The 55172-nt window shown below is 71.1% G+C and carries 55 protein-coding genes and 4 pseudogenes (1 of these 59 running past the window's edge); 31 read left to right on the forward strand and 28 right to left on the reverse strand.

Features of this window, described 5'->3' with window-relative positions:
• Positions 1–30: 30 nt before the first annotated feature.
• Genes AB0M73_RS28110 through AB0M73_RS28120 form a run of 3 tightly spaced genes read right to left on the reverse strand, consistent with a single transcriptional unit; the run spans position 31 to position 2499 of the window.
• Positions 31–483, reverse strand: a complete 453-nt coding sequence (locus AB0M73_RS28110) for a hypothetical protein (protein ID WP_363896331.1) — start codon at positions 481–483, stop codon at positions 31–33.
• Between the two features lie 22 nt (positions 484–505).
• Entirely contained in the window at positions 506–1933 is a 1428-nt protein-coding gene (locus tag AB0M73_RS28115) for an FAD-dependent monooxygenase (RefSeq protein WP_363896334.1), read from the reverse strand.
• Positions 1930–2499 carry a TetR/AcrR family transcriptional regulator gene (locus AB0M73_RS28120; RefSeq protein WP_363896337.1) on the reverse strand — a complete coding sequence of 190 codons (570 nt, stop codon included), beginning with the start codon at positions 2497–2499 and terminating at the stop codon, positions 1930–1932. Before AB0M73_RS28120 ends, AB0M73_RS28115 begins: the two co-directional genes overlap by 4 nt.
• A 143-nt stretch (positions 2500–2642) precedes the next feature.
• On the opposite strand from AB0M73_RS28120, the gene AB0M73_RS28125 reads away from it, so the two are divergent.
• From AB0M73_RS28125 to AB0M73_RS28135, 3 genes are read left to right on the forward strand one after another with little or no spacing between them, the layout of a single operon-like run.
• The gene (locus AB0M73_RS28125; protein WP_363896340.1) at positions 2643–3188 is read left to right on the forward strand and encodes a DUF4865 family protein; all 546 of its coding nucleotides are present in this window, start codon (positions 2643–2645) and stop codon (positions 3186–3188) included.
• On the forward strand, positions 3185–4030 hold the full coding sequence (locus AB0M73_RS28130; protein ID WP_363896343.1) for a phosphotriesterase: 846 nt from the start codon (positions 3185–3187) through the stop codon (positions 4028–4030). The genes AB0M73_RS28125 and AB0M73_RS28130 overlap by 4 nt, the downstream gene beginning before the upstream one ends.
• Positions 4030–4668 carry a hypothetical protein gene (locus AB0M73_RS28135; RefSeq protein ID WP_363896346.1) on the forward strand — a complete coding sequence of 213 codons (639 nt, stop codon included), beginning with the start codon at positions 4030–4032 and terminating at the stop codon, positions 4666–4668. Before AB0M73_RS28130 ends, AB0M73_RS28135 begins: the two co-directional genes overlap by 1 nt.
• Here AB0M73_RS28135 and AB0M73_RS28140 read toward each other — a convergent pair.
• The 5 genes from AB0M73_RS28140 to AB0M73_RS28160 all read right to left on the reverse strand — a co-directional run bounded on the left by AB0M73_RS28140 (position 4665) and on the right by AB0M73_RS28160 (position 8243).
• Positions 4665–5204 carry an AAA family ATPase gene (locus AB0M73_RS28140; protein ID WP_363896349.1) on the reverse strand — a complete coding sequence of 180 codons (540 nt, stop codon included), beginning with the start codon at positions 5202–5204 and terminating at the stop codon, positions 4665–4667. The genes AB0M73_RS28135 and AB0M73_RS28140 overlap by 4 nt on opposite strands.
• A gap of 46 nt (positions 5205–5250) precedes the next feature.
• Positions 5251–5922, reverse strand: coding sequence for a DUF4166 domain-containing protein (locus AB0M73_RS28145; protein WP_363896352.1), 672 nt, complete (start codon positions 5920–5922; stop codon positions 5251–5253).
• On the reverse strand, positions 5919–6593 hold the full coding sequence (locus AB0M73_RS28150; RefSeq protein ID WP_363896355.1) for a hypothetical protein: 675 nt from the start codon (positions 6591–6593) through the stop codon (positions 5919–5921). Before AB0M73_RS28150 ends, AB0M73_RS28145 begins: the two co-directional genes overlap by 4 nt.
• Before the next feature lie 74 nt (positions 6594–6667).
• Positions 6668–7630, reverse strand: a complete 963-nt coding sequence (locus AB0M73_RS28155; protein ID WP_363896358.1) for a hypothetical protein — start codon at positions 7628–7630, stop codon at positions 6668–6670.
• Between the two features lie 43 nt (positions 7631–7673).
• Positions 7674–8243: a hypothetical protein gene (locus AB0M73_RS28160; protein WP_363896361.1), complete on the reverse strand. Its 570-nt coding sequence runs from the start codon at positions 8241–8243 to the stop codon at positions 7674–7676.
• A gap of 124 nt (positions 8244–8367) precedes the next feature.
• Here AB0M73_RS28160 and AB0M73_RS28165 point away from each other — a divergent pair, with 124 nt between their 5' ends.
• The 7 genes from AB0M73_RS28165 to AB0M73_RS28195 all read left to right on the forward strand — a co-directional run bounded on the left by AB0M73_RS28165 (position 8368) and on the right by AB0M73_RS28195 (position 18921).
• Positions 8368–11142: a glycoside hydrolase family 3 C-terminal domain-containing protein gene (locus tag AB0M73_RS28165; protein ID WP_363896364.1), complete on the forward strand. Its 2775-nt coding sequence runs from the start codon at positions 8368–8370 to the stop codon at positions 11140–11142.
• Positions 11143–11272: 130 nt separating this feature from the next.
• A complete protein-coding gene (locus AB0M73_RS28170; protein WP_363896367.1) occupies positions 11273–12694 on the forward strand; it encodes a serine protease in 1422 nt (473 codons plus the stop codon).
• The gene (locus tag AB0M73_RS28175) at positions 12691–14886 is read left to right on the forward strand and encodes a tetratricopeptide repeat protein (RefSeq protein ID WP_363896370.1); all 2196 of its coding nucleotides are present in this window, start codon (positions 12691–12693) and stop codon (positions 14884–14886) included. The genes AB0M73_RS28170 and AB0M73_RS28175 overlap by 4 nt, the downstream gene beginning before the upstream one ends.
• Positions 14883–16286, forward strand: a complete 1404-nt coding sequence (locus AB0M73_RS28180) for a VWA domain-containing protein (RefSeq protein ID WP_363896373.1) — start codon at positions 14883–14885, stop codon at positions 16284–16286. Before AB0M73_RS28175 ends, AB0M73_RS28180 begins: the two co-directional genes overlap by 4 nt.
• A complete protein-coding gene (locus AB0M73_RS28185; RefSeq protein ID WP_363896376.1) occupies positions 16283–17356 on the forward strand; it encodes a hypothetical protein in 1074 nt (357 codons plus the stop codon). Before AB0M73_RS28180 ends, AB0M73_RS28185 begins: the two co-directional genes overlap by 4 nt.
• Positions 17353–18585: an ABC transporter substrate-binding protein gene (locus tag AB0M73_RS28190; RefSeq protein ID WP_363896379.1), complete on the forward strand. Its 1233-nt coding sequence runs from the start codon at positions 17353–17355 to the stop codon at positions 18583–18585. The genes AB0M73_RS28185 and AB0M73_RS28190 overlap by 4 nt, the downstream gene beginning before the upstream one ends.
• A 12-nt stretch (positions 18586–18597) precedes the next feature.
• Entirely contained in the window at positions 18598–18921 is a 324-nt protein-coding gene (locus AB0M73_RS28195) for a CU044_2847 family protein (RefSeq protein WP_043714175.1), read from the forward strand.
• 29 nt (positions 18922–18950) lie between these two features.
• Here AB0M73_RS28195 and AB0M73_RS28200 read toward each other — a convergent pair whose 3' ends face one another.
• Genes AB0M73_RS28200 through AB0M73_RS28210 form a run of 3 tightly spaced genes read right to left on the reverse strand, consistent with a single transcriptional unit; the run spans position 18951 to position 20938 of the window.
• Positions 18951–19403, reverse strand: a complete 453-nt coding sequence (locus AB0M73_RS28200) for a DoxX family protein (protein ID WP_363896382.1) — start codon at positions 19401–19403, stop codon at positions 18951–18953.
• Between the two features lie 13 nt (positions 19404–19416).
• A complete protein-coding gene (locus AB0M73_RS28205) occupies positions 19417–20493 on the reverse strand; it encodes an acyl-CoA dehydrogenase family protein (RefSeq protein WP_363896385.1) in 1077 nt (358 codons plus the stop codon).
• A 4-nt stretch (positions 20494–20497) separates the two neighbouring features.
• Positions 20498–20938: a MarR family winged helix-turn-helix transcriptional regulator gene (locus AB0M73_RS28210; protein ID WP_363896388.1), complete on the reverse strand. Its 441-nt coding sequence runs from the start codon at positions 20936–20938 to the stop codon at positions 20498–20500.
• A 59-nt stretch (positions 20939–20997) separates the two neighbouring features.
• On the opposite strand from AB0M73_RS28210, the gene AB0M73_RS28215 reads away from it, so the two are divergent.
• The 3 genes from AB0M73_RS28215 to AB0M73_RS28225 are packed head-to-tail and all read left to right on the forward strand — an operon-like array spanning position 20998 to position 23095.
• Positions 20998–21327: an antibiotic biosynthesis monooxygenase family protein gene (locus AB0M73_RS28215; protein WP_363896391.1), complete on the forward strand. Its 330-nt coding sequence runs from the start codon at positions 20998–21000 to the stop codon at positions 21325–21327.
• A gap of 4 nt (positions 21328–21331) precedes the next feature.
• The gene (locus AB0M73_RS28220) at positions 21332–21955 is read left to right on the forward strand and encodes a class I SAM-dependent methyltransferase (RefSeq protein ID WP_363896395.1); all 624 of its coding nucleotides are present in this window, start codon (positions 21332–21334) and stop codon (positions 21953–21955) included.
• 48 nt (positions 21956–22003) lie between these two features.
• On the forward strand, positions 22004–23095 hold the full coding sequence (locus AB0M73_RS28225) for a hypothetical protein (RefSeq protein ID WP_363896398.1): 1092 nt from the start codon (positions 22004–22006) through the stop codon (positions 23093–23095).
• Here the strand turns inward: AB0M73_RS28225 and mihF are convergent.
• The 4 genes from mihF to AB0M73_RS28245 form a co-directional block, all read right to left on the reverse strand.
• A complete protein-coding gene (gene mihF / locus AB0M73_RS28230; protein WP_043714162.1) occupies positions 23092–23403 on the reverse strand; it encodes an integration host factor, actinobacterial type in 312 nt (103 codons plus the stop codon). The genes AB0M73_RS28225 and mihF overlap by 4 nt on opposite strands.
• Positions 23404–23507: 104 nt before the next feature.
• Positions 23508–24437 (reverse strand): LD-carboxypeptidase, encoded by a 930-nt coding sequence (locus AB0M73_RS28235; protein WP_363896403.1) that lies wholly within the window; start codon positions 24435–24437, stop codon positions 23508–23510.
• On the reverse strand, positions 24434–26377 hold the full coding sequence (locus tag AB0M73_RS28240; protein WP_363896406.1) for a prolyl oligopeptidase family serine peptidase: 1944 nt from the start codon (positions 26375–26377) through the stop codon (positions 24434–24436). The genes AB0M73_RS28235 and AB0M73_RS28240 overlap by 4 nt, the downstream gene beginning before the upstream one ends.
• Positions 26378–26386: 9 nt before the next feature.
• Entirely contained in the window at positions 26387–26752 is a 366-nt protein-coding gene (locus tag AB0M73_RS28245; protein ID WP_363896409.1) for a zinc ribbon domain-containing protein, read from the reverse strand.
• 154 nt (positions 26753–26906) lie between these two features.
• Here AB0M73_RS28245 and AB0M73_RS28250 point away from each other — a divergent pair, with 154 nt between their 5' ends.
• Together AB0M73_RS28250 and AB0M73_RS28255 are read left to right on the forward strand one after the other, a co-directional pair.
• Positions 26907–27473 carry a DUF3090 domain-containing protein gene (locus tag AB0M73_RS28250; RefSeq protein ID WP_363896412.1) on the forward strand — a complete coding sequence of 189 codons (567 nt, stop codon included), beginning with the start codon at positions 26907–26909 and terminating at the stop codon, positions 27471–27473.
• An 8-nt stretch (positions 27474–27481) separates the two neighbouring features.
• Entirely contained in the window at positions 27482–28276 is a 795-nt protein-coding gene (locus AB0M73_RS28255) for an SCO1664 family protein (protein ID WP_363896415.1), read from the forward strand.
• A 74-nt stretch (positions 28277–28350) separates the two neighbouring features.
• On the opposite strand, the gene AB0M73_RS28260 is transcribed toward AB0M73_RS28255, so the two are convergent.
• Entirely contained in the window at positions 28351–28815 is a 465-nt protein-coding gene (locus AB0M73_RS28260; protein ID WP_363896418.1) for a hypothetical protein, read from the reverse strand.
• Between the two features lie 2 nt (positions 28816–28817).
• Entirely contained in the window at positions 28818–29744 is a 927-nt protein-coding gene (locus AB0M73_RS28265; RefSeq protein ID WP_363896421.1) for an AraC family transcriptional regulator, read from the reverse strand.
• An 86-nt stretch (positions 29745–29830) separates the two neighbouring features.
• On the opposite strand from AB0M73_RS28265, the gene AB0M73_RS28270 reads away from it, so the two are divergent.
• Positions 29831–30253 (forward strand): nitroreductase family deazaflavin-dependent oxidoreductase, encoded by a 423-nt coding sequence (locus AB0M73_RS28270; RefSeq protein WP_043714148.1) that lies wholly within the window; start codon positions 29831–29833, stop codon positions 30251–30253.
• Positions 30254–30706: 453 nt separating this feature from the next.
• Positions 30707–30916, forward strand: a pseudogene (locus AB0M73_RS28275) (hypothetical protein); the annotation flags it as partial.
• Between the two features lie 1342 nt (positions 30917–32258).
• Here the strand turns inward: AB0M73_RS28275 and AB0M73_RS28280 are convergent.
• The 3 genes and pseudogenes from AB0M73_RS28280 to AB0M73_RS28290 form a co-directional block, all read right to left on the reverse strand.
• Positions 32259–32327: pseudogene (locus AB0M73_RS28280) on the reverse strand (hypothetical protein); the annotation flags it as partial.
• A 61-nt stretch (positions 32328–32388) separates the two neighbouring features.
• Positions 32389–32838 (reverse strand): hypothetical protein, encoded by a 450-nt coding sequence (locus AB0M73_RS28285; protein WP_363896425.1) that lies wholly within the window; start codon positions 32836–32838, stop codon positions 32389–32391.
• A 100-nt stretch (positions 32839–32938) separates the two neighbouring features.
• Positions 32939–33994, reverse strand: a complete 1056-nt coding sequence (locus AB0M73_RS28290; RefSeq protein WP_363896428.1) for a peptidase — start codon at positions 33992–33994, stop codon at positions 32939–32941.
• A gap of 457 nt (positions 33995–34451) precedes the next feature.
• On the opposite strand from AB0M73_RS28290, the gene AB0M73_RS28295 reads away from it, so the two are divergent.
• The 3 genes and pseudogenes from AB0M73_RS28295 to AB0M73_RS28305 all read left to right on the forward strand — a co-directional run.
• On the forward strand, positions 34452–34778 hold the full coding sequence (locus AB0M73_RS28295) for a YciI family protein (RefSeq protein ID WP_363896431.1): 327 nt from the start codon (positions 34452–34454) through the stop codon (positions 34776–34778).
• Positions 34775–35956: pseudogene (locus AB0M73_RS28300) on the forward strand (DUF6596 domain-containing protein); the annotation flags it as partial. The gene AB0M73_RS28295 and the pseudogene AB0M73_RS28300, both read left to right, overlap by 4 nt.
• Positions 35957–35983: 27 nt before the next feature.
• Positions 35984–36466 (forward strand): annotated as a pseudogene (locus AB0M73_RS28305) (GyrI-like domain-containing protein); the annotation flags it as partial.
• 10 nt (positions 36467–36476) lie between these two features.
• Here the strand turns inward: AB0M73_RS28305 and AB0M73_RS28310 are convergent.
• Complete coding sequence (locus AB0M73_RS28310) at positions 36477–37646, reverse strand: aminotransferase class I/II-fold pyridoxal phosphate-dependent enzyme (RefSeq protein WP_363896434.1); 1170 nt, start codon at positions 37644–37646, stop codon at positions 36477–36479.
• Positions 37647–37708: 62 nt separating this feature from the next.
• On the opposite strand from AB0M73_RS28310, the gene AB0M73_RS28315 reads away from it, so the two are divergent.
• The 3 genes from AB0M73_RS28315 to AB0M73_RS28325 all read left to right on the forward strand — a co-directional run bounded on the left by AB0M73_RS28315 (position 37709) and on the right by AB0M73_RS28325 (position 39890).
• Positions 37709–39130, forward strand: a complete 1422-nt coding sequence (locus AB0M73_RS28315; RefSeq protein WP_363896437.1) for a PLP-dependent aminotransferase family protein — start codon at positions 37709–37711, stop codon at positions 39128–39130.
• Positions 39131–39187: 57 nt separating this feature from the next.
• Positions 39188–39499: a PASTA domain-containing protein gene (locus AB0M73_RS28320; RefSeq protein WP_363896440.1), complete on the forward strand. Its 312-nt coding sequence runs from the start codon at positions 39188–39190 to the stop codon at positions 39497–39499.
• Between the two features lie 166 nt (positions 39500–39665).
• Entirely contained in the window at positions 39666–39890 is a 225-nt protein-coding gene (locus AB0M73_RS28325; protein ID WP_363896443.1) for a hypothetical protein, read from the forward strand.
• Here the strand turns inward: AB0M73_RS28325 and AB0M73_RS28330 are convergent.
• From AB0M73_RS28330 to AB0M73_RS28340, 3 genes are read right to left on the reverse strand one after another with little or no spacing between them, the layout of a single operon-like run.
• Entirely contained in the window at positions 39880–40641 is a 762-nt protein-coding gene (locus tag AB0M73_RS28330; RefSeq protein WP_363896446.1) for an SDR family oxidoreductase, read from the reverse strand. The two genes, AB0M73_RS28325 and AB0M73_RS28330, sit on opposite strands and share 11 nt — an antisense overlap.
• 4 nt (positions 40642–40645) lie before the next feature.
• The gene (locus AB0M73_RS28335) at positions 40646–41359 is read right to left on the reverse strand and encodes an SRPBCC domain-containing protein (RefSeq protein ID WP_363896449.1); all 714 of its coding nucleotides are present in this window, start codon (positions 41357–41359) and stop codon (positions 40646–40648) included.
• Positions 41356–41928, reverse strand: a complete 573-nt coding sequence (locus tag AB0M73_RS28340; protein ID WP_363896452.1) for a helix-turn-helix domain-containing protein — start codon at positions 41926–41928, stop codon at positions 41356–41358. Before AB0M73_RS28340 ends, AB0M73_RS28335 begins: the two co-directional genes overlap by 4 nt.
• 86 nt (positions 41929–42014) lie before the next feature.
• Here AB0M73_RS28340 and AB0M73_RS28345 point away from each other — a divergent pair, with 86 nt between their 5' ends.
• The 6 genes from AB0M73_RS28345 (at position 42015) to AB0M73_RS28370 (ending at position 47263) form a co-directional block, all read left to right on the forward strand.
• Complete coding sequence (locus tag AB0M73_RS28345; protein ID WP_363896610.1) at positions 42015–42518, forward strand: N-acetyltransferase; 504 nt, start codon at positions 42015–42017, stop codon at positions 42516–42518.
• A gap of 164 nt (positions 42519–42682) precedes the next feature.
• Complete coding sequence (locus tag AB0M73_RS28350) at positions 42683–43651, forward strand: aldo/keto reductase (protein ID WP_363896455.1); 969 nt, start codon at positions 42683–42685, stop codon at positions 43649–43651.
• An 18-nt stretch (positions 43652–43669) separates the two neighbouring features.
• A complete protein-coding gene (locus AB0M73_RS28355) occupies positions 43670–44179 on the forward strand; it encodes an NUDIX hydrolase (RefSeq protein ID WP_363896458.1) in 510 nt (169 codons plus the stop codon).
• 107 nt (positions 44180–44286) lie between these two features.
• Entirely contained in the window at positions 44287–45177 is an 891-nt protein-coding gene (locus AB0M73_RS28360; RefSeq protein WP_363896461.1) for a hypothetical protein, read from the forward strand.
• The gene (locus AB0M73_RS28365) at positions 45174–45782 is read left to right on the forward strand and encodes an ATP-binding protein (RefSeq protein ID WP_363896464.1); all 609 of its coding nucleotides are present in this window, start codon (positions 45174–45176) and stop codon (positions 45780–45782) included. The genes AB0M73_RS28360 and AB0M73_RS28365 overlap by 4 nt, the downstream gene beginning before the upstream one ends.
• Complete coding sequence (locus tag AB0M73_RS28370; protein WP_363896466.1) at positions 45782–47263, forward strand: ASCH domain-containing protein; 1482 nt, start codon at positions 45782–45784, stop codon at positions 47261–47263. Before AB0M73_RS28365 ends, AB0M73_RS28370 begins: the two co-directional genes overlap by 1 nt.
• Positions 47264–47318: 55 nt before the next feature.
• On the opposite strand, the gene AB0M73_RS28375 is transcribed toward AB0M73_RS28370, so the two are convergent.
• Positions 47319–47762 carry a phosphoribosyltransferase family protein gene (locus tag AB0M73_RS28375; RefSeq protein ID WP_363896469.1) on the reverse strand — a complete coding sequence of 148 codons (444 nt, stop codon included), beginning with the start codon at positions 47760–47762 and terminating at the stop codon, positions 47319–47321.
• Positions 47763–47892: 130 nt separating this feature from the next.
• On the opposite strand from AB0M73_RS28375, the gene AB0M73_RS28380 reads away from it, so the two are divergent.
• Positions 47893–48090 (forward strand): hypothetical protein, encoded by a 198-nt coding sequence (locus AB0M73_RS28380; protein WP_363896472.1) that lies wholly within the window; start codon positions 47893–47895, stop codon positions 48088–48090.
• 15 nt (positions 48091–48105) lie between these two features.
• Here AB0M73_RS28380 and AB0M73_RS28385 read toward each other — a convergent pair whose 3' ends face one another.
• The 3 genes from AB0M73_RS28385 to AB0M73_RS28395 all read right to left on the reverse strand — a co-directional run bounded on the left by AB0M73_RS28385 (position 48106) and on the right by AB0M73_RS28395 (position 54600).
• Positions 48106–51144 carry a BTAD domain-containing putative transcriptional regulator gene (locus tag AB0M73_RS28385; protein ID WP_363896475.1) on the reverse strand — a complete coding sequence of 1013 codons (3039 nt, stop codon included), beginning with the start codon at positions 51142–51144 and terminating at the stop codon, positions 48106–48108.
• Between the two features lie 11 nt (positions 51145–51155).
• Positions 51156–53999, reverse strand: a complete 2844-nt coding sequence (locus AB0M73_RS28390; protein WP_363896477.1) for a GH92 family glycosyl hydrolase — start codon at positions 53997–53999, stop codon at positions 51156–51158.
• 115 nt (positions 54000–54114) lie between these two features.
• On the reverse strand, positions 54115–54600 hold the full coding sequence (locus tag AB0M73_RS28395; protein WP_363896480.1) for a GNAT family N-acetyltransferase: 486 nt from the start codon (positions 54598–54600) through the stop codon (positions 54115–54117).
• Positions 54601–54644: 44 nt separating this feature from the next.
• On the opposite strand from AB0M73_RS28395, the gene AB0M73_RS28400 reads away from it, so the two are divergent.
• On the forward strand, positions 54645–55172 hold the 5' portion of the coding sequence (locus tag AB0M73_RS28400; RefSeq protein WP_363896483.1) for a TetR/AcrR family transcriptional regulator. The gene runs 15 nt beyond the window's last position; only the first 528 of its 543 coding nucleotides appear in the window; the start codon lies at positions 54645–54647; its stop codon lies off the right edge, out of view.

Here is a 55172-nt window from a genome sequence, read left to right on the forward strand (position 1 = left end):
CCCCGTTCGGGGTGAGCGCCCATCCCGCAACTACAGCTTGCCCAGGACGGCGTCGGTGAGGCGGTAGGCCGTCACCTTGCCGTTGGTGGCGGTCGCGCAGCCGCTGGTCTTGATGGTGACGTCCACCGGGTCGCTGCCGGCGTAGGCGAAGATCACCATGTCCCGGCCGCCGTGGTCCAGCGGGCACATCGTGCCGCGCGGCGGCGGTGTCGTGTCGGCGGCGTTGAGCGCCTTCTGCAGGCCCTGCACGTCCTTGACCTGCGTGGACTTGGCCAGGTGCTGCTGGACCGCGGTGTACTGGCAGATCACCGCCGCCTGGGGCTCGCCCGGCACCATCGGCGTTGCCGCCCCGGTCGTCGGCTGCTGTGGCAGCGTGTCCGCGCAGACCGGCGCCTGCGCGGCCGGACTCGTCTGCGGTGGTGTCGTGGAGCAGGCAGCAACCGACAACAGCACTCCGGCCAGCACTAACGGCGCCGAACGCATGATCTCGACCTCCCGGTGATCGCTACCCGGGAGACGGAACCAGTCGGCCCACGGGTTGCATCGTTCGCACCGGATCCGTGCCGAGCCGGTCCAGCCAGCGGTCGACCGTGTCGGAATTGTCGCTGATCACCGCGATGTACCCGTCCGGCCGGACCAGCACGTGCGTGCCGGGCTCGACGTCGTAGCCCCCGATCGGGCCGGCGAAGACCAGCCTCGTGAAGTGCGGCCCACGGAAGAGGTCGAACAGCCTGGTGCCGTCGGGGAGCATCCCGTCCGGCGCGCGGTCGCCGGCTTGCAGCTGCTGGGGATCGGGGCGGTCGTCCGTGGCCAGCGGGCCGCCGCGGTAGGTGATGTCGAGCTGGTGGATGGCCGGCGCGGGACCGGTCGTCGGTCGGAAGTTCCTGGCGTGCATGGCACTCGACAGGCCCAGCACCTGCGCCGCCACCGGCATCCGCTCGCCCTCGTACGAGTCGAGCAGCTCGTCCGGGGCGCCCTGGATGACGCCGGCCAGCTTCCAGCCCAGGTTGTAGGCGTCCTGCACACTCGTGTTCAGGCCCTGTCCGCTGGCTGAGGAGTGCACGTGGGCCGCGTCGCCGGCGAGGAAGACGCGTCCCACTCGGAAGCGGTCCACCATGCGCACGTTGATCCGGTAGACGGAGATCCACCTCAGGTCGTGCAGGCGGATGTCCGTGCGGCCCGTCCGCTCCTCCAGCAGCTCCTGCACGTCCTCCAGGGTCGGGATGTCCTTGGTCGGCACCGATGCGACCAGCTGGTAGTAGTCGCTGCCCGGCAGGTTCCACACCGAGAACCGCTTGGTCACGTCGCCGGCGTGGGTCATCATGTGGCAGGCCGTGCCTTGCAGGCCCTCCACCCGGACGTCGCCGACCAGCGTCTGCTCCGTCTCGTACGTCTCACCCTCGAAGCCGACCCCCAGCAGCTTCCGGACCGCGCTGCGGCCGCCGTCGGTGCCGACCAGGTAGTCGCCGGCGATCACCTCGCTGCCGTTGACCGTGACCCGCACGCCGTCGTCGTCCTGCTCGACGGCCGTGACCTCGGCCCTGAACTCCACCTTGCCGCCCAGGGCCTCGAACCGGTCGCGCAGGATTTCGTCGGTGCGCCACTGGGGGATCAGCCAGGGGAGCGGGTAGGGGATGTCGGGGGAGGGCTTCGGCTCCTCCAGTCCCAGCATCTCGTGCAGCGCCCGCTCCCACACGACGTCCGTGTCGGAGTAGAGGCGGAACTTCGGGAACGGCATGCCGTCGGCCCGGATCGCGTCCAGCACGCCCAGGTCGTCGAACACCTCCAGCGTCCTGGGCTGGAGGCCCTTGCCTCTCGATCCCTGGAACAGGCCTTCGGCCTTGTCCAGCAGTCGGCACGCGATCCCTCGGCGTGCCAGTTCAATGCCCAGGGTCAGCCCCGTCGGCCCCGCCCCGGCGATCAGCACCGTCACTTTTCTCCCCCTTGCCTCAGCAGCACCAGCAGGACGTCGTCGACGACCCGCCGGATGAACTCCTCGTCGAAGACGCCGGTCGTGACCTGGCGCATGATCAGCGCCTCCGCCACGTCGTGCACCAGCTCGCTGTCCGCGTCGGCCGGCAGCTCGCCCCGATCCACCGCCCTTTGCAGGCTCACGAGGAATGGCGACAGCTCTTCGTCGGCCACGTGCTCCTGCAGCGCCGCATCCAACTCCGGATCGTGCTTCGCCGCCGCGATCAGGCCGTTGATCATGGCCAGGTAGCTCCCGCTCACCCGCTCCCGCAGCGCCCTCATCACCGCGTACAGGTCCTCGCGCAGCTCCCCGGCGTCCAGGATCGCCTCGTTCTGCCTCGCGTCGTAGGCGTCCAGCGCCGCCTTCACCAGCTGCGCCTTGTTCCGCCACCGCCGGTAGATCGTCGCCTTGCTCGCCTGCGCCCGCGCCGCCACCCCGTCCATCGTCAGCGCCCCGTACCCCACCTCTCCCACCAGCTCGATCGTCGCCGCCAGAATCGCGTCTTCCCGCTCCTTGCCCCTCACCACGCACCGAAGTGTACGAAACGGTTTCGTACACTTCAAGCTTTCTTAGTCGCACGTGAGTGGCCTATTTGCCTTCTGGGCGCACCTGAGCCACTCAGGTGAGACAAAACCCGGGCGCTGTACCTAGTGGTATGTACAGTGGCGGCATGCACGCGATGCAGTACGAGATCACGCTGCCGGCGGACTACGACATGGGGATCATCCGAGAGCGGGTGGCGAGCAAGGGGGCATTGCTGGACGGGTGGCCGGGGCTGGGACTGAAGGCGTATTGCGTCCGGGAGCGGGCCGAGGGGTCGCCGGTGAACCAGTACTCGCCGTTCTACCTCTGGCGCACGGTGGAGGGCATGAACACCTTCCTGTGGGGCGACGGGTTTCGAGGCCTGTGCGAGTCGTTCGGACGGCCGGTGGTGCAGCAGTGGACGGCGCTGGCGTTCCTGCGCGGACCGGCGTGGACGGGAAGGCCGACCCGGGCCAGCAAGGTGACCACCCGGATCACGCCGGAGGAAATCCCCGATGCGGTAACGGAACTGCGGGTCGAGGACGGCGTGCATTCCGTCGCGCTGGCGGTCGACACGAGGGGCTGGGAGCTTGTGCGGTTCACGCTGTACGAGGACAACCCGGCCGCCGAGTACACGGTTCGGCACCTGTCCGCGCCGGAGTTGGACCGGCTGCCGGTCGGCCGGCACTGGTGATCCGCACGGTCCTTGGTGACGTCGACGAACTGGGCGTCACCAACTTCCATGACCACCTCTTCCTGGCCAGCCGCGTGCTCCCGGGCCAAGAGCTGGACGACGTCGAGGCGGCTTTCCTGGAGCTGCGACGGTTTCACGACGCCGGCGGGCAGGCGGTCGTCCAGTGGACGCCGATGGGCATGCACCGCCGCCTCGACGCCCTGCCGGACCTGTCGCGACGCTCGGACGTGACCATCGTCGCCGCCACCGGCCTGCACCAGGCCCAGCACTACGAGCCGGCGTGGCTGGCGAAAACCCTGCCACGCCTGGAGGAGCTGTTCGTCCAGGACATCACCGAGCGCCGGGCCGGCCTGATCAAGGTCGCGGGAGGCTTCCACGGACTCGACCCGCACGCCGTGCACACCATGACCGCCGCCGCCCGCGCCCACCACACAACTGGCGTGCCGGTGGCTGTCCACCTGGAACTCGGCACGGCCGCCCTTGACGTGCTGGACCTGTTGTGCGGCAAGCTGGACGTGCCGCCGCATCGAGTCGTCCTCGGGCACCTCAACCGGTTCCCCGACCCCTGGGTGCAGGACCGCGTCGCCTCCGCCGGCGCCTTCCTCGCGTTCGACGGCCCCTCCCGCGCCCATCACGCCACCGACTGGACGATGCCAGGCACCCTCACCCGACTCGCCGACGCCGGCTTCGCCTCCCAGCTACTGTTGGGCGGCGACACGACGACCGCGGCGGCAAGGGGAGTGCCTGGCATGTCGTACCTGGTGTCCCATCTCCGCCCGCGCCTCGACCCCGGGTTGGCGGCGCAGATCTTCGTCGCCAACCCGACGCGGGCCTTCGGCTGATGGCCTGGGACCCCTTCGGCACCCTCGGCAACGCCCGCTGGATCGGCGGCGGGCAGTGGGCCGGCAAGTCCACGGTGGCCCGCCTGTTGGCGTTCCGGCACGGGCTCACGGCGTACCACTACGACTACCACGACGCCCGTGGCCACAACGATCGCCGCAAGGCCCTGCGCCTGAGCCGCAACGAGCCGCCCGACGGCCCTTCGGCCGAGGACGTCTGGGTGCGCCCGACGCCGGCGGAGATGGCCGCCGACACCATCAGGGGCTTCGCCGACCGGTTCGAGTGGGTGCTCGACGACCTTCGGGCCCTCGTGTCGCCCAACCCCATCCTCGCCGAGGGCTGGGGCCTGCGGCCGGACCTGATGGCCCCGCTGCTCACCGACGTCGGCCACATGGTCGTGATGGTCCCCACCGACGAGTTCCGGGCCGTCCAGCTCAGCCGAATGCCTCGGGCCTCGACCTTCCATCACGACGTCAGCGATCCTGAGCGAGCGCAGCGCAATCGCCTCGAACGGGACCGCCTGGTCACGCTTGACGCCGTGGAGTCCGCACGCCGCCTGGGCGTCCGTGTCATCGAGGTCGACGGCTCACGCGACGCCGAGGCCGTGGCGGACGAGGTCGGCGCTCACTTCGGCCTCTAGGCCGCCGCGCCCACGAACGCCGTGGTGTCGGCCGTGGAGCGGGTCAGGACCTGGGCGCTGTGCCAGCCGAGGGGAACCTGGTCGGCCAGCAACGTCTCCCGCAGCCGGGCCGACCTCCGCACGTGTCGATCGAAGGTCTTGCGCCCCAGCACCCGGCCCCGGACGTGCTGGCCCCGCAACGCCTGCTCGGCGGTGACCTCCAGCCACAGCATCCGCACCCGGCGGCCGGTCACCGCGCCCAGCAACACGAGCCAGGCTCGGGTCGTAGCACGCGTGGACGGTTCCTGCACGATGAGCGGCCCACGGCCGATCGCCGCGAACGCAACCCGAAGGCGTTGCCACACATGGACAATCGGCCGGTAGTACCGGTAAGGCGTGTCCGACGGCAGGCGCGCCGCCAGCCGGGCCCGCAGCTGGTCGGGGTCGAGCACGGTCAGGTCGCCGGACAGCCGGCCGAGCAGGGTGCTCTTGCCGGCCCCGGGCAGTCCGGCCACGACCAGGAGATCGCGCCGGCCCAGTTCGACGGTGATCCTCATGTACGGTCAACGGCCGGGCGAGGGTAATGGTTCCTTTACCCGTTCGTCACGCCCGGACCTGCACCCGCTGCGGCTTGACGGCGCTCGGCACGGCGTCGCCGGTGACGTAGGTGGCGGTGAACGTGCCGTGGTAGCCGAACAGGGGGCCGAATCGGCGGTTGGCCACCACGACCTTGATGCGGAACCGGCCCAGGTCCTCGTCGTACGACTCGTGCACCTCGGCCACGCCGCTGATCAGGCCGGGAATGCGGACGCTGACGAGTCCGCCGTGGAACCGCTGCTCGCCGGAGCGGATCACCAGGCCGCCCTGCTCGTCGACCGACGGACGCAGGTCGACGGCGACGTGCTGGTGGGTGCCGAGATAGTCGACGATCGTGCCACGCTCGGCGTTGTAGACCATGGTGGCGTCCCAGCGGCGGGCAGTGTCGAACGAAAAGGTGCGCACGAAGCTGAGCGACTCCCGGCCCAGCGCGTCGCGGTAGGCGTAGTTCTCGATGGTGAACGGGATGCCCGCGCCGGTCTGCGGCAGCAGGATGTGCCGCTTCGCGCCGAGGGCCAGGAACGGCCGTGTGAACCCCCGCCCGTGCCAGACCCGGTCCATGGTGCCGCGGCCTACGCAGCCCACGCCGTCGGCGAGGCCGAACCCGAAGCGGCGTTGCAGCTGCGGGTGCAGGCGGTCGAAGTCGGCGCCGAGGGCGCGCTGGAAGATCGAGGTCATGACAGCTCCAATGTGGACAGTTGGGCGGGAGCGGTGCGCGACAACCGATCGGGCGGCCGACGCCGGCATCGTCGTGCGGCCGGCGTCACGGGCGACGGCGGTGTCAGGGTCAGGCCCACCGCCATGACCACCGCCAGCGGTAGTCCCGCCAGCCACCACATTCCGACGCACACCGCCGCCCGCAAGCCGACGTCCAGCACCGCCCAGCGGAGCGAGGTCTCCGGCTCTATGCCGTCCTCCAACCACAGCCGCAGGCGGTCGAACGACCAGGCCGTCGCCCAGCCCATCAGCGGCCGGAAAACCGTGTCCGCCCCGCGCCACCTGGGCCGATAGTGGTAGCCGGTGAGGAACCGCACCCCGTCCTCGGTCGGCACGTACCGCCAATACCCGGCCCCGTCCCGGATCAGCGACAGCGGATCCGCCGAGGCGAACCGCAGCGCCGACGTTCGGGCCCCGTCCGCCGTGACACGCTGCCCCGCGGTGACCCCCGTCCCCGACACCGTCAGGCCGGGAAACACCGTCACCGCATAGCGAAACCGCTGCGGCACGGTGTCCGACAGGTACTCGATCCGCGTGAACCGCAGGTCCCACCGCTGGTGCTGCGCCGGATCCTGCGTCAGCCGCCACACCTGTTCGAGGTCCGCCCGGATGAGCGTCTCGACGTACAGCACCCCCACCACCCCCGTTTGAGCACTCGCTCAAACGCCAGGCTAGGCCAATTTGAGCGAGTGCTCAAGGCCGGGATTCAGCGCCGATAACAACCGGCCGCGTAACGGCGGGCGTCGGCCTCGGTCACCTCGCGATAGTCGTCGTAGCCGCCATGATCGGCATCCATCAGCTTCGTCGAGTGGTTCCACGTGCCGTCCCAACGCAGTCGCTGCTCCCGCCACCCGCCGAAAGCGCCGTGGCGCTCGATCCGCACCAGCGATGTGACGGTGTCCTTGCGGCGCTCGTCGTTCAGCACGAAGTAGTACCGATAGGGCTGATGGATCCAGCGGGAGTTGCTGGCCCTCTCGTCGGCCCGGTACATCGTGGTGCGGGCGGCGTCGTGTTCCTTCTCGGTGACCGGATGTGCCGTCCAGTCGAACCGACCGGCCGCGAGCTGGCTCAGCACCGGGAAGTCGCTGTCGTACCCACGAAACGCCCGGAGGGGCTGCACCCGCTCGCGTTCGCCGGTCCGCACGATGGCGAGAGGCTGGTCGTCGCCGGGTTCGGTGATGATGTAGTGGCCCGGCGTCAGGTCGATCGGGGCGTGCGCGGGAGCGGCCGGTTCGGGCTCGGGCGCGACCGGCTGGGCGGCACGGGCGGCCTTGAACTCCTCGGCGTCCTCCACGTCGACCTCGGCCACCGCACCGAACACCGCTTCGCCCAGCACCCAGTGCAGGCCGTTGAACCGCTCGTACGACACGGTGCGCGGACCGACCAACCGGCCTCGCACGACCTCGTCACCGCTGGCGTAGTAGCGGTAGGTCTTGCCGATCCAGGCGGCCTGGTCGGCACGGCGCACGTCGGCGGTGATCTGCTCGATGGCGGCCTGGGGCTTGCGAACCTTCCGCGTGCACGTCCCTCGCCCGATGTTTCCCAGCCGGGCCAGGACATCGGACCGGCGCCACATCAGCCCGTGGTCGAAGACCATGTTCCCGCGGGCCACCGCGAACGGCGTCCGCGTCTCGTCGTCGTGATCGAAGATCAGGTGGTAGTCGAACATCGGCGACCGCCCATCTACTCGGGCGATTCACTCTAACGATCATCTACAGGAAATCTCGCCAGAATGGGACGGTCGCCACAGGGCGCCAGGCGGGATCCGTGCGGGACAGGCCGGGGCCGCCGAACTCCTGGTGGATGTAGTCGGAGAGGTCCACGCCGTAGTAGATGATGTCGGTCTGGTAGACGGAAAGCACGGGGTGCCCGGACGTGCCGCGACCGGCGGGCAGGTAGCGGTGGGCGTAGACCGGCACCAGCTGGGGCACGGCGGCGAGGTGGCGGCGGGCGACGGTGAGGCACTCGGACACCGTCGGCGGCCGGGGACCCCACGAGGGTTCCCACATGACGTTGTGCTCGACGTCGAACAACACCCCTTCGACCGGCCAGTCCAGCATGCGCCGCAGCTCGGCGGGATCGCCGCCCCGCCAATCGGGCCAGCCGCCGTGCCCTTCGACGTCGACGGGCAGCGCGGTGGCGAGGAATGCTCGGTGGTCGTCGGCGAAGGTGAAGCCGTACGAGGCCTCGACCAGCGCGAACTCGACGTCCGTGAGGCCGGGCGTGAGCCGGCAGCAGGCCAGGGCGGCCAGTCGGGCCGCGGCATCCCTCAACTGGGGCATCTGGTCGCACCCTCCGCCATCTTTATCGATCCGTGCTCGTTGTGGACCACAACATATGCCACCTTATGAGAGCGCTTCCAGCCGCCACTGCGCGCCTGTTCCCCGTGCTCAGTGAGGAGAGACAGTGTCCGCACGTCGCTGGCTGGGCGTAGCCGCAGCCATAGGACTTGCCGTCACCGCCCTGACCCCGACATCGGCGGTCGCGGCGCCCGACGCGACCTGCCCGTGGGTCGGCTCGACCGCCCCGGTGTCGCAGAGAGTGGCCCAGGTGCTGGCCCAGATGAGCCAGGCCCAGAAGATCAGCCTGCTGCACGGCGCCGGAGGCGCCTACGTCGGCAACACGCCGGCCGTTCCGGCCCTGTGCATCCCGGCGCTGGGCCTGGAGGACGGCCCGGCCGGCGTCGGCGAGAACCTCGGCGGCGTCACCCAGTTACCGGCGCCGGTGGCGGCCGCGGCGACGTGGAACGTCGACGCGGAGGCCCAGTACGGCCAGCTGGTGGGCAGTGAAGAGGCCGGCAAGGGGGCCAACGTCAACCTGGGCCCGACGGTCAACATCGTCCGCGACCCGCGCTGGGGCCGGGCCTTCGAGTCGCTGACGGAGGACCCCTACCTGGCCGGCCAACTGGGCGCGGCGGAGATCCGCGGCGTGCAGGGCACGGGCGTGCTGGCGCAGATCAAGCACATCGGCGTCTACAACCAGGAGACCAACCGGAACACGCCGTCCGACAACGCCATCGTCGACAACCGGACGCTGCAGGAGATCTACCTGCCGCAGTTCCAGGCCGGTGTGCAGCAGGGCGCGGCCTCCTCGGCGATGTGCTCCTACAGCACGGTCAACGGCACGTACGCCTGCCAGAACTCGGCGCTGCTCAACGGACCGCTGCGCACGCAGTTCGGCTTCCCGGGCTTCGTGACCTCGGACTGGGGCGCCACGCATTCCACGGTGGCCTCGGCCAACGCCGGCATGGACCAGGAGATGCCCGGCGGCGACTACTTCGGCAACGCGCTGCAGACGGCTGTGCAGAACGGCCAGGTCACGCAGGCGACGCTGAACGCCATGGTCAGCCGCATCCTGACGGAGATGTTCGCCTTCGGCCTGTTCGACAACCCGCACACCGGCAACACCGGCGCGACCGTCACCTCCACGGCGCACAAGACGGCGGCGAGGCAGATCGCCGCCGAGGGCACGGTTCTGTTGCGTAACAACAACGCCCTGCCACTCGACACGACCGCCACGCACTCGATCGCGGTGATCGGGGCGGACGCCAGCACCTCCCCGCAGACCGCGGGCGGCGGCAGCGCCAGGGTCAACTCCTCCGGCACGGTCACGCCGTTGCAGGGCATCACCAGCCGCGCCGGCTCCGGCGTGAGCGTGCAGTACGCGGCCGGCGACAGCTCCGGCAACATCGCCCAGGCGGTCACGCTGGCCCGCAACTCGACCGTGGCGGTCGTTTTCGCCAGCTACAACGAGTCCGAGGGCAGCGACATCGGCAACATCGACCTGCCGGGCGTGCAGAACTCGCTGATCACGCAGGTCGCGGCGGCCAACCCGAACACCGTCGTGGTGCTCAACACCGGCTCGGCCGTGACGATGCCGTGGGTGAACAGCGTGGCCGGCATCCTGGAGGCCTGGTACCCGGGCCAGGAGGACGGCAACGCCATCGCCTCGGTGCTGTTCGGCGACACCAACCCGTCGGGCAAGCTGCCGGTGACCTTTCCCAAGAGCCTCAACGACGTCCCGGCCCACACCCAGGCGCAGTGGCCGGGCAGCAACGGGACCGTGCAGTACTCGGAGGACGTGAAGGTCGGCTACCGCTGGTACCAGGCGCAGAACATCGCGCCGCTGTACCCGTTCGGCTTCGGCCTGTCCTACACGACGTTCGGCTTCAGCAACCTCCAGGTCGGCGCCTTCGACGCGCACGGCAAGACGACGGTGACGGCCACGGTGACCAACACCGGCAGCCGCGCCGGCTCCGAGGTTCCGCAGCTCTACGTCGGCGCGCCGGCCACCACCGGCGAGCCTCCGTTGCAGCTCAAGGGATTCAGCAAGGTCACGCTGCAGCCGGGCGCCAGCACGACGGTCAGCTTCCCGCTCACGCTGCATGACCTGGCCTACTGGAACAACGGCTGGACCACGGCCCTCGGCTCCTACCAGATCGCGGTCGGCAACACCTCCGCCGGCCCGCAGCTGACCGGCACGCTGACGGTCACCAGCACCAACACCGGCAACACCGTCACCGTGACGAATCCCCAGGGCATGAGCAGCCCGGTCGGCACCGCGGTCAGCCTTCCCTTGCAGGCCACCGATTCCGGCGGCCAGAGCCTGACCTTCACGGCGACGGGCCTGCCCGCCGGCCTGACGATCAGCGGCAACGGCACGATCTCCGGCACGGCGACGACCGGCGGCACCAGCACCGTGACCGTCACGGCGACCGACTCCACCGGCGCGTCCGGCGACACCACCTTCGTCTGGACGGCCACCACCGGCAACGGCGGCACCGGCCCCGGGCACACCGGCGCGATCGTCGCCGGTGTCGGCTCGAACCTGTGTGTGGACATCGCCGGCGCCAACACGAACAACGGCACCGCGGTGCAGATCTACACCTGCAACGGCACCTCCGCGCAGACCTGGACCGTCGGCTCGGACGGCACGGTGCAGGCGCTCGGCAAGTGCATGGACATCTCCGGCGCCGGCACCACGAACGGCACCAAGGTCCAGCTGTACGACTGCAACGGCACCGGCGCGCAGCAGTGGCAGGCCGGGGCCGACGGCTCGCTCGTGAACCCGAACTCCGGCCGCTGCCTCGATGATCCGTCGGCGTCCACGGCCAACAGCACGCAGTTGCAGATCTGGGACTGCAACGGCCAGCCGCAACAGCGCTGGCAGCTGCCGGCCTGACCTGAAACGGGCCGGGCCGACGGGAATCGGCCCGGCCCCGCGGTTCACTCTCTTGGGCGATGCCGCCGACCGGGTGATCATCGCTCGATCCGCAGTGTGATCATGGCGGCGTCCGTAAGGTGCGCAGGCGGTGAGCATCGACGCTGGACCCGCAGCAGGGCGATCTCCCGACGCTGAACCGTGGCGGCTCCGCCTCAAGGACAGCCACGGCACCATCCTCGGCGCCGGCATCGCCCTCACCGGCGGTGCCATCCTCACCTGCGCCCACGTCGTCAAGAACGCCGCCGACTTCGGTGACGACGTCGAGATCACGGCGGAGTGGGTCGAACTGGGCCGGCACGCCACGGCCAAGGTGGTGCCCGGCTGCTGGGTGCCGGAACTCGACGGTGGCAGCGGGGACATCACCCTGCTCAGCACCATCGAGCCGACCGACCTGCCCGGCACGACGCTGCACCGCGTTCCCGCGCCGCGCAACCGAACCGTGCACGCCTTCGGGTTCCCGGTCGACCACGACTTCGGCATCTGGGCGTCCGGCGTGCTGGCCGGCACCGGCGGCCCGGGCTGCGAGTGGATCCAGCTCGACCACGTCGAACGCAGCGAGCACATCCGCGAAGGCTTCAGCGGCGCCGGCGCGGTCGACGACGGCAGCGGCGCCGTGGTCGGCATGGTGGTCAGCGCCTACCTCGAGTCGAATCTGGCGTGGATCATCCCGGTCGACACGCTGCGCCGGCACGTGCCGGCGCTGGACCGGTGGGTCGGCGACGACGTGGAGCCCGACGTCTGGCGGCCGACCATCGGCGTGCTGGTGATCCAGATCGGGCCGCTGGACGCCGGCCGGATCGTCGACGCCAGCGGGAAGTCGGCGGCCGAGCTGTCCCCGGTCCTCCAGTCGGCCACCCGGCACATGTCCGTCGGCTTCGCCGGCATCGAGCAGGCCCGCCGGCCCGAGCAGGTGCTCGACGACGTCGTCGCGCCGCTGGTCCGGCAGGGCGCGACGGTGGTCCTCCAGTTCGACGACGACTCGTCCCCGTCGGCGATCCTGGCCAAGCAGTGGCAGCTCGACGCGCTCCAGCAGCGGGTGAACGAGCTGGCCCGCGGCGTCGCGCAGCTCGCCGACCACGAGGGCCGGGCCCGCCGTCGCCGGGCGATGATCCGCACCCGCTTCACGCCGCGGCCGGATCTCGACGACATTCCCGCCCTGGCCGCGGACATGGAGTTCACGCTGGCCATCCTGCGCTCCAACGTGCGGGACAAGGAGGCCACCAAACTGGCCCGGGCGCTGCACCACTACGAGCGCAAGCTGGTGCGGGGCCTGGACGCGATGCAGCGGGCGGCCGAGGAGAACGACGAGGCGCTGCGGGACTTCGAGCTCCAGCGCGGCCGTCTGATCAGCTACAACGCCAAGGCGGTGGAGCACGGCCTGATGGAGGACGAGTCGCTGGCCGAGCTGTACCGGGGCGCCCTGCTGGCCCTCGAAGCCCACCCGTGCGAGCTGAAGGCCGCCCGCGCGCTCGTGGACGCCTACGTCGCGGAGGTGCGGCGACGGACATGAGCGACACCATGTGCTGCGGCCAGCCGGTGGGGCCGACCGGGTTCTGCGACGTCTGCGGGCGCCGCAAGAGACCCCGGCCCGCACCGCCCCGCGAGCCCGAGCCGGCGGCCGAACCCACGCCGCCGCCGGAGACCAGCTCCTGGCGCGGCAGCGACGTCTACGCGCTGCCCTCGATCCCGGTCGGCGAGCCGAGCCTGCTCCCCGATCCCGCCTATCCGGAGGAGCGCCGGTTCTGCGGCTCCTGCGGCAAGGAGGTCGGCCGCCGCATCGGCGCGCAGCCGCCCATGGTGACCGGCTTCTGCCCGCACTGCCGCACCCCGTTCTCCTTCGTGCCCAAGCTCCATCCCGGCGACAAGGTGGCGAACGCCCGCTACGAGGTGATCGGCTGGCTGGCCGTCGGCGGCCAGGGCTGGCTCTACCTGGCCCGCGACCTGCGCCTGCCCGACCTTCGGGTGGTGCTCAAGGGCGTGATCAACCCGACCGACGCCGTGGCGATGCAGCTGACCCGGCGGGAACGGGACACGCTGACCCGGCTCGACCACTCCACCATCGTCCGGATCATCACCTACGTCGAGCACACCGACGGTGCCACCGGCCGCACCGACGAGTACATCGTCATGGAGTACGTGGCCGGCCGGACGCTCCAGGAGATCCTCAAGGCGAACGAGCCGCTGCGCCTGGAGGACGTGACCGCCTGCGGCCACTACATCCTGGCCGCGCTGCACTATTTGCACACCTTGGACGACGGCCTGCTCTACTGCGACATGAAGCCGGACAACGTGATGCGCACCGGCAACCGGCTCAAGGTGATCGACCTGGGCGCCACGCGGCGGATCGGCGACCGGCACAGCGCGAAGGTCGGCCATCCCGACTACAACGTGGGCCCGGAGGAGATCGCGGAGCACGGGCTGACCGTGCGGTCCGACGTCCACACCGTCGGCCGGACGCTGCGAAGGCTGTTCGACAACGCCAAGCAGCACGAGCCGGACCGCGACCGGGTGGCCTTCGCCATCGACTCCATGGATCGGCTGCTCAACCGGGCCGTGGCGCCGTTCGAGCAGCGCTTCGCCTCCGCCGCCGAGATGTCCGAGCAGCTCGACGGCGTGCACCGGGAACTGCTGTCGCTGCGGGAACGCAAGCCCTACCGGATGGAGTCGACCCGCTTCGCCAACACGCACGAGCTGCTGGACACCTGCCTGGGCACCGTGCCGGGCCTCGACCGCTGGACCCAGGCGGAGGAGCCCGACGGCACCATCGACGACGGCCTGCCGACCGCGCCCGTCGCGGCGGCCCGGCTACCGATGCCGAGGCCGGCCGACACCGATCCCGTGGCCACGTTCCTGGCGACCCGGTCGGTCGCCGCGCCCCGCCAACTGTTGCGTGAGTACGACGAGTTCCCGGCCACGTCGGTGGAGCTGGACCTGGCCGCCGCCCGCGCCCACATCGAGCTCGGCGAGCCGGCCGAGGCCCGTCGGCGCGTCGACCGGGCGTCGTCGATGCTCGGCGAGTGGTCCGAGCACGACTGGCGGATCCGCTGGCACCACGGCCTGCTGGCGTTGGCCGACAACGACCTGCCCGGCGCGCTGCGGGCCTTCCGGGACGTCTACGCCGACGTGCCGGGCGAGGTGGCGCCCAAGCTGGCCATCGGCTTCTGCCTGGAGTGGCAAGGAGACCTGGCCGAGGCGAAGCGGCACTACAAAGTGGTCTGGCGGCGTGACGACGAGCAGGCCAGCGCCCTGTTCGGGCTGGCCCGCATCGCCCTGCGCGAGCACGACCGGGCCGCCGCGGTCGAGGCCCTCGACGAGCTGCCCCGGCTGTCCCGGCACTACGACTCGGCGCAGGTGGCGGCGGTGCGGGTGCTGCTGGCCCGCATCGACGGCGAACTGCCGTTGGTGGCGGACATCAACGCCGCCGCCGACCGCCTGCCCCGGCTCTACCTCGACGGCGGCGAGGACAACGGCGAGACCCGGATCCGCCTCACCACCACCCTGTTCGAGGTCGCGCGGGCCCGCCTGGCCCGGCCGACCCCGGACACCGGGACGTGGCGGCTGCTGGGGGAGCCGGTGACCGACGGCGGCCTGCGGGACCGGCAGGAGGCAGCGCTGCGGGTGCTGGCCGACCACGCCGACATCACCCGCAGCCACGTGCTGATCGACGCGGCGAACACCGTACGGCGACGGACGAGGACGTGACGGTGAGCGAATTCTCCCTTGAGCTCAACCAGAGCCGGTATCTGTCCACTTCGGACACGCGCATGCCCGTGGCCCTCACGGTCCGGGCCGCCGCGCTGGAGAAGGCGGTCACGCGGCCGACCGCCGAGGTGCTGGTGGTGGACTGCTCCAGCTCCATGGACGAGCCGCCGACCAAGATGGTCAACGCCCGCAAGGCGGCCGCGGCGGCGATCGACGCGCTACCCGACGGCACCTGGTTCGCGCTGGTGGAAGGCACCGGCAAGGCCACCGTCCGGTTCCCCGACACGCCTCGCCTCGTGCCGGCCGACGACCAGAACCGGCGACGGGCCAAGGCCGCCGCCGCGCACATGTTCGCCATGGGCGCCACCGCGATGAGCACCTGGCTCACGCTGGCCCGCGACCTGCTCGACCAGCGTCCCGACGCCGTGCGGCACGCGCTGCTGCTCACCGACGGCCGAAACGAGAGCGAGCCGGCCGAGGCCCTGTACGAGGTGCTGGACAGCTGCGAGGGCCGATTCACCTGCGACGCCAGGGGAATCGGCGACGAGTGGGAGCCCGACGAGCTGCGCCGCATCGCCGCGGTGCTGCGGGGCACGGCCGACGCCGTGCTGGACGATCACGACCTGCCGACGGAGTTCCGCCGGCTCATCCGCACGGCGACCGACAAGGCCGTGCCGGACATGCGGCTGCGGATCGTGACGCCGGCCTTCTCCCGCGTCGAGGTGCTCCGGCAGGAGTTCCCGGCCGAGATCGACCTGACCGACCGGATCGTGGCCGTCAAACGCGGCGTGGTCGAGCTGTCGACCGGCGCGTGGGGCGAGGAGGCCCGGGAGTACCACCTGTCGCTCGCCGTCGACATGAACGGCCGGCCCTGGTACGAGGATCTCCAGCTGGGGCGGGTGGAGCTGGTCCCGCCGGACGGCTCGGTCACCGTGCCGCTGCCCGTCCCGATCCTGGGCTACGTCACCGACGACGAGCGGCTGGCCACCCGCGTCGACGAGACCGTGTTGCGCCACACCGTGCAGGCCGACCTGGGCCATCGGCTCAACGCCGGCTGGATCCGGTTCGGCGAGGAGGACCGCGACGGCGCCGCGGCCGAGTGGGGCGAGGCGTTCCGGCTGGCGACCCGGCTCGGCAACGAGGACACCCTGCGCCGCCTGAGCCGCCTCATCGACGTCGACCCGGAGACCGGGGAGGTCACGCTCAAGCCGCACATGCGTCCTCGCGACGCCTTCTCCGCGGTGCTGAGCCTGGCCAGCAACACGACCTCGGACGCCCCGGTGACGCCGGCCGCCGTGGCCGACGGCAAGCCGCGGACCTGCCCGCACTGCCCCAAGTTGTCCCCGCACGGGGCCAAGTTCTGCGTCAACTGCGGCCACACCTTCGAGGTCGCGCCATGACCGAGAGGGTCAGCACCACCCGCCGCGACCTGCTCCGGTTACGCCTCGGCCTGCTCGGGCTGACCGTGGTGGTGCTGGCCATGTCGGTGTGGTCGTTCGCGGCCACGCAGTCGGTCCTGGGGACCGTGCGGGATCGGACCGCGCCCGCCGTGCTGGACGTCGCTTCGGCCAAAGCGGCGCTGATGCAGGCCCACCTGGCCGCCGTGAAGAGCTTCGTGGACGGCGGGGCCACGCTCGTCGGGGCCGGTGAGGAGTACACGACCGACCTGGCCGTGGCCGAGCAGGATCTGGCCCGGGCGGCCGGCGACAACGCGGGCGGCTCCACCGGCAGCGGCGAGCTCCAGCTGATCGCCGGCCTGCTCACGACCTACAGCGGCTGGATGAGCGCCGCGGACACGCACTTCCGTGAAGGGACGCGGGATCTGTACCTGACTGATCTCTGGTACGCGGCGCGGTCCCTGTACGGCGGCCAGCAGACCCTCGCGCACCTGGAGGGCCTGGCTTCGCTGCAACGCAAGGAGCTGGACCAGCAGCTGTCCGACGGCTGGCTGAACCGGTGGACCGTGCTGGCCTGGCTCGTGCCGTCGATCCTGTTGTTGTTGCTGCTGGCGTACACGCAGCGGTATCTGTGGCGGAGGTTCGGGCGGCGGTTCAACGTCGGGCTGATCGGCGCGACCGCGCTGCTGGTCCTGCTCACCGGGGCCACAGCCAGCGGGATCGTGCTGGCCGACCGGGCCCATGCCGCGAATGCCGTCCTCACCTCGTACGTCAGCAACACCGACCAACGGGCCAACGCCGTGTCCACCACCGCCCAGCGCCGCCTGATACTGACCGTCCGGCAGTCCTGCAACCCGACCGGCTGCGGCGCAACGCTTCCCGACACGGCTCCGTCCGCACCCCGGTCCACCCCGGCGGCCACCACGACCGCCGCCGACGCCACGGCCGGGTTCGCCGACGCCACCGACCTGAGCTGGCTGCTGGTGCTGATCCCCGTGCTGGCCCTGGGTGTCGCCGGGCTGGCATTGGTCGGCCTGCAGCCCCGGATCGACGAATACAGGTACCGCTCGTGAAGCGACTCCTCCTGGCCATCGCGCTGGTCGCCGGTCTGGTGACCGGCTGCTCGGCCCGCACCGAACTCATCGTGCTCGGGCCGTGGAGCGGCGCCGAGGAGCAGTCCTTCCGCGCGATGTTCGCCGGCTTCGAGGCCCAGCACGACGTGACCATCGACTACATCGGCACGCCCGCGGTGAACCAGGTCCTCCAGGCCGATGTCCAAAAAGGACAGCCGCCGGACGTGGCCGTGCTGTCCAGTCCCGGCGAACTGGCCCGCTACACCGCCGACGGCCTGCACAAGCTCTCCGGCGTGTCCGAGACCGAGTACAGCCAGCAGTGGCGGACCCTGCTCCGGCTCGGCACCCCGGACCTGTACGCGGTGCCGGTGAAGGCGGACCTGAAGAGCATCGTGTGGTTCAACAAGAACAACCCGCCCGACGCCTCGGCGAAGAGCTGGCCGGGGCTGCTCGACTACACGGCCAAGGTGAAACCGGCCTGGTGCCTCGGCATGGAGGCGTTCTCCACCTCCGGCTGGCCCGGCACCGACTGGATCGAGGACATCCTGCTGCACCAGTCCGGCCCCGGCGTGTACGAGGCCTGGGCCAACGGCGCCCTGCCGTGGACGGCGGACGCCGTTCGGGCCGCTTGGACGACGTGGGGCCAACTGCTGGCGACACAGGGCACGCCGGGAATGCGGTCCGCCGCCCTGCTGACGTACTTCGGCGACGCCGGCAAGCAGATGTTCGCCACGCCGCCCGGCTGCCACCTGGAGCACCAGGGTTCCTTCGCCACCGGCTCGTACCCCAAGGGCGCGGACTACGACTTCCTCCCGTTCCCGACCATCGGGCACGTGCCGGACGCGTGGGAGGTGTCGGTCAACGTGGCCGGGTTGTTCACCGACAACCCGCTGGCCCGCGAGTTCATGACCTACCTGGCCGGCGCCCAGGCGCAGGCGGTGTGGCCGGCGCGGCAGGACAGCAGCGCCTTCTCGGTCAACCAGAAGGTGTTGGCCGCCAGTGTCTACAAAGGATCCGTGAGTCCCCGGATCGCGGCGGTGCTGGCCTCGGCCCCACGGCTGTGCCTCGACGCCTCGGACGTGATGCCGGCGGCGATGGCCGACGCGTTCTCCCGTGCCGTGCTGGAGTTCCTCGGCGATCCCGGCCGGCTCGGCGACATCCTGTCCGGCCTCGACCAAGTCCGTACCGGCCTGGCCGACGAGGCCCGGCTGTCCGCGCCGTGCGGCTGAGAGGGAGCGACCATGACCGAGCTGATGCGGATTCCGCTGGAGGACGGGGGAGAGGTGCTCGTCGAGGTCGAGCCCCAGCCCGGGCTGGCCCGCGTCGGCCGGGCCGCCGACATGTTCCAGGACGCCACCCAGACGTTGGAGCAGGGCCTGGCTCGCGTGCGGGACACCGCCACGACCGCGCTCACGCAGTTCTTGGCGATGCCGCACCGGCCCGACGAGGTGGAGCTGAAGTTCGGCGTCAGGTTCGACGCCCAGGCCGGCGCCTTCATCGCGCGGACCGGGCTGCAGGGCCACTTCGAGGTGAAACTCAAGTGGCACAACGCCGAAACGCCCTGACCGCGGTCAGGGCGTGAAGGCCGGTCGGGCTAGCGCTTCTTCAGGATGTCGACGCCGAGGGCCGAGCGCAGCGCGGCGTTGCGCAGGTACAGGCCGGCCCACACGAACAGCGCGACGTAGACCGGGGACAGGATGGTGGAGAACAGCGGGGCCTCCATGCGCAGGTTGGCGCACACCGCGCCGCCCAGGTACGCGGTCTGCACGATCGCGCCCAGCACCGCGGTCTTCGGGATCACGTACAGCACCAGGCAGCCCAGCTCCAGGCCGCCGATGACGACCGCCTGGTAGGCGGGGAAACCGGACTGCACGAAGGCCTGCACCACGAAGTCGGGCGCCAGCAGGTGGATCGTGGCGTCGAACAGCAGGAACGCGACGGCCAGCGTGCTCAGGCCGCGGCCGATCTTCGTGGCGACCGGGGTCCTGACCTTGGTCCCGGTCGTGGCGGAGGTGCTGGTGGTGGCGGTGATGGCGATCGCGGTCATCTCGGGGCTCCGTTCACAGGGTTTGTCGGGCTCTCACCACTGCGTCGAACGAGCCCTGCCCCGGATCGACAGGCCGCCGGAACTTTGTCAGGAAATTTCCGAACGTCCTGAGCAGACCCGCCTTGATCTCCGGTCGACCGCCCGCGACCAGCAGGAACGTCGCCTCTCGGACCAGACGCTGGGCATGGTTGCCGCCCAGGATCCCGCTGCTGCCGGTCGCCGCCACCAGCGCGCCGGCCGACCGGTAGGCCACTTCCGCCGCCGCCACCCGAGCCGCCGGCATCGACTCCTGGTCGATCAGGCCGCCGTCCAGCCGGTCCCGCGCGTCGCCGATCTCCTTGCGCAGCCGGTCCGCGACCTCGCCCTGGCCGGCCTCCTCGATCAGCCGCGCCGCCCGCTCCGCCACCCCCAGCGGGGCGCAGCCGTTCAGCCGTGACGCGAAGGCCGCGTTGCCGGCGACGAACTCCTCGTACGAGACCGTCGAATAGATCCGCTCGTCCGGCACGAAAAAGCCCTCGAACCCCAGATGCGCCGTCGCCGTGCCCTGCGCCGCCACCAGCGTCAGCGGCTCCGCCGTCAGTCCCTCCGCCGCCACCGCGTCGATCACGCCGCTCACGATCGTGTCCCCGTCGCGCCCCGCCACCTGGAGCAGGTCGATCAGGCCCCACCCGCTCACGAACGGCGCCTCCCCGTCGAAGACGTAGCCCCCGTCCACCCGTCTGGCCGTGACCTTCGGCTTCGGCGGAATCACCGCCGCGTACGACACCCCTCCGCGCAGCCGCCCCGCCGCCAGATCCCCCAGATACCGCTCGCGCAGCGCCTCGTTCGTCGAGGCGTAGATCCCCCGGGTCAGGCCCAGGTGCTGGAGCCAGGTGAACATCGTGCTCAGGCACCCGCCCGCCAGCGCCTCCAGGATCGCCACCACCTCCGGCAGCCCCAGCGTCTCGTCCACCGAGATCCCGTAGAACCCCTCCGCCGCCAGCCGCTCGAAGTGCCCCGCCGGCACCCGCCCCGTCCGATCCACCTCCGCCGCCGCCGGAAACAGCACCTCATCAGCCACAACCCGCGCCCGCCCGACCAGCTCAGTCATGACGTCAACTTAGGTCGGTCAGGTTCTCCGCGCACCGGATCAGCAAGTTTGTCAGCCGGCTCCTGTCCTCGGCGCCCAAACCGGTCAGCATCTGCTCCTCCACCGCGGTCATCACGCGCTCGGCCTCCGTCAACCGCTGCCGGCCCAGCTCGGTCAGACCGGCCGGCCGGGCCCGGCCGGTGACGGCCTTCTCCGCGACCACCACCAGGCCGTTGGCCCGCAGGCCGGACAGCACGTCCTGGAGCGACTGCCGGGTGACGAAGCACTGCCGGGCCAGCTCGGCCGACGAGGCGCCCGGGTGTTCCGCCAAGGCGTTGAGCACCGCGTACTGGGAAACCGACAGGCCGGTGTCGCGCAGGTCGGCGTCGGCGGCGTGGCGCACCAGCTGCTGCACGCGCTTGACCAGGTAGCCGGGGCGGAGCTCGCTGTTGGCCGCTTGACTCATGTCAGGATCCTGACACACAATGGCCGATGTCAGGAGCCTGACATCAAAGGAGTTCCGCCATGGCCACCACCATCGACCCCGCCCAGCCGGTCGTCACCCTGATCAACGTCTTCACCGTGCGTCCCGAACGGCAGGCCGACCTGGTCGCACTGCTGGCCAGTGCCACCGAGGAGGTCATGGCCGACCTGCCCGGCTTCGTCTCCGCCAACATCCACGCCAGCACCGACGGCGTCCGGGTCGTCAACTACGCCCAGTGGTCCTCGGCCGAGGCGTTCCAGGCCATGCTGGCCAACCCCGCCGCCCAGCCCCACATGGCGGCCGCCGCCGAGGTCGCCGAGTCCTTCGAGCCGCATCTGTACGCCGTGGAGTCCGTGCACCCGCTAGCGTGATCACATGGGGCTCTCCGCAGCGGAACTGTTCGATCACCTCGGCCGGGACTACGAGACAGCGTTCGCCGACTTCGCCGCCCAGCGGGAGGAAGTGGCCTGGCTGCTCGACGAGCTGCCGCCCCGGTCCAAGGTGCTCGACATCGGCTCCGGCACCGGCCGACCCACCGCCGAGCTGCTGACCGCGGCCGGCCACGAGGTGACCGGCTACGACGTGTCGCCGCGCATGGTCGAGATCGCCCGCGAGCAGGTCCCGACGGCCCGGTTCGAGGTCGCCGACCTGCGCACGCTCACCCTGCCCGAGCAGAGCTGGGACGCGGTGGTCGCCTTCTATCCGCTGCTTCAGCTCACCCGGGCCGAGATCGACGCCGCCCTGGCCGCATTCGCCGGCTGGCTCAAGCCCGGCGGCCTGTTCCTGATGGCCACCGTGCCGGTCGACGCCGAGAACGTCGAGGTCGAGTTTCTCGGCCAGACCGCCGCCGGCGTGAGCAGCTACCCGCAGGACGTGTTCCGCCAGCGCCTCACCGACCTCGGCCTGGACGTGGTCCGGGAGCGCATGGCCGAGTTCGTGCCCAACCACATGGAGGCCGGCCCGGAGGTCGACCTGTTCCTGGCCGCCCGCAAGGGATGACGACGCGGCGGCGCTAATTCGGTCGACGGCGCCGACAGAATCGGCGGCATGGACTCGGTTCTGGTCAACTTCGTCTACGCGCCTCAGGTCGGCCACGCCATCGAGGCCCTGCACTACGCGCTCGGCTACCACGCCGCCGACCCGTCCCGCCGCATCGGCGTGGTCCTCAACGCCAACACCCCGGCCGAGCTGGCCACCTGGTGCCCCTTCGTCGACGAGGTCCACACCATCGACCTGGATCTCTTCGACCCCGCCACCGACGCCCGCGCCCAGCTGGCCGAGATCAGCAAGGACTGGGACCACGTGGTCGCCGACGCCCGGTCGGCGCAGCCCGCGCAACGGGACTTCTTCCCGGGCCTGGCGGCCTACTACGACCAGGCGGACGCGTACTTCCCCGGCGCCAAAGGCTTCGCGGGCTTCAAGAAGGCGCCCTCGTACGCACCGAGGCAGCCCCTGCGCCTGGATCTCCCGCAGTCCGAACGCACCGGGTTCACGGTCCTGCTCGGCGGCAGCGCGGAGCGCCACATGTACCCGACGGTGGCGTCCTGGGAGCCGATCCTGTCCGCGCTGGCGGAACGCCTGCCGGGCACGGAGTTCCGGCTGCTGGGCAAGCTGGCCAAGGACGGCCGCACGAGCACGACGTACAGCCGTGACGAGTACGAGCGGCTGGCGGCGGCCGTGCCCGGCGCGCGGCTGGCGCTGGACCTGCCGCTGCGGGACCAGCTGTGCCTGGTCGGCGCGTCGAAGGTCTTCCTGTCGCCGCACACCGGGTTCGGCATGGCCGCGCTGGCCACCGGCACCCCGTGGCTGTGCCTGTCGGGCAACCGCTGGCCCGAGTTCTACTTCAACGACGGCGTGCCGTTCTACTCCGTCCTGCCTGATCGCTCCCGTTTCCCCTGCTACACCATGGTCGACCCCGAACCGGAGCCCGTCGCGGACGAGGGCCCGCGCACGCCGAGCATGTCGGCCGCCCGGATCCGGGCGGACCTGCCGGAACTGCTCGACGCCGCGACGCTCCTGGCCGGCGGTGGCCTGGACTACGCCACCGCGCTGGCCGGCCACCGCGACCGGCTCGCGCGGTGCTGGGGCGGCGACCGCTCGATGATGTGGTCGATCGACAACGTGCTGGCCGGCGACTAGCTGACGGCGGCCAGCAGTGCGCTGCGCTGAGCGGTGCCCACCCCGCCCACGCGGCGCGATTCGGCGATCTCGCAGCCTCGCATCAGCTCGGCGGCGCGCACCGGGCCGACCCCCGGTAACGCCTTGATGACGGCGATGATCCGCGTCTTGCGGACCACCTCGTCGGTCTCGGCGCGCTCGAAGACTTCCGGCAGCTGCACGGTCCCCGCCTTGAGTCCGGCCAGCAGCTCGGCGCGGGCCTTGCGGGCGCGCTGAGCCTTGGCCAGCGCTTCGGCACGCTGCTGGGCCGTGAGTGCGGGCAGAGCCATGGTGATCCCTTCGACGTCGATGCGGTGATGCGGCGATCTCCGATAATGGCCTCGGCGAGCCCGCCGTCACGCGCATTCGACGATCTGCGCAAGAAACCACCCGGTCAGCGCAACGCGGTTGACCTCATGGTGAGAGTTCCGGCCACGGCGTCCAGGTCTGCGACCAGGCCAAGGGGCACCGTGAGCTGCGCGGGGCAGTGTCCGAAACCCATTTCCCACGCGATGGGCACGCCGAGCCCGCCGAGCCGGTCGAGCATCATGGCGCGCACGTGCGCGAGCTCGCCGCAGTCGGTCCAGGACCCGAGCGCGATGCCGGCGACGCCATCGAACCAGCCCGCACGCAGCAGTTTCGTGACGATCGCGTCCAACCGGTACGGATCCTCGTTCACGTCTTCGAGCACCGCGACGGCCCCGTCCGGCGCGGGCACGGCGCCCCTGGCGGCGAGGCCGGCGGCCAGCAGGCTCGCGTTGCCGCCGACAACCACACCGGAGGCGCGGCCCGCAACCAACGAGCCCGCCCCGGGCCGCGTCAACACCCGAACGGCGTCGGGTTCGAACACGGTCGAGTGGAGATGGGATTGGGCCTGCTCGTCGGCGGTGAAGGCCAGCGTGGCCACCATCGGCGCGAACAGGGTCGCCAGCCCCAGCCGGGCGCCGATGTGCTCGTGCAGCACGGTCACGTCGCTGGAGCCGGCGAACACCTTCGGCCCGGCCGCGGCCATCGCGTCCCAGTCGAGCAGGTCGGCGATCCGCAGGCAGCCGTAGCCGCCGCGGACGCAGAACACCGCAGCCACCTCCGGGTCGCACCACGCGTCCTGGAGGTCGGCCGCGCGGTCGGCGTCCGTGCCGGCGAGGTAGTCCAGCGTCGGATGCCGATCCAGCACGTGTTTGCCCACGCGTACCCGCAGCCCCCAGGACTGCACGATGGCGATGCCCGCCTGCAACACCAGAGGCGGCGGGGGACCGGCCGGCGCGACCAGCGCCACCAGGTCCCCGGCCTTGAGCCGCTCGGGCCGTCGTCGATCCGAGGTCACGTGCGCAGCGCCAGCCTCGGCACGTCCTCCGGCTCGAACTCCAGCACCTGCCCGTAGAACGACAGCTCCGCCTCCAGCGCCGCCTTGATCGTCTCGGCCCGGCGGAATCCGTGCTGCTCACCGGGGAAGCCGATGTACGCGTGCCGAATGCCCAGGCCCTCGATGGCCCGCGCGAACGCCTCGGTGTGGGCCGGCGGGCAGACCTCGTCCTCCAGGCCCTGCAACAGCAGGATCGGGCCGGTCAGCTTGTCCGGCCGCTCGCTGGGCGAGCGCTCCAGGTAGATCTCGCGGGACGTCGCCAGCGGACCGATCAGGCCGTCCAGGTAGCGGGACTCGAAGTCGTGCGTCTCGCCGCTGGCGAAGGCCACCATGTCGATGGCCGGGAACATGGCGTTGCCGCAGGCGAACGGCGACGGCATGGTCATCGCCGCGGCCGTGGTGTAGCCGCCGGCGCTGCCGCCCCGGATGGCCAGCCGCGCCCGGTCGGCGCTGCCCTCGTCGGCCAGTGCCACTGCCACGGCGGCGCAGTCCTGCACGTCGACCACGCCCCACTGGCCGCGCAGCCGCTCACGGAACTTCCGGCCGTAGCCGGTGGAGCCGCCGTAGTTGACCGCCACCACGCCGATGCCGCGGCTGGTGAAGTAGGCGAAGTTCAGGCTGAGCGTGCCGACCACGTCGCCGGTCGGGCCGCCGTGCACGTGGACCAGGTACGGCGGCAGCTCGCCCTCGGGGGCGGCGAAGTCCGGGTTGGTCGGCGGGTACACGAAGGCGGGGATCCGCTCCCCGTCCGGGCTGGTGAAGATCCGTTCCTGCGGCGTCGGCAGGTAGGCCACGTCCAACGGCAGCGGCTCGGTCGTGGTCAGCTCGTCCAGCTCGCCGGTGGCCAGGTCCAGCCGCGCGACCACGTCCTCGGTGTGCGGGCCGGCGGCGATGCCGACGACCACGCCGTCCTCCGCCGCCAGCTGCCCCAGCCACACCGGCAGATCGGTCTCGACGTCGGTGACCGTGCCGCTGCGCTCGTCCAGCACCGCCAGCGCCGTGCCGCGCACGATGGCGTGCCGGCCGTTGCCCAGCGGCGCGAACCAGCTGCCGCCCAGCCGCCACAGCGGCCCGCCCAGCTCCTCCTCGCACAGCGCGAGGTTGGTCGCGGCCCCGTCCAGCGTGATCCGGTGCAGGTTCCACCAGCCCTGCGGGTCCGCCAGCACCAGCAGCGAGTCCGGGCTCTCCCACCGGTGCTGGCACACCGACTCGGCCGGGCCGCCGGCGATCACCCGGTGCTCGCCGATCGTGCCGTCCTCGGTCAGCTCGGCCACGCACAGCTCGTTGCCGTCCCACGGCATCGCCGGGTGGTTCCAGCCCAGCCAGGCCACGTGCCGGCCGTCCGGGGACGGCTTGGGCGCGGACATGAAGTGGTGGCTCGCGGCGAGCACCCGCACCTGCTGCGACCCGTCCAGCGGCAGCGCCACCAGCTCGCGGCGCACGTTCACGTTGGCGTCCGACAGCTGGGTCTCCCGCACGCACCACACCTCGGCGCCGTCCGGGCTCGCGGTCAGGTCGGCGTACCGGTCGCCGTGCTCACGGGCCGGCTCCGGGCTCAGCGGCGACGGCGTCGCCGCCTCGTCGTCCGGGTCGATGACGTACACCCGCTGATCGACCCAATGGGTGAAAACGATCTTGCCGTCCACGAACGCCCACGGCCGGCCGCCGTACTCGTGGACGCGGTTGCGGACGTTCCACGGCGCGGCCAGCACCTGCCGGGGCTGCCCACCGGGCGCGCCCGAACGCATCAGCGCCACCCGGCCGCCCTCGTCGGGACGGCTCTCGGCCCACCAGGTCTCCCCGTCGCGCAGGTCGACCCACTGCACCGAGCCCCCGGCCGCGGCCACGTCCTGAGCGGCGAGCGGGGACACCCACGTTCCGTACGAAGCGATCTTCACCACGCCACGACCCTAACCAATCCCGCCCGCCGCGCGGCGGGCCCTTCGCTGACTGTCATGGACTCGTCCGTCAACGAACGAGGGTGCCGACCGCCGCTGGCGGCGGTTCGTAGGCTTGCTGCTGCCGTCCTGGCTGGCTGCCAGGATGGGCGCTGCGTCTGGGCGCATGACGTCGCCCCAGCGCTGCGCACCGCGTGTTGCGGTGTTGAGCGCCGCGTTGTGGTCGGCGTGCCCAACGAAGTCACACCGGCCACAGTGGAACACCGCCTGACTGCGGCGGTTGCGTTTGTCGACGTGCCCGCAGGTGTGGCAGGTCTGCGAGGTGTAGGCCGGATCGACGCTTCTGCACATCGAACTTCCGGAACACCTGATCGGCATGCATCTGCCCGGCCAGCCAGGACGCGGCCGCCCATGTCACGACGACGGGAACCCGATACAGACGTGGACCGGCGACGCGACGGGTTCGCCGACCGTGAAACCGGAGGGGGACGTGCGGCCCCGGTGGACGCCATCCCTTAGGGTCATCAGTGCCATGGCTCGTGTCATTCATGTATTCCGCCAGCCCGACCGGTTCGTTGCCGGAACCGTCGGGGAACCTGGTGACCGCACCTTCTACCTGCAGGCGGCCGAGGACGGCCGCCTGGTCAGCGTGGTGCTGGAGAAAACGCAACTGACCGTGCTCGCCGACCGGATCGGCTCGCTGCTGGAGGAGGTGCAGCGGCGTTTCGGCGCCGAGGTGCCCGACAGCCCGCCCGACGACCTGGTCGACACCGAGCCCCTGACGGTGCCGGTCGAGGAGGAGTTCCGCGTCGGCACCATGGGCCTGGGCTGGGACGCCGACTCGACCGCCGTGGTGGTGGAGCTGTTGGCCGCCACCGAGGACGAGGTCGACGAGGCCGTCGTGCTGGACGACACGGAGGAGGGCCCGGACGCGGTCCGGGTGTTCCTCACGCCGCCGGCCGCCCGCGCCTTCGCCGTCCGCGCCGACCGGGTCGTCAACGCCGGCCGCAAACCCTGTCCGCTGTGCGAGGAGCCGCTCGACCCCAGTGGTCACGTCTGCCCGAGGCAGAACGGCTACCGCCGCACCGAGGACAGCTGAGGCCGGCGGTGCTGCCCACCGACCCCGGGGCGCTGGAGCTGGTCGAGCGCGGTCGGATCGAGGTGACCGGACGGTTGGTGGACGCCTCGAACGCGACGCTGTTCGGCACCATCAGCCACCACGGCGTGCAGGCCAACTGCGTGTACAAGCCGATCAACGGCGAGCGCCCGCTGTGGGACTTCCCGGACGGCACGCTGGCCGGCCGCGAGGTGGCGACCTACCTGGTGTCGAAGGCCGCCGGCTTCGACGTCGTGCCGCCCACGGTGTTACGGCCGGGCCCGTTCGGGCCCGGCATGGTGCAGCTGTGGGTGGACACCGACGAGGACGCCGACCTGATCGACATCGTGTCGGTGGACGACGTGCCCGAGGGCTGGAAGGCGGTGCTGCACGCCACCGACCGGTACGGCGACCCCGCCGTGCTGGTGCATGCCGACCACCCCCGGATGCGGCTGATGGCGGCGATGGACGTCGTCGTCAACAACGCCGACCGCAAGGGCGGGCACGTGCTGCACACCGCGACGGACGCGGTGTACGGCGTCGACCACGGGATCTGCATGCACGCCGAGTCCAAGCTGCGGACCGTGCTGTGGGGCTGGCTGGGCGAGCCGCTGCCGGCCGAGGCGGTGGAGGCGCTGCGCAAGCTGCGGGCCGGCCTCGACGGGGACGTCGCCGAGCAGGTCGCCGAGCACCTGACCCGGCGCGAGGTGTCGGCCCTGATCACCCGCACCGAGCTGCTGCTGGCCGCCGGCGCCTACCCCGAGCCCTCCGGCGAGTGGCCCGCCATCCCCTGGCCCGCCTTCTGACGCCTCTCCCTCATGCAGGGAAGGACGCCTTACCCTCGTTGAACGCGGGTAAGGCGTCCTTCCCTGCATGAGACCTAGCCGCGAAACGCGCGTATGTCCTCCAGCGCCCGTGGCCATTCCCGCTGCTGCTTCCGGGCCAGCCGGATCATGTTGCGGTAGTACGACTCCGCCTCCGTGACGATGGCCTCGACGAGCATGTCCGCCGGGCAGAACCGTCGCACCGAGACGCCTCGGCCGGTGAAGGAGATCTGCGCGTTCCGGTCGGCCAGGTGGGCCAGACCCAGCTCGTACGGCAGCGAGCACAGCCCGACCGTCACGTCGGCGCCGTTGGCGAATTCCTTGGTCCGGTACCACAGAGAGCCCCAGAACCAGTCGATGGCGTCCACGTAGGTCTCGTCGATCACCGGCCGCCCCTTGACCTCGATCGTGGCGACGCCGTCGAAGTACTCGTCCCGGCCCACGCGCAGCGTCGGGGTGCTGTCGTCCAAGCGGACCAGCTCACCCTTCGACGCGACAAAGGTGCGGATCCGCACGTCCATGATCACTCCGAGGTCCGGGCCGCGGTGCGGAACTGGCCGGGTGCCTGGCAGCGGGAGCGCCGGAAGGCCCGGCTGAACGCGTACACCGAGGTGTAGCCGACGGAGCGGGCGATGGCGTCGAGGGTGTCGTCGGTGTCCCGCAGCCGGACCGCGGCGAGGTCCATCCGCCACCGGGTCAGGTAGTCGGCCGGCGCGGTGCCGACCGCGGCCCGGAAGCGGCGGGTCAGGGTGCTGCGGGAGATCGTCAGCTTGGCCGCCAACGACTCCGTGGTCCACGCCCGCGCCGGCTCCTCGTGCAGGGTGGCCAGCGCCGCGCCGACGACCGGATCGTCGAGCGCGCTGAGCCAGGTCCCGCGAACCTCCGGCGGGCCGCCGGCCAGCCAGACCCGCAGCAGCTGCACCAGGGCGATGTCCACCAGCCGGTTGAGCACGTAGCCGATGGCGAGCTGCGGGTACGCCAGCTCCCGGGACAGCAGACGGACGGTGTCGTCAAGGCAGGTCCCGCCGTTGTCCGCCTTGATGTGGAGGACCGTCGGCAGCACCGCCATGACCTGGGTGTTCACGGTGGGGTCGTACGTGTAGGTCGCGCCGAGAATGTGCGTCTGCACCTCGCCCGCGCCCAGCCGGACCACGGAGCCGTCGGCCATCACCTCGTCGGCGTTGCAGCCCGGGCACGGGGTGAGCGGCACGCCGGGGGCGCTGCTGATGCCGTGCGGGGTGCCGTTGGTGAGCAGCACGACGTCCCCGGGCATGAGCTGCCGTGGCTCGTCGCGCGCCACCGTCAGCCAGGCCGTGCCCGAGGTGACGGCGTAGAACGTGGCCCCGTTGAGCGTCGACCACGACAGGCCCCAGGTGCCGCCGGCCTCGATCCGCGCGCCGACCGTGCCGCGCACTCCGCCGACGGCCAGCGCATCCGTCAGGAGGTCCATGCCACCGATGCTAGTGCGCCAATCGGATATGGATCTGGCTGTTCCAGCTATCGAATGCGCCACCTTGTGCCTCGTAGGGTCGAGTCATGACCGAGATCACCGACTTCACCGAGTTCAACCGGCAGGTCATCGCCGAGTTCCGGGCCAACGGCGGCAAGGCCGGCGGCGCGGTCGAGGGCATGCCGCTGGTGCTCGTGCACCACACCGGGGCCAGGTCCGGGGCCGAGCGGATCACGCCGCTCGTGCCGTACGTCGACGGCGACCGGATCTTCATCTTCGCCAGCAAGGGCGGCAGCCCCGAGCACCCCGCGTGGTTCCACAACCTGGTGGCCAACCCTGACACCGAGGCCGAGTACGGCGCCGAGCGCTTCCCGGTCGTGGCCCGCGTGCTGTCCGGCCCCGAGCGCGACGACATCTACAGCCGGCAGGCCGCCGTCCAGCCCCAGTTCGGCGACTACGCGCAGCGCACCGACCGGCTCATCCCGGTCATCGAGCTCGTCCGCCGGTGATCGACGTCACGCCGGGAAAGAATCCCGGGCAGTATGGGAGTTTGCCCTCCTGACACCCGGTTTCGCAGCGGTCAGCCTCGTCGACAGCACAATCGACGAGGGGACGCCATGCGATCGAGATGGGTAGCCGGCACGCTCGCCGCGCTCGGCCTGCTGACGGTGCTCGCGCCGGCGGCGCAGGCCACGCCGGCGGCGCTCGGCATCGTGACAACGCTGGCCGGCGACGGCTATCCGCGGTACCCGCGGCCGGGCAACGCCACGAGCCTGTACAACCCGGAGGGCATCGTCGCCCGCAACGGCGGCGGCTTCTTCACCGACACGTTCAACCACCGCATCCTGCGGCTGGACACGAACGGCAAGGTCGACCTCGTGGCCGGCACCGGCGAGGCCGGCTTCAGCGGCGACGGCGGCAATCCCCAGGCGGCCCGGCTGAACGCGCCGATGGGCCTGGCCATGGACGATGCCAACGCGATCTACTTCGCCGACCGGGACAACGCCCGGGTCCGCAAGATCTCCAGCAACGGCATCACCACCATCGCCGGCAACGGCGGCAGTGGCTTCGGCGGCGACGGCGGGCCCGCCACCAACGCCGCGCTCGCCGGGCCCAACGGCGTCGCCGTCGACAAGGCCGGCAACGTCTACGTCGTGGACACGTTCCACCACCGCATCCGCAAGGTCACCCCGCAGGGCGTGATCAGCACGGTGGCCGGCAGCGGTCCGTCCGACCCGTTCGGCGGCGCGTTCGCCGGCGACGGCGGCCTGGCCGTCAACGCCCGGCTCAACGGCCCGACCTCGGTGGCCGTCGCCGGCGACGGCACGCTGTACATCGCCGACTCCGGCAACCGCCGGGTCCGCCGGGTGACGCCCGACGGCGTCATCTCCACCTATTCCACGTTCTGGGCCGGCACCGTGGCCGTCGACAGCGCCGGCAACCTGTTCATCACCCGGCAGGACGTCGACGTGGTGATGAAGGTGCCGCTGAGCGGCGCCCCGTTCGTCGTCGCCGGCAACGGCAGCGCCACCACGTCCGGCGACGGGGGACCGGCGACCCAGGCCGGCGTGCCCGCGCCGACCGGGGTGTCGGCGGACACCGACGGCTCGGTCCTGATCACGCAGGCCGACAGCCACGTCCGCCGGGTCGCCCCGAACGGCGTCATCAGCACCCCGGTCGGCGGCGGCACCGGCGTTCCGGCGGTGAACGGTCCGGTCGCCGGCATCGCCGTCGACGCCGGCAGCATGCTGTTCGACCCCAGCGGGGCCATCGTGTTCGTGGACCACTACCGGATCCGCAGGCTGGCCGACGGCGTGTTCAGCACCCTGGTCGGCAACGGGTTCCCGGGGACGGGTGGCGACGGCGGCCCGGCCTCGCAGGCCCAGCTGGACAGCCCGGGCGGCATCGTGCTGGCCCCCGACGGCTCGCTGTACGTCTCGGACGGCAACGTGATCCGCAAGGTGTACCCGGACGGCACCATCCGCCGCTACGCCGGCACCGGCACGTACGGCTCCACCGGGGACGGCGGTCCGGCCACGCAGGCCACGTTCGGCTTTCCCGGCAGCCTCGCCCTCGACCGCGCCGGCAACCTCTACCTGACCGACCGGGGGAGCCAGCGGATCCGCAGGATCGACACGGACGGCGTCGTCACCACCGTGGCCGGCACCGGCGACCCGCTGGGTCCGCTCGGCGACGGCGGCCCGGCCACCCAGGCGAGTCTGTACTCGCCCGGCGCGATCGCGTTCGACCCCGCCGGATCCCTGTACATCGGCGACACCGTGCACTACCGGCTGCGCAAGGTGACCAACGGAATCATCACCACGGTCGCCGGCAACGGCCAGGAGGCCTTCTCCGGCGACGGTGGCCCGGCCACTCAGGCCGGGCTGACCGTCGGAGGCTTCGCGTGGGACGCCACCGGCGCCCTGTACCTGTCCGACTTCAAGAACAGCCGGATCCGCAGGATCACCCCGCAGGGCGTGATCAGCACCGTCGCCGGCACCGGTGTCGCCGGCTTCAACGGGGACAACCAGCTGGCCACGGCCACCCAGCTGAACTACCCCGGTTCGGTCCTGGTCGGCCCGGACGGCTCCCTGACCTTCGCCGACACGATCAACTTCCGGATCCGCAAGATCACGTTCAACGGCTAGCTCGCCCCGTCGCGGACCTGACGGTCGCCCAGCGGGGCCTTGAGGGTCACGGTGGTCTCGAAGGTGGCGGCGATCATCGGCTGCTCGCCGCCGCACTTCGCGCCCGGGACCTGGCCCAGCCGCACGGTCACGGTGACGGCGTCGCCGGTCTCGGCGACGTCCACCCGACCCAGCTTGGCGCATTCGGCCCGGCCGCCGGCGGTGTACTGGACGACGAGATTGTCGCCGTCGCCGGCGGTGGCCCGGTCGAAGCGGGTCGGGCGCAGCTCGACCACGGTGGGATCGGGCGTGGCGTGGTTGAGGCCGGTGGGGAAGTCGCCGGTGGGCATGGGCAGGCTCGTGGAGGTGACGTCGCCGGCGCCGCTGCCGGCGCCGGGCTGGGCGGTGCCGCAGCCGGCCAGGAGCAGCAGCAGGCCCAGGGCGGCGCCGACGTGAATTCTTCGCATCATGTCTCCCGGACGACGACCGACCGGTTTTCGGTTGCACCAATGCCGGGGATGCCGCGTGACGGCATCCCCGGGGTCATCCGATCGGTCTACGCGTGAATCATGTGGAGATATTGCGGACGGTGTTGTAGAGGCTCAACGCCTGATTGCCGTAGTAGGGCGAGTACATGTACTGCGGCAACGAGTTGTACTTGAAATCGTTGTGCCCGTTGATGTACCCCCAGTTGCCGTCGAACGACATCAGCCAGGCGCCGCCGGAGGAGCCGCCGGTCATGTAGTTGACCATGTAGATCGTGCCGCCGCCGCCGTCGTAGGTCGGCCCGTTCTCGCCGACCAGGCAGCACCCGTCGAACGGCGCGGCCTGCGGGTAGCCGAAGGCGTACACGTACTGGCCGATCGGGTAGTTCCAGGCGATGCCCTGGCCGCCCAGGTATTCGGTGATGCGCCAGCCGTTGGTGCGGTACAGCACGGCCGAGCCGACGTCGTTGGCGAAGTCGTTGTTGTTGTTGAACCAGGCCGTGGTGGTCCACAGCTGGTAGGCGTACCAGTAGCCGTAGGGCGCGGAGCCGTTGGCGTAGTTCGGCACGAACGTCCAGTTGGTGTTCCAGGCCTGCCCGTCGGACACGCAGTGCCCGGCCGTCCAGACCTCCGACTTGCCCTCGGTGTTGACCACCGTGGCCGAGCACACGTAGTTCAGGCCCAGGCTGGTGAAGAACACCTTGCCGTACGTGCGGGCCACCGGGTGCCCGACCGGGTAGTTCGGGTAGTACGCCGCCGGCGCCACGTCCGGCGAGCCGCCGCCGCCAGCCGCCTTGGGCTCGGCCTTCGGCGCGGCCGCGGCGACCTGGCCGGCCGGTCCGGCCGGGACGCCGCGTGCCTGCGACCTGGACCCGTCCGCGTTCTTCACGGCCGGGATCTCGCTCTCCGGTCTGGCCTGTCTCATGCGGTCCGGCGTCCAGTAGGCGGCCAGCGCCTGCTCGTGCGCGTCGACCCCGGAGCCGTGCGTCGTGGCCGCCACGTCCGGGCTGAGCCCGGCCGGGCCGGACACGACGTCGGTCCCCGTCGCGGCGCTCGCGCCGCCCGCGGCCAGCCCGGCCGCCAGCAACGCGGCGGCCGCCGCCGCGCCGAACGCGGCGAATTGTTTGCCGAGTTTCATGGATCCCTTCCCAGTCCCCATTGAACGGACACACACTCGGGAAATTGCGTCACCAACGGTAGTGACGTCTTCACACGCGGAAACACCTCCGTTCGGTCGCACGGCACAATTCGCGCGCCACCCGAGCCAAATGCGTGAAGGGTTCTTGTCAATAGGCAAACACAGGGCTGGTCTGTCAGGTGCATGCGCCGTTGTCCCGCCATTCGGGTGCCGGGTGCGGGAATCACCGACGTGATTCGACCCTACGAACGGCCCCGGCCGGTCGGGCCAGCGGTCACGGTCGCCGCCGGGCGCAAGGGTGTGGGCCGGCCGTCTCACTCCGGATGGCTACCGTCACCGCGCCGCTGCGGACTGCATCCGCAGCAAGGTCCGGCATCCTCTGGTCGACGGGTGAGTGTCCGACCCGGGTGGTTCCATTCGACGTGTCGGTGCGAACCGATCCGAGGAGGGACCCACCATGCAGTACGCGTTGCTGATCGCCGGTGACCACGAGCCCACGCCCGATGAGCTGGCCCTGGGCTGCGGCGGCTGGTCGGAGGAGATGGCCGGTCGCGGCGTCGTCCGCGGCGGGGCCGGCCTGCGGCCGTCGACCGAGGCGACCACCGTGCGGGTGCGGGACGGCGAGGTGCTGCTGACCGACGGCCCGTTCGCCGACACCAAGGAGCAGATCGGCGGGCTCGTGCTGATCGAGTGCGCCGATCTGGACGAGGCGGTGGAGATTGCCTCCCGGCACCCGGCCGCCGGCTACGGGATGATCGAGATCCGGCCGCTGTTCGCGCCGTGACCTCGGTCGACGCCGCCGTCGCCGCCGCCTTCCGGGAGGAGTGGGGCCGCGTCGTGGCGACGCTGATCCGGGTCACCGGCGACTGGGACCTGGCCGAGGAGTGCGCCCAGGAGGCGTTCGCGGCCGCGGTCCGGCAGTGGCCGGTGGAGGGAGTGCCGCGCAGACCGGGCGCGTGGCTGACCACGATCGCCCGGCACCGCGCCACCGACCGGATCCGTCGGGAGGCGGTCGGCGCGGCCAAGCTCCGTGAGGTGGCGGTCACCATGCACGAGCCGTCGGAACCGCTGGTGAACGACGCGGGCATCGAGGACGACCGGCTGCGGCTGATCTTCACCTGCTGCCATCCGGCCCTGGCGTTCGAGGCGCAGGTGGCGCTGGCGCTGCGCACGCTGGCCGGGCTGGGCATGGCCGAGATCGCCCGGGCGTTCCTGGTGCCGGAGACGACCATGGCCCGGCGGGTCGGGCGGGCCAAGGCGAAGATCCGCAACGCCGGCATCCCCTACCGGGTGCCGCCGGCGCATCTGCTGCCCGAGCGCACCACCGCCGTGCTGGGCGTGCTGTACCTGATGTTCAACGAGGGGTACAGCACGCCGGAGCGGCGGGCGCTGTGCGACGAGGCGATCCGGCTGGCCCGACTGCTGGTTCAGCTCATGCCGGACGAGCCGGAGGCCGGTGGCCTGCTGGCGTTGATGCTGCTGCACGACTCCCGCCGCGACACGCGCCTCGACGCCGACGGCGATGTGGTGCTGCTGGCCGACCAGGACCGAAGTCGTTGGGACGCAACGCAGATCGCCGAGGGGCGGGCGGTGTTGGCGCGGGTCATGAGGCTGGCTCGGCTCGGGCCGTACCAACTGCAGGCGGCGATCGCCGACAGCCACGCCGCCGGCTCGGACTGGCCGCTGATCGCCCGCCTGTACGCCCAGCTCGCCATCGCCGTGCCGTCGCCCGTCATCCGGCTCAACCACGCGGCGGCGGTCGCGATGGCCGAAGGCCCAGCGGCCGGCCTCGCGCTGCTGGACGGCCTCGACATCCCCGGCTACCACCTGCTTCCCGCCACCCGCGCCGACTTCCTGCGCCGGCTCGGCCGCAACGCCGAGGCGGCAGTGGCGTACGAGCGGGCGCTGGGGTTGGCTACCGCCGAGGCCGACCGCCGCTTCCTGACCAGACGACTGACCGAGACGAGAGGACGGGCCATGGAGCCCAGCGTGATCGAACGGGCCGCGCAGCCCTACGTCGGCATCCGGCGCACCGTGACCATGCCGACCATTCCCGAGATCGCCGACCGCATGCCGGCGGTGTTCGCGTGGCTCACCGAGCGCGGCATCGAGCCCGCCGGCGCCCCCTTCTTCCGCTACCTGGTCATCGACATGGCGGGGGAGCTGGTGATGGAGGCCGGCTTCCCGGTCTCCGCCCCGGTCTCGGTCGAGGACGACGGCGAGGTCTTCGCCGACGTCCTCCCGGCCGGCCGCTACGTGTCGGTCACCCACCTCGGGCATCCCGGCGAGCTGCTCGGCGTGACCAAGCGCCTCAACGAGTGGACCGACGCCCAGGGTCTGCGCTGGGACGCCGAGCAGACCCCGGCCGGCGACAAGTTCGCCTGCCGGCTCGAGATCTACAAGACCGACCCCCGCGTCCAGCCCGACATGTCGCAGTGGGAGACCGAACTCGCCTTCAAACTTGCCGACTGACCCCGACGCGCTAAGCCAGCGCCTGGGAGAGGTCAGTCCAGATGTCGTCGATGTGCTCGATGCCGACGGACAGGCGGATGGTGCCCTCGGCGATGCCGGCGGCGCGCAGGGCGGCGGCATCGAGCTGGCGGTGGGAGGTGCTGGCCGGGTGCAGCGCCATGGTCTCCACACCGCCGAGCGACGCCGCGAGCTTCACCAGCCGGACGCCCTTGGTGAACGCGTAGCCGGCATCGCGGCCGCCGGCCAGGTCGAAGCTGACCACGCCGCCGAAGTCGGACAGCACCCGCCGGGCGACCTCGTGGTCGGGGTGGGTCGGCAGCCCCGGGTAGTGCACCTTCTCCACCGCGGGGTGGGCGGCCAGCAGCTCGGCGATGCGGCCGGCGTTGGCGCAGTGCTGCCGCATGCGCAGGGCCAGGGTCTGGATGCCGCGCAGGGTCAGCCAGGAGGCGAACGGGTCGATCATCGCCCCCATCTCCATGGTGTGGTGCCAGCCGTGGCGGTAGCGCTCGTCGTCGGCGAACACCAGGATGCCGGCGGTGACGTCGGAGTGGCCGCCGAGGTACTTGGTGATCGAGTGCAGCACGACGTCGGCGCCGTGCCGGATCGGCTGGCACAGCAGGGGCGTGGCGAAGGTGTAGTCCACGACCGTGACCAGCCCGGCCTCCTTGCCCGCCCGCAGGAACGCCGGCAGGTCGACGACCCGGGTCACCGGGTTGGCGATCGTCTCCAGGTAGAGCATCTTGGTGTTCGGCCGGACCGCGGCGGCCACCTCGGCCGGGTCCTCGCCGGGCACGTAGCTGACCTCGACGCCGAAGTGCTCGTGCAGGTACGACAGCGCCGCGAAGGTGCCGCCGTACAGGCAGTTCTGCGCGATCACGTGGTCGCCCGTCTTCAGCACGCCCATCAGCGCCGAGGTCACAGCCCCCATGCCCGAGGCCGTGGCCACCGCCGCCGCACCTCCCTCCAGCTCGGCCACCGTCTCCTCCAGCGCCCGGGTGGTCGGGTTGCCGTAGCGGCTGTAGACGAAGCCGCGGTCGGGGGCGCCGAGCGCCTCGGCCAGGGCGTCCGGGTCGTCGAAGGCGAAGTTGGACGCCTGGTAGAGGGGCACGCTGATCGGATGGGAGTTGGGCAGGGTCGGCGTGGGCTGGTGGACGACTCGCGTGGCTGGGTGCTGGTCCATGGCTTCGAGCCTGCTCGGCGGCGCGGCCCGGCGACAGCGCCAATCCCGGCTAGATTGGTTTGGTGACGGAGCCAATCCCGTGGCCGGTGGACCGGCTGGTGGCGCAGCTGGGCCGGTGGTCGGCCAGCCGGGGGCCGCTGTACCTGCTGCTGGCCTCGCGCCTGCGCCAGCTGATCGACTCCGGACAGCTGCCGCATCGGGCGATGTTGCCGCCGGACCGCACGCTCGCGCAGCGGCTGGCCGTCGGACGGAGCACGGTGGTCGCCGCCTACGAGCAGCTGCGGCAGGACGGCAAGGTCGACCGCCGCCAGGGCCGTGGCACCTGGGTGAAGCCGGCCGTGTCGGCCGGGGTCCGGCCGAACGCCGCCCCACCGGCGAACCCGCTGTTCGTCAACTATCTGGAGCCCATCGGCGAGGACGTGCTGTCGCTGGCCTGCGCCGCCCCGCAGGATCCGCCGCCCGAGCTGGCGTCGGCGCTGCGCCGGGCGATCGGACGGCTGCCGGCCGACGACATCGGCTACTACCCGCTGGGGCTGCCGGCTCTGCGGGAGGCGATCGCCGACCGGTACTGCCGGCAGGGGTTGGCCACGGCGCCGGCGCAGATCCTGGTCACCACCGGCGGGCAGCAGGCGTTGTCGCTGATCACGCAGCTGTTCCTGGCGCCCGGCGATCACGTCGTCGCCCAGACGCCGACCTATCCCGGGGCATTGGAGCTGTTCCGGCACGCGGCAGCCGTGATCACGCCCGTGTCGGCCGACGACCTGGCGGCGGCGCTGGTGTCGTCACGGCCGCGGCTGGCCTATGTCAACGCCACCAACCACAATCCGACCGGCGAGACCATGTCCGGTCTGGTCCGGCGGCGGCTGGTCGAGGCAGCCGGCGAGACCGTGGTGATCGACGACGAGGTGCAGGCCGACCTGTCCTTCGACGGCGTCCGCCCGCCCGGACTCGCCTCGTACGGTCCGGTGTTGACGGTCGGCTCGGTGACCAAGCTGCTGTGGGGTGGCCTTCGGGTCGGCTGGATCCGGGGCTCGGCCGGGGAGATCGCCCAGCTCGGGCGGCTCAAGGCCATTCACGACCTGGGCTGCGCGGCGCTGGAGCAGCTCGCCGTCGCCGACCTGCTGCCCCGGATCGAGCCGATCGTCGCGGAGCGGGTGGCCGGGCTCCGCGTGCGGCATGACCACTTGTGCGCCGAGCTGGGCAAACTCCTGCCCTCCTGGTCGTTCGAGCCCGCCGCCGGCGGGCAGTGCCTGTGGATTCGGCTGCCGGTCGGCGACGCCTCCTCCTTTGCCCAGGTCGCGCTGCGACACGGCGTCGCCGTCCTGCCCGGCTCGGCCCTCGGCGGTAGTCCCGCCCACCTGCGGATCCCCTTCACCGCCACGGTCACGCAGCTCTCCGAGGCCACCCGTCGCCTCGCCGCCGCATGGCGCGACTACCGCCCGACTACGGCTCCCTCGCCGGCATTGCACGCCCTGGTGGTTTGAGGTCCTACCGGGTGTAGCCGTCTTCCGCGGGCATCGGCGTGCCGGTAGGACGGTGGTATGAGGAGAGCTCACTTTGTCGCCGTCGCCGTGGTGGCCTTCGCGACGCTGACCGCCGCGCCCGCCGCCGCCGTTCCCGTGTCGCACCAGGATTCGGTGATGCCGGACCTGGTCGGCAAGACCGTGTGGGACGCCGACAACGCCGTTCCGTTCGGCACCCGGCTGCTGCTCGTCGACGGCACCGGCGCGCACCGCAAGGTCGCCTGGCCCGGCAGCTGGCAGGTCTGCAAGCAGGATCCGGCTGCCGGCACGCCCCTGACCGCCGCCACCGCCGTCACGCTCACGGTGGTGAAGCTGGAGGAGAAGTGCTGATCGGATGACCTGACCGTTCAGCCGGGGTCTAGGCCGCACGCACAAGCTGATTGGACCGTTCGCGCGCTGCTTTCACGAACGGAGGGGATGAGGATGGCTACTTCGCCTCACCCCCGACCACAGCGGCGCCACGGGGATCCGTGCGTGCCCATGGGAGTCACCCGGTATGAAGATGCCCAACGTCGTCGGCAAGACCGTGTTCCAGGCCAAGTGGATCCTCCCGACGTTCACCGAGTACGTGATCGTCAACCACAAGGCCAACGACCCCGGAATCATCCGACCGAGCAACTGGAAGATCTGCAAGCAGGAGCCCGCGCCCGGCACGAAGGGGGTCAAGCGGGTCGTGCTCACCGTCATCCGCAACGGCGAGACGTGCAAGGTCAGTCACTGACCGCGCCGGCGGTGATGTTGAGCGAGGTCGCCGTCATCGACGCCGCCAGGTCCGACGCGGCGAACACCGCCACGTTGCCCACGTCGGCGAAGGTGGCGGCGCGCTTCAGCATCGTCTTGGCCACCAGCATGTCGGAGATGCCGTAGCGGGCGTCCAGGTCCGGCGGGAGGCCCTCGGGGATGCCGCCGGAGTGCAGGCCGAGCACGCGGATCCCGTGCTGGCCGAGCTCCGACGCGAGCTGGCGGCGCAGGAAGTCCACCGCGTTGAGCGCCACCTGGAGGCCGCCGATGGAGTAGTCCCGCATGGGCTCGCCACCACCGTCGCCGCCGAACGTGAGGATGACTCCCGAGTGCTGGCGGATCATGTGCCGGGCGGCCGCCCGGGCCGTGACGAACGTCGACCGCACGGCGATGTGGATGGGCCGCTCGAAGTCCGCCAGCGTCATGTCGGCCAGCGGCGTGCCCTGGTGGTCGGCGATGTCGATGACGCTCACCGAGATGTCCACGCTGCCGTCCTTGGCCGCGACGGCGTCGGCGTGCGCGTTGACGGCGTCTTCGTCGAGGGCGTCGACCACCGCCGTCTCGGCCTGGCCGCCGTCGGCGCGAATGCGGTCCGCCAGCGCGGCCAGGGTCTTCTCCGTGCGGCCCGTGACGTGCACCTTCGCGCCTTCACGGGCGAAGGCCGTCGACATGGCCGTGCCGATTCCTCCCGCGGCCCCGTAGACGATCGCGTTCTTGCCGGCCAACAGCATGGCGTCAGTCCTTTCCGATCCGGTCGACGAGTTCGCCCAGCCAGTCCTGCCAGCGCGGGCGCTCCCTCGCGGCGACGGCTTCGGCATCAGGGCCGTACACCCGTCCGGTCACGTTGATCGACAGGGTCACGGCGTCCATGGGGAAGGCGGAGATCGCGAACATCGCCTCCGTGGTGCGCAGCAGCGCGAAGTACGGCCCCTGGTGCTCGACGACGCCGGTGATCAGCGGTCCGTCGCAGGCGGATCCCTCGATCCCCAGCTCCGCGAACATCTGCCGGCCGACCTGCGCCCGGGCCGTCTCCGGTGCGTTCACCGGCGTCATCAGGTCGATCCGGGCCGACGGCATCCCGGCGAAGTGCGTGGCGTAGACCCGCAGCACCTCCAGCGTCATCCGCCAGCCCTTCGCGGCCTGCTCCGCGATGTCGTCCCAGCCCTCGCCGTCCACCCGCAGGCTGTTGACCACCCGGAGCACGCAGCTGCCGTTGTCGCGGGCCGTGATCAGATACTCCGTCGCGAAGGTCGGATCCTCGTAGGCGAACCGGCCCGGCGGCTCCCAGCCGGTCAGCGTCGCGGTGGCGTCCGGCGCGAACGGCTCCCGGCGCACGTGCACCGTGTCTTCCTCGACGTCGACCTGGAACGACCAGGCCCCGCTGTCGGTGGTGATCGCCGCCCAGACCTGCTCCGGGCCGGCCGGGATCTCGACGCTCTCCTCGCTCATGCCTCGTCCTTCGGCTTCGGGTGCACCGCCAGGACCAGCCGCTGCCAGCGGCCGTCCGGGGCCCGCTCGTCGTGGTACTTCGCCGCCACGCGGGACACCGCCGCCGTGAGCTCGTCAGCGAAGGCGGCGCGGTCGGCCGGGCTGGCGAAGCGGATCTCCGTGTCCAGGGCGAACACCGGCACCGCCTTGCCCGCGGACGACGCCGCGCCGGCCAGCCGCCCGACCTCGCGGACCATCCGAGCCGCCAGCGCGATCAGGTACGCCGCCGACAGCGGGTTGGCCCTGGTCGGTGCCCCCAGCGGCGCCGGCGCGATCACGAAGCCCGCCGCCGTAGCCACCAGCAGCCGCTCCGTCAGTCCGCCCCAGGTGCGCGTCTCCGCCACCTCCACCAGGCCGTGCGCCTCCAGCTGGCGCAGGTGGTAGTTCACCTTCTGCCTGGTCAGGCCCACCTTCGCCGCCAGCGTCGCCGCCGAGGCCGGCTCCCTCAGCTCGGCCAGCAGCCTGGCCCGCACCGGGTCCAGCGCCACCATCGCCGCCGCCGGCTCCGCGATCACCTCGACGTCCCGCATGCCCCCAGCACACCCTTGACAACTATATTTGTCAAGGGCCGTATCTCGGTTGCACGCACCCGTTGCCGCTGGTTAGACCTATGGCCGTGCTGATTCGCCGCGAGATCCCCGCCGATGTCGACGCCATCCGCGCCGTCGTCGCCGCCGCCTTCGCCCCGTCCCCGGCCGAGGCCCTGCTCGTCGACGAGCTCCGGGCCGATCCAGGCTGGCTACCAGCGCTTTCCCTTGTCGCCGTCGACCCTGCCGGCGCCGTCATCGGCCACGTCGCCTGCACCCGGGCCCACGTCGACGATGCCCCGGTCCTCGGGCTCGGTCCGCTCAGCGTCCATCCCGACCACCACATCCGTGGTGTCGGCAGCGCCCTCGTGCACGCCGTCCTCGGCGCCGCCGACGCCCTGTCCGAGCCCCTCGTCGTCCTGCTCGGCAATCCCGCCTACTACCACCGCTTCGGCTTCGTCCTCAGCGACCAGCTCGGCATCCGGCCGCCGGTCCCGGGCTGGCAGCCGCACTTCCAGGTCCGCACCCTGGCCGCGTACACCCCTGCCCTTCGGGGCGACTTCACCTACGCGGAGCCCTTCTCCCGGGTCTGAACGCCGACATCATCGAGCCATGGCCGCTACCCACATCCCCATCGTCGACGCCCGCCCCTGGCGTCTGTGGGACCTATCCGTCGAAACCGGATTCGGCCCGGGGCGCCGGACCGTATCGTGGCCCGGCGAAGATCACTTGTCGCCTGCGCCGGAATGAGGTCGATGTGGAGCAGCGGACACTGTCCGACGGCGGGTCCGGGCTGGGCGTGAGCGCGCTGTGCCTGGGCACCATGTACTTCGGCACCACCGTCGACGAGCCGGCGGCGTTCGCCGTGCTCGACCGGTTCGTCGAGGCCGGCGGCACGTTCATCGACACCGCCAACACCTACTCGTTCTGGGTGCCCGGCGGCACCGGCGAGGAGAGCGAGTCCCTGCTGGGCCGGTGGCTCGCGTCCCGGTCCGTGCGGGACCAGGTCGTGCTGGCCACCAAGGTCGGCGCCCTGCCCGACCCTCCCGGCGCCGCTTGGCCCGAGCACGCCGAGGGCCTGTCCCGCGGCGTCGTCCGGGCTCAGGCCGAGGCCAGCATGCGCCGCCTGGGCACCGATCACCTCGACGTCTACTACGCCCACATCGAGGACCGTCGCACCCCGCTCGACGACACCGTCGCCACCTTCGCCTCCCTCATCGCCGACGGTCTCGTCCGTGTCGTCGGCTGCAGCAACCACGCCGCGTGGCGCGTCGCCGCCGCCCGCCAGATCGCCCACACCGCTGGCCTTCCCGGCTTCACCTGCGTCCAGCAGCGCCACACCTACCTACAGCCCCGTCCCGGCGCCGACTTCGGGGCCAACCCCCACATCAGCGACGAGTGGCTCGACTACGCCCGTGAGGACCCCGACCTCACCGTCCTCGGCTACTCCGCCCTGCTCTCCGGCGCCTACACCCGCTCCGACCGCCCCCTGCCCGAGCAGTACGACCACCCCGGCAGCCAGCGCCGCCTCGCCGTCCTCTCCGACGTCGCCCGTGAGCTCGGCGCCACCCCCAACCAGGTCGTCCTCGCCTGGCTGCTGCGCTCCGACCCGCCCGTCCTCCCCGTCCTCGGCGTCAGCTCCGTCCCCCAGCTCGACGAATGCCTCGGCGCCCTCGACCTCAAGCTCGACGACGAGCTCCGCCACCGCCTCGACGTCGCTGGGTGACAGGTAGCCTGCGGTGTCGTGGACTTGTTGCCTCCCGAGGAGTACGCGGCCCAGCTGAACCGCAAGTACACCTCCGCGGGGGTGCTGTTCCGAGACATGCGTTCGCGAGTACTGCTCGTGGAGACGTCCTACAAGCCGGACTGGGAGATTCCCGGCGGTGTCGGGGAGGCCGACGAGCCGCCTTGGACAACGGCCTCCCGCGAGGTTCGTGAGGAACTCGGGCTCGACCGCCCACCCGGTCGGCTGCTTGTCATCGACCACAGGCCTGCGGCCCCTCCCATGCCGGAAGGGCTCGCGTTCATCTTCGATGGAGGGACCGTGACGGAGGCCGACGTCGCCTCCGTCCGCCTGTCCGATCCCGAGATCGTCTCCGTCGGGCTGTTCACCATGGATGAGGCCGCCGAGCGGCTGATACCTGTGCTCGCCAGCCGTATTCGTGCGGCACTGCAGGCACAGCTCACCGACACGGTCTCACTGTGCGAGGCGGGCAGACCCGTAGTCACATCCGCTCCAGGTCTTCGCGGGTGAGCAGGGACCGCGCGTCGTTTCAAGCCGCAGTGCAGATGTGACTGGGCTTTTTGTGGGCATCGTGCTTCACTCAAGGCATGCCCACAAAAAGCCCACTACAGGAACAGGTGGTCGACGCGGTCGGGCGCCTCGTGCGGCACGGGCTGCCGGTGACCCCGGCCGCTGCCGACCTGGTGCTGCTGGAGTTGCGCGGTGTCATGGCCCGGGCGGTTGACCCCACCGATCCGGCGAGCCGCACCGCGGCGCTGGACGGCACATTGCGTGGACTACTCGCCCGATTCCCCGATGCCCGCTACGCGGCGGCGGCCCGCGCGTTGTTCGGACTGCCGCCGGCCAAGACCGGCCTCAACCTCACCGCCCGCCGCGAGCTGGCGGCTGCGCAAGCCGGCCACGAAGTGCACCACTTCCGCAAGCGGGTCGAACCCCGGCTAATCGAGAAGCTGGCCTGGGACCTGCTGGCCGATGCCGACCGGTTCACCCGGCTGCCGATGATCGCGCCCCGGCTTGCACCGGCCATCAGTCGGCAGCCGGTGCAGGCCGACCCGTTCGCATGGGAAGTCGCCGAACACGAAGAACACCTGTGCCGGCTATGGGCAGCCATTTATGCCGCCCGCGCCGAACTGCTCACGGTCGAACGGCTGGTCAGCCTGGCTGCTGACCGAATCGACATCGTGCACAGCGCAGTCACTGCCGCCTGGCGGTGGGCGGTGGCCCGCGCCGAGGCTATCGGCTATACGACGGCGTTCGGCACCGACCTGGAGGCGGTGCCGGTCGACGAGTTGGTCACGTTGGTCGGCTGGGCCCCGGCGCTGACGCCGGCGCAGTCCTCCCGACTGACCGAGGCCGCCTGCGGCGGCGCCAGCCGCGAGCAGTTCGTGCATGCCCTGCATGGCGAGACCGGGCTGGGCAATGCCTGGATCGACGGATTTCTCGTTCCGCAGGCTGCCGCCGGATCTGCCGACACCATTCCCGAGCAGGAGAACGGACCGACCACGTGAGCATCCCCGCCAACCGCACCTTGGCCACCGCCCTGCAGGCAGCTGCCGACGGTGCTCCGCGCCGCTACGTCATTACGGGCGGTCCGTCCTCGGGCAAGGACGACCTGATCGCCACCGTGCACGCCGCCGGCATCCCCTGCATGACCGACGAGCCTGGACGAGAGATCTACCGCAAGCACCGTGAACGGCTTGGCCGACACCTCCAGCGGGAAGACCGACGCGAGTATTCGCTGGAGGTGCTGCAGGCGTTCATCGCCGAGTACACCGCCCACAGCCAGGGCATCCGCTTCTACAACCGAGGCATTCCCGACGGCTACGGCTGGGAGGGCTTTTTCGGCCTCAAGCCGACCACCGAGCTGGAGGAGGCCGCGACGCAGTACCGGTACGACGCGATCTTCGTGCTGGACCCGCTGGACAAATTCGAAGACCCCGACGACATCGTGTGGGCCAAGGATCGGGAAATCCGCCGCGTGCACGAGCTGATCGTGCAGGGCTACTACGACGCTGGCTACGAGCCGGTGTTCGTCGCCCCGGACGCAGCCGCCGCCCGGTTGGACTTCATCTGCGCCAACCTGCGCCTGCCCAAACCGAGCCGGGGAGCGTGATGGCGTTGACCCGCAACAGCGAACCCGGCACGCCCGGCTTGTTGGTCTCCCCTAACAGTGTGCTGGCCAACGCATTGCTGCGCTCGATCGACCTGCTGCGCCCCCGGGTGCTTGCCTCGCGGCCGTCGCGGATCGAGTTCGTTGTCGGCACTCAGATCAACGGCGCCCCGCACCTGGGGACGAATCTGGTGCAGGCCGCGGCGTTCCTGCTGGCGAAAATCGCCCGTCGGGAGTTCTCCATCGACACCACGGTGCGATTCGGCGCGCTGGACAACGCGCCGTACGAAGTCACGCTGGACCCGGAAACCCATCACGCCTACCAGCAGACCTACTTCCATGCGCTGGGCAAGGACCGCATCAGCAGTCTGATCGAGGGCTACTACCGGGCCTTCTTCGACTCGCTGTCCCATGCGACCGGCACCGCGTACGTGATCGAGACTTACACCGACCAGCAGGCCACCCCTGGCTTTCGGGCGGAGTTCCTACGCACCCTGGAACGCATCGAGAACATCCGGTGGTGGATGGCGCCTTCGCATGGAGTCGTGCACATCCGCGTGCCCTGCCCGGAGTGTGGCTGGGCGGAGAAGCGCGGCGATCGCACCAAGCTCGTCGGCCTGGACGAGGACGGCGCCACGTTCGCCGCAGTGTGCCTGGACCACGGCTGCTACGAGGTCCACGTCGACCCCGAAGACGACCAGCCCTACCTGGACCTGGCCACGTTGTATCGCAATCTCGTCAAGGAACGCGCCCTGGGGCGGGACACCATGACCCTGCACGTCATGATGAAGGGCGGTGACTGGGCGTTCGGTTGCCAACTGGTCGACGGCGCGCTCGGCGCGCTGGGCACCCCTCCCGCGGCGATGCCCTCGCGGATCTTCACTCCGCAGGTGCTCGCCCCGACCGGGGCGAAGCTCTCCAAGTCACTGCTGCGCGAGCAGGACGAAGGCAGCCTGCCCACTGATGTCGAGCCGTGGATGCTGGACACCAGCGTCTGGCGTGGCGGTGTCGACAACTACGTCGACTCCCTGGTGTGGTTGGTCGGCGAGCTGCTGACTGATCCGAAACACTTCTTCCGCTCGTTCACCGTCAAGGAGCTCGGCCGCATCATGAACGCCCGACCGGTCACTTTGCCTGTGCGCGCCCACGAGATGGGTATCTACAAGCGCTACTTCGACCTGATCGCGACCGGCCGCAAGACCACCGAGGTCCGGGTCAACGACTCCAGCCGCCGCAACATCAAGGTGGGCAACCTGATCCGGTTCCGCTGCCAGGGCGACGAGGTCCTCACCAAGGTCACGAAGGTGACGCGTTACGACAGCTTCGAGGAGATGTTCGCTCACGAACCGGTCGCCTCCGTCAATCCGCTGGCCACACGCGAGGACCAGCTGGCCAACATCCGACAGATCTACCCACCCGAGCGGGAAGCGCTGGGCGTGGTCGCGATCGGGATCGAACTGGTTGACCCGCCACGGCCGACCTGACCAGCGCCGACCAGTCAGGTTCTGGCCCGTGACAAACGCCTCGACGCCGTCTGAGTCAGCCTCGCTGAAGGTCCTCACGGGTGAGCAGCGACAGCAACTCGATGTCGTCGACGGCGAGGGCTTCAGCACCGCCCTCCTGACGGTCGATCACGCACAGCGCGTGGGAGACGGTTGCCCCGAGGGCCCGCAGTTCCTTGGTGGACAGGGAGATCTGGCCGCCGGAGGTGACGACGTCCTCGACGACGAGGGTCCGCCGGCCGGCGACCGAGGCGCCCTCGGCGAGGCGGGCGGTGCCGTAGGACTTGGCGGCCTTGCGGACGAAGGCACACGGCAGGCCGGTGTGCCGGCCGAGGGCGGTGACGACGGCGATGCCGCCCATCTCCAGGCCGGCGAGCACCTCCGTGCCGGCCGGCACCAACGGGGCCATGGCGGCGGCAAGTTCGTCCAACAGCACGGGATCGGCCTCGAACTGGTACTTGTCGAAGTACTCGGTGGCCACCCGGCCGGAGCGAAGGACGAAGTGCCCAGTCAGACGGCACGAGGAGCGGACCCGTAGGGCAAGATCGGCAATAGTCACAGGCACAGAGCATGGCAGCTTGCGTCCGCGACGAGTGGGGAGGCAGCGGCGGATGAAGTACGTGAAGGTGACGGCGACCGCGACCGGCAACCGCCTCGATGCGGGCACGTATCTGGAGCTGCTGCCCACGCTGGTCGAAGCACTGCCGCCCGGGGCGTGGGCGTTCGCCGCCGATCCGGATCACTACGACTTCGCCGGCCGGCAGTGCGTCAAGGACCTGCCCCTCGACACGGTGCAGCCCGGCGAGTAACAGCTAGAGGAAGGGCTAGATGCCCGCCAGGGACAGGGCCTCCGGGCGGGAGAGGGAGAGGCCGCGGCGGTAGGCGGCGTCGAAGTCGTCGCCGATGAGGTCGCGGGCGGCGGCGATGGTGCGGGCGACCTCGGTGTCGCCGACGACTTCGGTGCCGCGGACGACGACGGCGGCGCCGAGCATGAGGGCGGCCTGGGTGCCGTCGCCCTCCAGGACGGACAGGCTGGCGAGGCCCTCGGCGACGTCGGCGGCGACGAGGTGCAGGCCCTGGGCGGTGGCCCGGACCTGGGCGTGGAGCTCACGGACGCGGGCGGGGTCGCCGGAGGCGAGGTGGGCGAGCCCGACGAGCACGGCGGTGCGAACGCCGGAGGCGCCGACGGTGTCGGCGCGGCTGCCGGCGAGGGCGAGTTCGTAGAGGCGGCGGGAGTCGTCGCGGCGGCCCTGGAGGCGGGCGATGTCGGCGAGGCCCCGCTGGGCGTTGGCGATGGTCTCGGGAATGCCGGTGCGACGGGCGAGGGTCTCGGCCCGGGCGTAGTCGGCCTGGGCGCCGGCGAGGTCGCCGGAGTGCAGACGGCGGTCGGCGCGGCGGCAGGTGAGGTCGGCGAGGTCCTCGATGCCCTCAAGCTCGGCGGTGAGGGAGATGGCCTCGTCGGTGAGGCGCAGGGCCTCGTCGAACTCGCCCCGCCAGTGGGCGAGCATGGCCAGCGCGTCGACGGCGTTGGACATGCCCCAGCGGTCCCCGACGGCGCGGTAGCCGACCAGCGCCTGCTCGAAGCCGGCGCGGGCCGTGGACACGTCTCCGGTGAACAGGCCGTTCCACCCGGTGGAGAAGTGCCGCAGCGACTGCAGCCAGCCGGAGTCGTCGAAGAAGCTCTCGATGGGACGGTCGTCGGGCCAGTCGAGCGGCCCGGCGGTCAGGGCCCACAGCACGACGACGGCGGGCAGCCGGGGCGTGGCGGTCTGGGCGAACACGACGGTGCGCGCGGCGGCCATGTGCGGCAGCAGCCACGGGGTCTCGGCGCCGTGCACGATGGCGGCGATGAGCACGCACAGCACGTACTCCTCGGACAGCCCGTCGGGCGGCGTGGTGCCGATCTTGGCCAGCAGTTCGGTGGCGATGGGGGCGACCTCGGCCCGCAGTCCACGCAGGTACCAGTACGAGGCGAGCTCGCCGGCCAGCAGCAACGCGGTCAGGGGCGCGGTCTGCACGGCCCGGCGCAGTGCGGCGAGGATGTTGGCGTGCTCGGTGTTGAGCAGCGCGATCCAGCCCAGCTGCTCGGAGCCGCGCAGGTGGGGCTCGGCGGTCTGCACGAGCTCGACGAAGTACGCGAGGTGCGCGTCGCGGACGGTGTCCTCCTCGCCGGAGTCGACGAGGTGCCCGGCGCAGAAGGCGCGGATGGTGTCGAGCATGCGGTAGCGGCCGTCGGCGACCTCGATGAGCGACTTGTCGACGAGATCAGCCAGCAAGTCGATGGTGTCGGGCAGCGCGCACACGCGTTCGGCGGCGGCCAGGCTGGCGCCGCCGGTGAACACGGTCAGGCGCCGCGCGACGGCCTGCTCGTCGGGGCTGAGCAGGTCCCAGCTCCAGTCGACGACGGCGTGCAGGGTCTGATGCCGCTGCGCCTTGGTGCGGTCGCCCCGTGACAGCAGCTGGAAGCGGTCGTCCAGGCGCGCGGCGATGTCGGCCAGCGACAGCGTGCGCAGCCGCGCGGCGGCGAGCTCGATGGCCAGCGGCAGCCCGTCCAGGCCCGCGCAGATCCGGTCGACGACAGCGGCGTCCATGACGAAGTCACGGCGCACGGCCATCGCGCGGTCGGCGAACAGCTTGCGCGCGGCGTCAGGTGTGAGGCGGCTGACGGGGTGGATGGTCTCGCCGGTGATTCCCAGCGCCTCGCGGCTGGTGGCCAACACGCGCAGCCGTGGACAGGCGGCGAGCAGCTCGTGCACGAGCAGCGCGATGTCGGCGATGACGTGCTCGCAGTTGTCCACGAGCAACAGCACGGGCCGGTCGGCCAGGGCCGTGGTGAGGCGGTCGACGATGTCGCCGGTGGCGGCGGCGGAGAACATGCCCGCGTCGCGCAGCCCCAGGGCGGCGACGACGGCGTGGGCCACCAGGTCGTCCTCGGCCAGCGCGGCCAGGTCGACGAAGCAGATCTCGCCGTCCAGGGTGCCGGCGGCCTCCACGGCCAGCCGGGTCTTGCCCGCGCCGCCCGGCCCCAGCAGCGTCACGAGCCGGGACGTGCCCAGCAGCGCGGCGACGTAGTCCCGCTCCTCGGCCCGCCCGACGAAGCTGGTCAGCTGGGCCGGCAGCGCGCGCCGCCGGGTCTTGGGGCCGGCCTCCGAGCGCAGCACGGCCATGTGCGTCTCGGTCAGCTCCGGCGACGGGTCGGTGCCGAGCTCGTCGGCCAGCAGCGTGCGGGCCTCCTCGAACACCTCCAGCGCCTCGGCCTGCCGGCCGGCGGCGTACAGCGCCCGCATGAGCAGCGACCGGGGCCGCTCGCGCAGCGGATTACGGGCGATGAGCTGCCGCAGCTCGGCGACCAGGGCCGGGTTGTCGCCGGCCGACAGCTCGGCCTCGAACAGGTCCTCGGTCGCGGTCAGCCGCAGCTCTTCCAGCCGGGCGGCTTCGGCGTCGGCCAGCGGGGCGTCGCTGAGCGCGGGCCCGCGCCATAGTTGGAGCGCCTCCCGGAGCAGCTTGGCCGTGCGGGTGTGGTCGCCGCCGGCCAGCGCGTGCCGGCCGTCGGCGGCCAGGCGGGCGAACACGTGGGCGTCGATGTCGACCCAGTTCACGGCCAGGCGGTAGCCGCTCGGGTGGAGCTCGATCTCGCCGGGCAGGACCCGGCGCAGCCGTGACACCTGCGCCTGCAGCGCGTTGGTGGCGTTGGCCGGCGGGTCCTCGCCGTACAGGCCGTCGATGAGCCGCTCGGTCGGGACGATCTGACCCGCGTCCAACAGCAACAACGTCAGCAATGTCCGCACCCGTGGTCCGCCGACGTTGACCTGCTCACCGTCGGCGGACCACATCAGGGTCGAGCCGAGAACACCGAACCGCATTGATCCATTATTCAGGTGGCCGAGATGGCGAACAGATGCATGGCCCCCTGATCGGTCGACGCCGGCAGTGTGACGCTGCGCACCTGCTTGCCCACGGTGAGTGCCACGGGTGTGGTGGCGAACAGGTAGGTCCGCAGCGTGGAGCCGTCGGTGGCGTTCCAGTGGGCCAGGGTCGCCGCGACGGTGTCACCCGGCTGGGGTGTGGCCACGGCCCAGTCCGTCATGGTGATCGACACCGACGAGGTGCTGCCGTCGGTGTAGGTGACGGTCGCCGTGCCGGTGGCCGGCCCGTTGCTGGCCGCGCCGAGGAAGGAGATCCGGCTGGCCGAGCGGCCGCCCATGTCGATCACCTGCCCGTTGACCAGCCAGTTGTCGGGCTTGCCGGCCGCCGCGGACGGCCAGGTGAAGTTCATGCCGTTCGCGGTGACGGTGCTGCCCGGGTTGATGCCGGCCGCCGACAGGGCCTGGCTGGAGTAGCTGTGCCCGGACGAGTCGAGGTTGGCGGTGTTGGCCGCGCCGTCGTTGGAGGCGCCGATGTTGTTGAAGCCGTTCTGGCCGTCGGAGAACGACGGCGGGGCGTCGCCGGTCCCGGTGCCCCACGAGGTCGGGGAGCCGGTGAGGGTGAAGTCGACGGTGCCGCCGTTGGCCACGAACGACTCCGGCAGCCACGTCTTCGACTGCCCGACCCCGTTGACCGCCAGTGCCGACACGTACTGGTTGGCCGCCGAGGACGCGGGGGCGTTGACGGTGATCACCCGGCCGTTGTCCCGGCTGATCACGGCCTGCGTGAAGATCGGGCTGGCCAGCGCCAGCTCGGCCCGCCCGGTGATCGACGGGTACAGGCCCAGCGCGCCCCACACGTAGCTGGCCGACAGCTCGCCGAGGTCGTCGTTGCCCTGCAACCCGTTGGGGGCGTTGGAGAACAGGCTGCTGAGGACCCGCCGGACCAGGGCCTGCGTCTTGCTCGGCGCGCCGACCCAGTTGTACAGGTAGGGCGTGCCGATGCTGGGCTCGTTGGTCAGCCACGCGTACGCCCCGTTGGCCACGCCGGCGTTGAGCTGGCCGAAGAACGTGTCGAGCCGGCTGGACACGGCGGCGTTGCCGCCCATCTTGGCCACCAGCGCGGCGACGTTCTGCGGCACCATCCAGCTGTACTGGGTGCCGGTGCCCTCGACGAACTGGTCGTTGTTGTCGGAGTTGAGGTTGTAGTCGGTGGCGAACTGCCCGTTCTGGTAGCGGGGCGTGATCGACTTCGTGGCCGGGCTGAACAGGTTCTGCCAGTTCTGGGCCCGTTGCATGAAGGCGGTGTAGTTGCCGGTGTCGCCGAGCCGTCCGGCCAGCTGAGCGATGCCGAAGTCGTCGATGGCGTACTCCAGCGTCGTGGCCCCGGGACCCCAGACGTTGCCGGTGCCGCGCGGGATGTAGCCGGCGCCGGCGTACTCGTACAGGCCGCCGCGGATGGTCCTGGTCGCCGGCAGGGACTGGGTGCCGACCATGCTGGACAGCGCCCCGGCGGCGTCGAATCCGGTGCCGCCGAAGGAGTAGATGCTGGAGACCACCGACTCCAGGGAGTCGCCGTTCATGATGTTGGTGGCCACGTTGGCGTACGGCCAGTTGTACCAACTCCCGGCCTGGCCGGCGTCGTTGACCAGCGACTGGGCCATGTCCGAGCCGACGCTCGGGAACAGCAGGGTGATCAGCTGCACCTCGGAGCGGTAGACGTCCCAGCCGGAGAAGTTGGCGTACTGGTGGTGCCCGGCGGCCACGGTGTGGATCTGGCCGTCCATGCCGGCGTATTCGCCGTTGCTGTCGTCGAAGACGTTGGGGTGCAGCAGCGAGTGGTAGAGCGCCGTGTAGAACACGCTCTGCTGGGTCGCGGATCCGCCGGTGGTGCGGACCGCCCCCAGCTTGGACGCCCACACGGCGGACGCGTTGGCCGCCACGGTGTCGAAGCTCGCCGAGGGGTTCTCCGCGGCCACGTTGGCGGCGGCGTTGGACGTTCGCACATAGGACAGTCCAACCCGGACAGTGACGGTGGAACCGGCCGGGAAGGTCAGGTAGGTGCCGGTGTTCGTACCGGTGGCGGAGGTCCCGCGCGAGGTGACGGTGCCGCCGTTCCAGGTGCCGAAGTTGCTGACGGCCTGGTCGAAGCGGGCCGAGAAGTACACGGTGTAGCTGCCGCCGCCGCACGTGCCCGTGCTGCGGGCCGAGCCGGTGACGGTGTTGCCGCTGACCGACACCGAGGAGGCGCTGGTGCCGTTGGCCGACCCGCCGGCGTTGATCAGCACCGTGGCGGGCTTGCCGGCGGGGAAGGTGAAGCGGGCCATGCCGGTGCGGGCGGTGGCGGTGAGGTCGACCTGCGCCCCGTTGGCCAGGGCCACGCCGTAGCGCCCGGGGCTGGCGGTCTCGGTGCTGTGGCTGAAGCCCGAGCGGTAGGCGGCGGCGTTGGTCGCGGGGGAGGAGGGCAGGGAGCCGTTGCTGTTCAGCGTGCCCGTGTACGGCATGAACGGCAGGTCGTGGAAGCCGAACGAGCCCTCGCAGCCGGTGCCGTCGAGGTGGGTGAGGCTGAAGCCGCGGATCTGGTTGGCCGGGTACTCGTAGCCGCCCCAGTTGTCCGCGCCCGAGGCCGTGTTGTAGGTGTCGGGGCTGAACTGCACCATGCCGAACGGCGTGGTCGCGCCCGGGAAGGTGTTGCCGTAGCCCTTGCCGAACGGCGGATAGCTGGCGCTCGGGTTGTTCTGGGTGCCGATGAACGGGTTCACTGACCCGACCGGGTCGGCCGCGGCCACGGAGGGCACGCCGACCAGCACCGACAGGGCCATCAGGACCGAAACGACGAGAGCAGGGGGTCTCATCCGTTACCGCCTTCGCTGACATCGATGTCACACGCGTCGGCGGGACGGTACGGGCACTTGATTGGTCTAGACAAGATCTTGGCGGGAGTTCTGTCCGCTCTCCCGGCCGGTTCTCTCACCCGGCCAGATCCAGCCGGTAGGTCTGCCCGACGACCTCGGCCCCGAACCGCCGCTGCGGCTGCTCGTCGACCAACGTGAAACCCCGCCGCAGATAGACCTCCCGAGCGGCCTCCTGCCAGTTGGTGGTCCACAGCCGCAGCCGCTTGAACCCCTGCTCGCGGGCGTGATCCACGCACGTGTCCACCAGCCGGCCGCCGATGCCATGGCCACGGCCGTCGGGGTGCACCAAGAGGATCCGCAGCACTGCCTCGCCGTCGGAGCCCGCCATGCACGCCATGCACGCCACGCAGCCGACCCTCCGGCCGTCGAGCTCGGCGATCCACACGGCGTCCCGGGCCGGGTCGAGCTCGCCGACGATGCCGGCGACGAGGCGTTCGAAGCTGGTGTCCCAGCCGACCTCGCGGGCGTAGAGCTCGCCGTGGGCCTGCACGATCCAGCCCAGGTCGCCCGGCCGGTCCGCGGATCTGATCACCACACCCATGTCCCCGCCTCCACTGAAACGACTGTTTCAGTACGATAGCGGTCATGTCCGACCGACGCGACGACCTCCTGCGCCAGGCCTACGCCTACGCCCTAGAGCATGGGCTGGCCGACCTGTCCCTGCGGCCGCTGGCCGCCGCCATCGGATCCAGCCCACGGGTGCTGCTGTTCCTGTTCGGCAGCAAGGACGGCCTGGTCCGCGAACTGCTGGCCCGCGCACGGGCCGACCAGCTGGTTCTGCTCGACCAGGCCCGTGGCGGCGGACTGGCGGAGGTCACCGAGGCGGTCTGGTCCTGGCTCGCCGCCCCCGAGCACCGGGCGCTGCTCACGCTGTGGCTGGAGGGCTACAGCCGGTCCCTGGTCGCACCGGACGGACCGTGGACCGACTTCGCGCGTACGACCGTGGAGGACTGGCTCAAGGTCCTCGCCGACGCTCAGCCGGCCAGCCACACCAAAGCCGCGGAAACCGAACGGACGCTGGCACTGGCCGTGCTGCGGGGCGCGCTGCTGGATCTGCTGGCCACGGGCGACGTCGAGCGGACGACGGCGGCGGTGCGGTCGATCATGACCGGA

Origin of the sequence: Kutzneria sp. NPDC051319, assembly GCF_040682195.1 — a bacterium.
Lineage (GTDB): Bacteria > Actinomycetota > Actinomycetes > Mycobacteriales > Pseudonocardiaceae > Kutzneria.

What these genes read in the sequence shown, in the direction of transcription:
- AB0M73_RS28110 (WP_363896331.1), bottom strand. Translation starts at nt 483, where the DNA reads ATGCGTTCGGCGCCGTTAGTGCTGGCCGGAGTGCTGTTGTCGGTTGCT.
- AB0M73_RS28125 (WP_363896340.1), top strand. Translation starts at nt 2,643, where the DNA reads ATGCACGCGATGCAGTACGAGATCACGCTGCCGGCGGACTACGACATG.
- AB0M73_RS28135 (WP_363896346.1), top strand. Translation starts at nt 4,030, where the DNA reads ATGGCCTGGGACCCCTTCGGCACCCTCGGCAACGCCCGCTGGATCGGC.
- AB0M73_RS28140 (WP_363896349.1), bottom strand. Translation starts at nt 5,204, where the DNA reads ATGAGGATCACCGTCGAACTGGGCCGGCGCGATCTCCTGGTCGTGGCC.
- AB0M73_RS28145 (WP_363896352.1), bottom strand. Translation starts at nt 5,922, where the DNA reads ATGACCTCGATCTTCCAGCGCGCCCTCGGCGCCGACTTCGACCGCCTG.
- AB0M73_RS28155 (WP_363896358.1), bottom strand. Translation starts at nt 7,630, where the DNA reads ATGTTCGACTACCACCTGATCTTCGATCACGACGACGAGACGCGGACG.
- AB0M73_RS28160 (WP_363896361.1), bottom strand. Translation starts at nt 8,243, where the DNA reads ATGCCCCAGTTGAGGGATGCCGCGGCCCGACTGGCCGCCCTGGCCTGC.
- AB0M73_RS28175 (WP_363896370.1), top strand. Translation starts at nt 12,691, where the DNA reads ATGAGCGACACCATGTGCTGCGGCCAGCCGGTGGGGCCGACCGGGTTC.
- AB0M73_RS28185 (WP_363896376.1), top strand. Translation starts at nt 16,283, where the DNA reads ATGACCGAGAGGGTCAGCACCACCCGCCGCGACCTGCTCCGGTTACGC.
- AB0M73_RS28195 (WP_043714175.1), top strand. Translation starts at nt 18,598, where the DNA reads ATGACCGAGCTGATGCGGATTCCGCTGGAGGACGGGGGAGAGGTGCTC.
- AB0M73_RS28200 (WP_363896382.1), bottom strand. Translation starts at nt 19,403, where the DNA reads ATGACCGCGATCGCCATCACCGCCACCACCAGCACCTCCGCCACGACC.
- AB0M73_RS28205 (WP_363896385.1), bottom strand. Translation starts at nt 20,493, where the DNA reads ATGACTGAGCTGGTCGGGCGGGCGCGGGTTGTGGCTGATGAGGTGCTG.
- AB0M73_RS28210 (WP_363896388.1), bottom strand. Translation starts at nt 20,938, where the DNA reads ATGAGTCAAGCGGCCAACAGCGAGCTCCGCCCCGGCTACCTGGTCAAG.
- AB0M73_RS28215 (WP_363896391.1), top strand. Translation starts at nt 20,998, where the DNA reads ATGGCCACCACCATCGACCCCGCCCAGCCGGTCGTCACCCTGATCAAC.
- AB0M73_RS28220 (WP_363896395.1), top strand. Translation starts at nt 21,332, where the DNA reads ATGGGGCTCTCCGCAGCGGAACTGTTCGATCACCTCGGCCGGGACTAC.
- AB0M73_RS28225 (WP_363896398.1), top strand. Translation starts at nt 22,004, where the DNA reads ATGGACTCGGTTCTGGTCAACTTCGTCTACGCGCCTCAGGTCGGCCAC.
- mihF (WP_043714162.1), bottom strand. Translation starts at nt 23,403, where the DNA reads ATGGCTCTGCCCGCACTCACGGCCCAGCAGCGTGCCGAAGCGCTGGCC.
- AB0M73_RS28245 (WP_363896409.1), bottom strand. Translation starts at nt 26,752, where the DNA reads ATGCCGATCAGGTGTTCCGGAAGTTCGATGTGCAGAAGCGTCGATCCG.
- AB0M73_RS28250 (WP_363896412.1), top strand. Translation starts at nt 26,907, where the DNA reads ATGGCTCGTGTCATTCATGTATTCCGCCAGCCCGACCGGTTCGTTGCC.
- AB0M73_RS28260 (WP_363896418.1), bottom strand. Translation starts at nt 28,815, where the DNA reads ATGGACGTGCGGATCCGCACCTTTGTCGCGTCGAAGGGTGAGCTGGTC.
- AB0M73_RS28265 (WP_363896421.1), bottom strand. Translation starts at nt 29,744, where the DNA reads ATGGACCTCCTGACGGATGCGCTGGCCGTCGGCGGAGTGCGCGGCACG.
- AB0M73_RS28270 (WP_043714148.1), top strand. Translation starts at nt 29,831, where the DNA reads ATGACCGAGATCACCGACTTCACCGAGTTCAACCGGCAGGTCATCGCC.
- AB0M73_RS28285 (WP_363896425.1), bottom strand. Translation starts at nt 32,838, where the DNA reads ATGCGAAGAATTCACGTCGGCGCCGCCCTGGGCCTGCTGCTGCTCCTG.
- AB0M73_RS28290 (WP_363896428.1), bottom strand. Translation starts at nt 33,994, where the DNA reads ATGAAACTCGGCAAACAATTCGCCGCGTTCGGCGCGGCGGCGGCCGCC.
- AB0M73_RS28295 (WP_363896431.1), top strand. Translation starts at nt 34,452, where the DNA reads ATGCAGTACGCGTTGCTGATCGCCGGTGACCACGAGCCCACGCCCGAT.
- AB0M73_RS28310 (WP_363896434.1), bottom strand. Translation starts at nt 37,646, where the DNA reads ATGGACCAGCACCCAGCCACGCGAGTCGTCCACCAGCCCACGCCGACC.
- AB0M73_RS28320 (WP_363896440.1), top strand. Translation starts at nt 39,188, where the DNA reads ATGAGGAGAGCTCACTTTGTCGCCGTCGCCGTGGTGGCCTTCGCGACG.
- AB0M73_RS28325 (WP_363896443.1), top strand. Translation starts at nt 39,666, where the DNA reads ATGAAGATGCCCAACGTCGTCGGCAAGACCGTGTTCCAGGCCAAGTGG.
- AB0M73_RS28330 (WP_363896446.1), bottom strand. Translation starts at nt 40,641, where the DNA reads ATGCTGTTGGCCGGCAAGAACGCGATCGTCTACGGGGCCGCGGGAGGA.
- AB0M73_RS28335 (WP_363896449.1), bottom strand. Translation starts at nt 41,359, where the DNA reads ATGAGCGAGGAGAGCGTCGAGATCCCGGCCGGCCCGGAGCAGGTCTGG.
- AB0M73_RS28340 (WP_363896452.1), bottom strand. Translation starts at nt 41,928, where the DNA reads ATGCGGGACGTCGAGGTGATCGCGGAGCCGGCGGCGGCGATGGTGGCG.
- AB0M73_RS28370 (WP_363896466.1), top strand. Translation starts at nt 45,782, where the DNA reads ATGGCGTTGACCCGCAACAGCGAACCCGGCACGCCCGGCTTGTTGGTC.
- AB0M73_RS28380 (WP_363896472.1), top strand. Translation starts at nt 47,893, where the DNA reads ATGAAGTACGTGAAGGTGACGGCGACCGCGACCGGCAACCGCCTCGAT.
- AB0M73_RS28385 (WP_363896475.1), bottom strand. Translation starts at nt 51,144, where the DNA reads ATGCGGTTCGGTGTTCTCGGCTCGACCCTGATGTGGTCCGCCGACGGT.
- AB0M73_RS28390 (WP_363896477.1), bottom strand. Translation starts at nt 53,999, where the DNA reads ATGAGACCCCCTGCTCTCGTCGTTTCGGTCCTGATGGCCCTGTCGGTG.
- AB0M73_RS28395 (WP_363896480.1), bottom strand. Translation starts at nt 54,600, where the DNA reads ATGGGTGTGGTGATCAGATCCGCGGACCGGCCGGGCGACCTGGGCTGG.